The organism is Paractinoplanes globisporus DSM 43857 (assembly GCF_000379645.1).
GTDB classification, from domain to species: Bacteria; Actinomycetota; Actinomycetes; order Mycobacteriales; family Micromonosporaceae; genus Actinoplanes; species Actinoplanes globisporus.
In genome coordinates, this window is the sequence record NZ_KB903313.1 from 55,759 (window position 1) to 111,129 (window position 55,371).

A 55,371-nucleotide genomic window follows, 5' to 3' on the forward strand; every position below is an offset into this window, starting at 1 on the left:
CTGGCACACGCTGGACGGCTGGGACGCCGCGGTTGCCGAGGTCCGTCGTCTGCAGGCGTTGCGTTCCGACGTCGAGAGCTACGTCGACCTGCGCAACCGCCTGGCGAAGGAGGCGCCGGAATGGGCCGCCATGATCGAGGCGGCCCAGGTGCCGGCGGTCTCGGGCCGGGCGTGCCTGGACGCGTGGGCGTGGCGCAGCGCGCAGACCTGGTTCGACGAGGTGATCGGCAGCGTCGACCCGGCGGTGCTGGCCAAACGGGTCGAGAACGCCCGCGAGAAGATCCGTCGCCGCACGGCCGACCTCGTGGTGGCGAGCGCGTGGCTGGAGGTGGCGCGCAGCCTCGACGACCGGCGCAAGGCCGCGCTCGCCGACTGGACCACCGCCCTCCGCAAGATCGGTAAGGGCACCGGCCGGACGGCGGCGGCCTGGCAGGCGCACGCCCAGCGGCACATGGAGCAGGCGGTCGAGGCGGTGCCGGTCTGGGTCATGTCGGTCGACCGGGCGATCGAGCAGTTCGCGGGCGGCGCCCACTTCGACGTGGTGATCGTGGACGAGGCGTCGCAGGCCGACCTGTTCGCGCTGCCGGTGCTGGCGCTGGCCGAGCGGGCCGTGGTGGTCGGCGACGACCAGCAGATCGGGCCGCAACTGGGGTTCGTGGGCTCGGTCTCCGGGCTGATCCACAGCCACCTCGGCGACGTGCCGTCGGCCGAGCACTTCGACCCGGAGTCCTCGCTGTACGACCACGCGGTGCGCCGGTCGCCGGAGCGGATCCTGCTGACCGAGCACTTCCGCTGCGTGCCGCAGATCATCGAGTTCTCGTCGCGGCACTACTACGACGGCAAGATCATGCCGCTGCGCGCCGACCGGCCCTCGCTCGCGCCGATCCGCACGGTCTTCCTGCCGGACGGGGTGCGGCAGCCGCTGTCCGGGTTCGGCGACGTCAACACGGCCGAGGCGTTCGCGCTGGTCGCCCAGGTGGCCGCGATCGTGCGGAATCCGGAGTACGACGGCAAGACGCTCGGCGTGATCTCGCTGCTCAGCACGAGCGGGCAGGCGGGCTACCTGCTCCAGCTGCTGCGCGACGAGATCGGCGAGGACGAGATCCAGGCCCGGCGGCTGCGGGTCGGCGACGCGTACACGTTCCAGGGCGACGAGCGGGACGTCGTGCTGGTGTCGATGGTGGTGTCGGACAACGATCCGCGGGTCGCGGCGTTCACCAAACGCGAGTACCACCGGCGGATCAACGTGGCCGCGTCACGGGCCCGGGACCAGTTGTGGATCTTCCACTCCGTGCGGGCCGGGTCGCTCCTCGCCGATGACGCCCGGGCTCTGCTCCTCGCGTACGCAAGCAACGCCTTTGATCCTGAAAATGCCCAGGCCGACCTGGCGCTCTGCGAGAGCGACTTCGAGCGGGACGTGTTCAAGCGGCTGGCCGGGCGCGGGTTCCGGCCGATCCCGCAGTTCCGGATCGGCGCCTATCGGATCGACTTCGTGCTGAACGCGCCGGACGGCCGGCGGCTCGCGATCGAGTGCGACGGCGACACCTTTCACGGGCCGGAGCAGTGGGAGAGCGACATGCGCCGGCAGGCCGTGCTCGAGCGGGTCGGCAACTGCGTGTTCGTGCGCATCCGGGGGAGCATTTTCGCGCGCGAGCCCGAGGTCGCGATGTGGCCCGTGTGGCAGCGCATCGAGGAGTTGTCGATCAGGCCGGTGCCGCGACGGACCGTGGTGGAGATCGGGCAGTGGCAGGGCTCGGGGTCGTCTCACGCCCGGCGGCTGGTCGCGGGGGCCACCGAACTCGCCACGCTGGTTCCCTCCGACAAGAGGGTCCAGGTGGCCATTTCGGACGAACCGCCCTCGGTGCCGGTGCTGGCTCGTCATCTCGCGGCCACGCGTGCCGTGGTCGCCGATCGGCCGGACGTGATCGTGGGCGGGGACTGCGGTGTCGAGGTGGCGCCGATCGAGGCGGCGCTGGCCGAGCACGGGTCCGGGCTGGTCGTGGTGTGGTTCGACGCGCACGGTGATCTGAACACACCCTCGTCGTCACCGTCCGGCGCGTTCCACGGGATGGTCCTGCGCACGCTGCTCGGGGACGGATATCCGGAAATGTCGCCATCGCGGGCGCTTGAGCCGTCGCAGGTGGTGCTCGCCGGGGTGCGGGCGCTCGACCCGGCCGAGAAGGAGTACGTCGAGGAGGCGGGCCTCGCGCACGTCGAGCCGGCCGCGCTCGCAACGCTGACGTCGGTCGTCGCCTCGCTCGGGGCGAAGGCCGTTTACCTCCACATCGACCTGGATGTGCTGGACCCCACGCTCTTCGCGGCGGTGGGCACGCCCGAGCCGGAAGGTGTGACGCCGGCGCAGCTCATCGCCGCGGTCCAGGAGCTGACCGCACGCTTCCCGATCGCCGGCGTCGGGATCACCGAGTACGAGCCGGACCGCCCGGAGGATCGGGCGGTCCTGGCCACGCTGGTGCCGGCGCTGTTCAGCGACCCTTCACCGAACCGGTGATCTTCCGGTCGTTGGGGTCGGCCGCGATGCAGATGACGCTGCGGTCCTCGTCCCAGTAGTCCTGCAACGGGCTGAGGAAGTAGAAGTCCCACTTCTCGGGGTGCGCGACGTACTTGCCGAGCCGGCTGTTGCAGCCGTCGTCGGACTTCCGCCGCACCGTGGCCTCGCCCGGCCACTTGCCGGCCGGCAGGTTGAAGACGGCGAAGACCTCGCCCTCGTGCGCGGTCGCGCAGGACACCTTTTTGGGGGTGTCGGTCTGGAGGTTGTTCAGGCACTGACCGGTTTTGAATTCGCCGTACACCGTGGGGGCGGGGCTGGCGGTGGTCGCCTTGGCGGTGGGCTCGGTGGTCGGCGCCTCGGTGGTGGGCTCCTCGGTCGGGTCCGTGGTGGCGATCGCGGTCGGGAGCGTGGTGGTGGTGGTCGAGGTGTCCGTCGTCGCCACCGCGATGCCGGCGATCACGACGATGGCCAGCAGCCAGACGCCGGAGAGGGTCAGGCCGGCGATCGCGAGGCCGCGGCCGCGCTGCCCGTTCTTGCGGATCTGGGTCAGCGCGACGATGCCGAAGATGACCGAGAACAGCAGGCCCCCGAGGATGCCGAAGATCAGCGAGGCGATGGCCAGGCCGTTCGTGCCGGCCTTGGGCGGGGGGTATCCGGGGTAGCCCGGGTAGCCGGCGGGCGCGGGGAAGCCGGGCGGCGGCGGGTAGCCTGGCGGGGGGTAGCCCTCCGGCGCGTAGCCCTGCTGCGCGTAGCCCTCCGGCGGGTAGCCCGGCTGTGTGTAGCCCGGCTGCGCGTAGCCGGGCTGGGCGTATGCCTCCGGCGGGTAAGCCTGCTGGGGGTAGGCCTGCGGCGTGGGATACCCGGGGTATGCGTCGGGCTGGACCGGGGCTCCCGGATAGGGGGCATACGGGCTCGGGGACTCCCCGGCGGACGGGGTCACCTGCGGCGGCACAACCGGCGGCACGGCCGGCGGCGTGGTCGGCGGCACGGAAGGCGGCTCCGCCGGTGGGGGCGCGGCCGGCCCCGGTGCGAACGGGTCGGCGGGGGCGGCGGTCGGGTCGGGCAGGGGGGCCGACGCTGATGACGGGTTCTCATCGGTCACGCCGGGACGCTACAGCCGAGTTGATCTCGCCACTGCCCCGGACGGTTTCAACTTGGCATCGGCTTGACCACTTCGCGCACGCCGCGTTGACTTCCCGATCATGGACGTACGCCGGGTCGACCAGTCCCTGACCGAGCGCGAGATCGCCGGCGCCGCGACCCTGCTGAGCACCCTGGTGGCCGGCGGCGCCGCCCTGGGCTGGGTCGAACCGCCCTCGCCCGGCGAGGTGCGCCGCCTGCTCACCACGGTCGCGGCCGACCCCGACGCCGTCCTGGTGGTCGCCACCGACGACGGCGGCCTGCACGGCCTCGGCTACTGGCGCCGCTACGACCGCCCCACCCATCGCCCGCACGCCGACGTCGAGAAGGTGGCCGTGGCCGCGAGCCACCAGGGCCGTGGCCTCGGCCGCCGGCTCATGACCGAGCTGATCGCCGCCGCCCGCGACGCCCACATCGAGGTCCTGACCCTCGACCTGCGCGGCGACAACACCCGGGCCGCCGCCCTCTACGAATCGCTGGGCTTCCACCGCTACGGCCGCCTCGAACGCTTCGTCGCCGTCGGCGACCGCCGCTGGGACAAGCTCTTCTACGCCCTCGACCTGCGCGACTAACCGTCCCGCTCGATGCGGGCCTTGACGCGGCAGTGGTGGGCAAGCAGCGTCACCAGGGCCGTACCGTCGATCAGTTCGAGGGGGCGGCCGGCCAGCGCGTCGTACGCGTCGGGGTCGATGCCGCCGAGCGAGACCAGAATCCCCTTGGTAGCTCCCGCCGCGGTCACCGCACCGGCCAGCGCGTGCACGGCCCCGGCGCCGGAGGGCGCGCCGCGGACCGCGTGGATCACCACGGTGCCGCCGAAGATGGGCCGCGGGTCGGTGGCCAGCCAGCGGGAGCCCGAGGCGGTCGGCGCCGCCGGACCCATCTCCAGGCCCATCACGCCGAAGAGGTCAGAAAGCTGCCTCTCCCAGGCCGGACCGGCGAGGGTGACCAGGTTGGGACGCTCGTCGATCTCGGCGAGCACGTTGAACTCCTCGGTGAAGTCCCGGTCGGCGTCGCGGTCGAAATCAATCTTCGGGGTGACGGCGGCGAGCTGGTCGGGCTCGGCCGAGAGCGTGCCGTGCAGGTGCTTGAGGCAGGCCACCGGCTCGACCCGGCGCAGCTTGATCGCGGCGAAGGTGTCCCGGTCGGTCTTCACCGAGACCAGGCACGGGCGGACGAAGCGGCCGGTCCGCCGGTCGATCGTGTCGACGATGCCATTGAACGACACCTGCCGCACGAGGCCGCCGCGGTCCGCCTCGATGATCTCGTGGATGGTCCGGAGGGTCACCTGGGCGATGATCTGCACGTAGCGCCGGCGGATCTCGCCGTCGTCGCGGGGGATCGCGGCCAGGTCGTCGCGGACCCGGTCGAAGCGGTACTCCTTCACGATCGGCACGACCTCGATCGGCGGCAGGTGGTACTCGATCAGCAGGTGCCGCTGCTTCGGGAGGTACGCCAGGCGGAAGTGCTGCGGGAAGTCGTCGGGGTAGACCGAGTTGCCCAGCACCATCGCGAAGTACTCGACCACGGAGGCCGGGTCGGCGCCGGCCACCGCCGCCGCGAAGCGGTCGACCTCCGCGTTGTAGGCGGTCAGGCGCGCCTCGTATTTGCGCCGGCTCTCCTCGTACGCCCTCTTGCGTGCATGCAGCTGGCGCTCGCGCCGCTCCTCGGCCTCCACCCACCTGGCTCGCGCCTGGTCATAGGCGCGGCGGGCGCTGGCCGTCTGCTGCTGATGCAGCGGACCACCGAGGATCTTGCCGACTCCGCGCGGCTGCGGCGGCACGTAGCTGTCCCAGCTCGGCTCGGGCAGCGGCCGGCCGAGCGGTCCCGGGTCGAAGGGGGGCGCCGTCAGCGGCTTCTTGAACTGGCCGAGATCGATGTGATCGTCCACGTCCAGGGTGGAGAGCAGCAGCGCGTCGAGGTCGCTCAGCCGCGCCCGGAGCTCGGCGTTCGCGGCCGCCGCGTCGGCCGTACGTGCCTCCACGTAGAGCCGCCGGTGCTCGCGCTGGCGTTCCTTGTCGGATGCCGCCTGTTGCGCCGCGGCGATCGCCAGGTCGGCGTTGCGCCTGATCAGGTCGCGCTGCTGCGCGGCCGCCGTGTTCGCTCGCTGGTCGGCAGCCACCTGCGTGGCGCGCGCCCGCTGCATGTCCCGAATGATGCCCATGCCTCGTCCTCGCTCCGCGTCGGTCCAATCGCCACCATATCCGCCGTTTCAGGATCAGTTACGCGGCGCGTGCTCGATACAGCTGTCCGTGCATGGTGGGCGCGCCCGGCGGGTAGGAGTCGCAGATGGTTCCTTTGCCAGCACGAGCAGTAACTGTCCGTCATGTTCTCGACCGTGATTTCGGTCCAGAATTACACAGCGCAGTGGTCATCCGATCGGTTGAATCCCTACTCTGATCGGGTTAGTAGCTGCTGCCAGCGACTTTGTTCGGGGGATCGGCGAAACAAAGACGCGGCTGGGATCTGTTATCACAAGCCCGTGACGGGTGGTAATAGGTCGGGGTCGGGGGCAACGCGCGAGGGGGGAGGTGGATACCGCATGGCCGCACCGGACGAACGGCGGTCGATGCCACCTGCCCTCCCGGAGCCGCGCACACCGGCGGACGACCGGCCCGTGCGCGCGGGCGCCGCGTGGTTCTCTTACACCGCTTCGGGTGACCAGATCGTCTGGTCGGCGCCGCTGCGCGCGATGCTCGGCCACCCGCCGGTCCAGAACGAGGTGAGCCGCAAGGTCCTCGCCCGCTACGTGCACCGCGACGACCATGCCAAGGCGCTCGGTGCGATCACCCAGGCCTGGACGGCGCAGGTTCAGGTGCGTACCACCGTGCGGCTGATGCGCGCCGACGGCGGCTGGTTCGACGTGGACTGCAGGCTCGAGCCGGTGAAGAGTCCGGACGGCACGGTCCGCGGCATCCGGGGCACTGTCACCGACGTCTCGGCCCGGGAACGGGCCCGCCGCGAGCTGGCCCGCCTGGCCCGCCGCAGCGAGACCGTCCAGGCGTCGCTGGTCGACCCCGACCCGGCGACCGGCCTGCTCACCCGCGCCCGCTTCGCCGACGAGATCGACCGCGCGCAGCGTCGCGGCGGCGGCGCCATCCTGGTCATCCGGGTGCAGCCGGACCGGCCCGACGAGGGCGCCGGCCTGCGCCCCGAGCTGCACGCCGACCTGCTGCACCGGGCCGCCCGGGTGCTCGAGGGCGTGGTGCAGGAGGGTGCGCTGCTCGGCCGGGTCGGGCCGAGCGAGATCGGGCTGCTGCTGGCCGGCACCTCCTGGCCGTTGGCCCGGCGCGAGGCCGAGCTGCTGGTCGAGGCGCTGCGCTCGCAGACGTTCGTGCTGCCCGAGAGCTGGCTGAAGGCCAACGCGTGGGGCGGGCTCGTGCGGTTCACCCCGGACGCCGAGGCCGGCAGCCACGAGGTGCTGATCGACGCCGAGCACGCCTGGCGGGAGTCCCGCGACTCCGGCCGGTCGCTCACCCTGGTCGCCCATCCCGTTCCCGTACGCGACCGGCAGGGCTCCTACCGCACCCGGGTCGCCGCGGCCCTCGGCACCGACCGGTTCACGCTGTACGCCCAGCCGATCCTCGACCTGCAGAGCAACGCGGTCACCCGGCACGAGCTGCTGCTGCGGGTGCTCGACGAGGCCAACGGGCCGCAGTCGCCGATCCAGGTGCTCGACACGGCCGAGCGGCTCGACGCCGTCTACGACATCGACCTGTGGGTGGTCGAGCGGGCCATGCAGCTCGCCGCCGAGCAGCCCGACCGGTGCATCCAGATCAATCTGTCCGGCCGCTCGGTCGGCGACCCGCGGCTCACCGACGAGGTCGAGCGCCTGATCCTCCGCTACGAGGTGAACCCGGGCCAGCTCACCTTCGAGATCACCGAGACCGCGCTGATCGGCAATCTCAGCGAGGCCCGCCGCTTCGCCGACCGGGTCCGCGACCTCGGCTGCGAGCTCGCCCTCGACGACTTCGGCTCGGGCTACGCGTCGTTCCGCTACCTGCGGATCTTCCCGATCGACCTCGTCAAGATCGACGGTGAGTACGTCGTCGACCTTGTCGACAACCCCCAGGACCAGGTCCTGGTGCGTGCGTTGGTTCAGGTTTGCCAGGCGTACGGGATCCGCACCGTCGCCGAGTTCGTCCAGGACGAGCCGACCCTGCGTCTGCTGCGCGAGCTGGGCGTGGACTACGTCCAGGGCTACCTCATCGGCCGGCCGGCCCCGTTGCTCCCCGGACGGTTGCCCGGCCCCTGACCTGGGTATGCGTCCGGGTATGGAGCACTTCACGATCGCCACCGTCGCGGAGCGGAACCCCGACTTCCGCCGGGTCCTGTGGACCGGCAAGCACACTCAGCTCGTCGTCATGACCATCCCGCCGGGCGGCGAGATCGGCGAGGAGGTCCACGAGGTGGACCAGATCCTCACCTTTGTCAGCGGGGTCGGCACGGCCACCGTCTCGGGCCAGACCCGCAACGTCGCCCAGGGTGACCTGGTCGCGGTTCCGGCCGGGCACAAGCACAACTTCGTCAACGCGGGGCCGAACCCGCTGGTCCTCTACACCGTGTACGGCCCGCCGGAGCACGCCGACGGAGCGGTGCATCGCACGAAGGCCGAGGCCGATCGGCTCGAGGCCGCGGGCAAGGACGAACCGCCCCAGAACTGACACCCCAGGACTGACACGTCGCCGGGACCGGCCGAGGCCCCCCAGCCAGCCGGTCCCGGCGCCGTGCGGGGCATGACCCCGGGCGGCACACTACCCGCGGCCCGCAACCCTCATCGATCGGCGTGCCCGATTGGTCGCCGTCCCGTTGCCCCAATGAGATACTTCGGACGATGAACCATTAACCTTCCATCATGGACGACCCCCGGTGGTTGACCGACGAGCAGCAGCAAGCGTGGCGCCGCTTCGTCGAGGTGCTGGTGCGGGTTCCGGCCGCTCTCGAGGCACAGCTCCAGCGCGACTCGGGCCTCACCCACATGGGTTACATCGTGTTGTTCACGCTCTCCGAGCGGCCCGACCGGCGGCTGTCGATGAGCCGCCTCGCCAAGCTGGTATCCGCCTCGCTGTCCCGGTTGTCGCACGTCGTGGCCCGGCTCGAGGCGCAGGGCTGGGTGCGCCGCGAGCGTGACCCCGAGGACGGCCGGGTGCAGATCGCCGTGCTCACCGACGTCGGGTTCAAGAAGGTCGTCGCCACCGCCCCCGGGCACGCCGAGGCCGTCCAGCAGCTCGTTTTCGACCGGCTCACCCCGGCCCAGGTGCGCCAGATGGTCAAACTCGCCGACGCCCTCCTGGAGACTCCCGTCGAGGTGCAACCCGCGGGCGAATAGGCTGGTGCCCTGTGATCCAACTCACGGAGGTGCTGCGCGGATGAGTCAGCGGGTGCGGGGCGTGATCGCCCGGGCCAAGGGTGCGCCGGTCGAGGTGACGACGATCGTCGTGCCCGACCCGGGACCGGGCGAGGCGGTCGTCAAAGTGCAGGCGTGCGGGGTGTGCCACACCGACCTGCACTATCGCGAGGGCGGCATCAACGACGACTTCCCGTTCCTGCTCGGCCACGAGGCCGCCGGGGTGGTCGAGTCGGTCGGCGAGGGCGTGACCGATGTGGCGCCCGGGGATTTCGTGGTGCTCAACTGGCGGGCGGTGTGCGGGAACTGCCGGGCCTGCCTGCGGGGCAAGCCGTGGTACTGCTTCGCCACGCACAACGCGACGCAGAAGATGACGCTCGAGGACGGCACGGTGCTGTCGCCGGCGCTCGGCATCGGCGCGTTCGTCGAGAAGACGCTGGTGGCGGCCGGGCAGTGCACCAAGGTCGATCCGGCGGCGCGGGCGGCGGCGGTCGGACTGCTCGGCTGCGGCGTGATGGCCGGGATCGGGGCGGCGATCAACACCGGCGGGGTGACCCGGGGCGACTCGGTCGCGGTGATCGGCTGCGGCGGGGTCGGCGACGGGGCGATCGCCGGGTCTGCACTGGCCGGAGCGACCACGATCATCGCGGTCGACACGGACGATCAGAAGCTTTCATGGGCCCGGAACTTCGGCGCGACCCATACGCTCAATGCCCGGAATATCGATGTCGTCGATGCCATTCGGGAGCTGACCGGCGGCAACGGCGCCGATGTCGTCATCGAGGCCGTCGGCCGTCCCGAGACGTACAAGCAAGGGTTCTATGCTCGTGATCTTGCGGGAACGCTCGTCCTGGTGGGTGTGCCGACGCCGGAGATGACGATCGAACTGCCGCTCCTCGACGTCTTCGGCCGCGGCGGGGCGCTGAAGTCCAGCTGGTACGGCGACTGCCTGCCGACCCGCGACTTCCCGATGCTGACGGCCCTCTACCGGCAGGGCCGCCTCGACCTGGACGCCTTCGTCTCCGAGGAGATCGCGCTGGACCAGGTCGAGGAGGCGTTCGCCAAGATGCAGACCGGCGGCGTGCTCAGGTCGGTCGTGCTTTTCTAGGCCTTACGCCGCGCGGGCGTAGGCCGGAACGGACCGGTCCGCGAGGAGATCGAGGGAGAGGGCCGCGGTCCAGCTGAACGTCGGCGCGCCGAGGCCCTCCCCGGTCTCCGGGTGGAAGTACTCGAAATGCCCGTTGCGGTGCACCAGCCGGACCATCGCCGTGCGCAGGTCCTCGGCCTCGTCGCGGAAGCCGTGCACCAGCAGGCCGCGGCGGAGCAGCCAGTTCACGTTGATCCAGAGCGGGCCGCGCCAGTAGCGCTTGGTGTCGAAGTCGGGGGCGGTGCGGTCGTAGCTCGGGGCGGGCAATTCTGATATGCCGAATTTCTCCGACTTGGCCTCGGCCATGATCGACTCGACGGCGGCGGCCGGCAGGTCGGGGAGCATCAGCGGCATCAGGCCGCTCACGCAGTGTGCCGGGCTGAGCTTGCCGGTCTTGACGTCCAGGGCATGGAAGGTGCCGGTCCGCGCATTCCACAGCCGCTTCACGATCGCCGCGGTGATCCGCTGTGCCCGCTCCCGGTGCGCCGCGGCCTCGGCGGACAGGCCCAGCTCACCGGCGATCTGGGCGAGGGCCAGCTCGGCCGAGGCCAGGATCGAGTTGAAGCTCGGGCACTCCACCGCGAACGCGTGCCGGTCGAGCAGGTCGTGGTCGTCGTACCGCTCCGCGCGGTAGCTGAGCACCAGGCCCACGTACCGGGAGTAGTCGAGGTCGGTGGGGCGGTGCGCGGCGTCCGCGTTGTTCAGGTCGCGCCGCTGGTAGGTGGTGAGCAGGCTCAGGTCGGCCGGCACGTTCGCCATCGCCTCGTCCCAGGCCGGGCTGTTGTCGAGGCCCGACTCCCACGGGTGCACGATGCTGGCCAGGCCGCCTCCGCCGAGGTTGCGCCGGCCGGTCAGGTACTGCTGCTGGGCGACCAGTCGCGGGTAGAACCACTCGAGCTCGGTGCGGGCCTCCTGGGCGCAGTTCGCGCCGTGGGCCGAGGCGTGCCGGTAGACATCCCAGGCCGCGATCGCGTGCATGGGCGGCTGCACGATGCCGGTGCTGCCCCGGGCCGGGCGGTTCGCGTACGCCGGGACGTCCCAGAAGCCGGGGCCCGGGAAGTAGTCGGCCTCCGCGGTGGCCGGGTCGAACACGATGTGCGGCACCCGGCCGTCCGGCCACTGCGCCTCGAACAGGCTCCGCAGGTCACGCCACGCCCGGGTCGGGTTCACGTAGGCCAGGCCGATGGCGATGAACGCGGCGTCCCAGCTCCACTGATGGGGGTACAGCTTGCGGGACGGGACCATGTGATCGCCGGTCCAGTTGATCTCGAGCACGTGGGCGGCGGAATTCCAGAGTTCGGCAGACATCTCGCGGTGCATCTGATCAGAACCCTTTCCGCGGCGGTCACGTCCCTTGAAGGGAACTGGTGCGATGCGGTTCGGGCACGGACTGCCGGTGCGCCACCCCCGAGATCACCCATCGGCCGGGGTGAACCGGAGCTGAACTTTAGATGGCCGCTCAGACGGCCGGAATTGCCCGCCAGAGCTGACTGCGGCGACCCGGAAGGTAGGGCGAGTCCAGCCGTTTGGCCACGATCCCGGCGAGGCCCTGGGCACGCGCCGCTTCGATCGCGAACGACCCGCCGCCGGGGAAATAGGGTGGCGTCTGCCAGTGCTCGCCGGTGATCGCCAGCCCGTCCAGCAGCTCCCGGCGCTGGGCGTACCCGATCTTCTCGCTGGTCGCGTGCCCCTCCAGCCACAACAGGTCATAGATCAGGTACTGCACGGGATACCTTTCCGCGGCGCGCTGCGCGTTCCTCGGCTCGATGCGCCGCTTCAGCAATTCGGCGTCGGGCCGCGCTCCGTCGAACGCGACGAGCTCGCCGTCCAGCACGGCCTCGACCGGCGCGAGCGCCGGACCGAGAGCCCGGATCTCCGGGAACCAAGCGGTGAGATCTTCGCCGTCGGCTCCTTTCAGCCGTACGCGTCCGCCGTCCACGAAGGCGAGGGCGCGAAGGCCACCCCACCCCATCTCGTACGCCCAATTGTCGTCGTCTTTGATGGGAAGTGTTCCCTTCGTGGGGAGCATCGGGCGCATCTCGTCGGGCATGGGCTCCCAGCCCGGCTCGGCCGGATCCATCCGGCGCACCATCCAGTCGGCGCCCTCGGTCTGGAAGAAGATGTAGCGGCCCGTGGTGCGCTCGCCGTCGAAGACGACCTCGATCTCGTCGTCCCGCCACTTGCGGGTCTCGTACGTGCCGTGGTCGAAGATCTTCATCTGGCCGCCGCCGTACTCGCCGGCCGGGATCTCGCCGTGGAAGTCGAGGTATTCGAGCGGGTGGTCCTCGGTGTGCTTGGCCAGGTGGTTGCGGGTGCGGTCGCGGGGGAGCCCGCGCGGGACGGCGAAGCTCACCAGGACGCCGTCGCGCTCGAAGCGGACGTCCCAGTGCAGGGCACGGGCGTGGTGCTGCTGGATGACGAAGCGATTCCGCCCGGTTTCTTCCGGATGGCTCGCGGGAATGGGCTCGGGTGTCTTCCTTTTATCTCTCTTGCTCCGGTATTCGCCCAGCCGGTCGGTCATCCGCTCATTCTTGTCGTACCCCTGTGGAACGGTGTCCCCATGTACTCGGAACGGGCGTCGTCGTTACCGCACGTGGTGGCCTGGTGGAGCGTCACTCCGCCGGGAGCGCGCGAGAAACGCATCCTGCCGGACGGGTGTCTCGACATCATCTGGCAGGACGGCCGCGTGTTCGTGGCCGGGCCCGACACGACCGCCCAGCTCGGGGCTCCGCCGCCGGGCAGCCGGTTCTTCGCGCTGCGCTTCGGGGCGGGCACCGGCCCGGGCGTGCTCGGCCTGCCGGCGTCCGAGCTGGTCGACCGGCAGGTGCCGCTCGACGTGCTCTGGCCCGCCGCTCTGGTGCGGCCGCTCGCCGAGGCCGCCGACCCGCTGGCCGCGCTGACCGCGGCCGCCGCCCGGCGGTGGGTTTTTCCGGACCCGGCGATGGTGCTGCTTTTTCGCCAGGCCCGCGCGGGTCGGCCGGTGACGGCGGTGGCGTCCGACTGCGGCCTGAGCCCGCGGCAGTTGCAGCGGCGAAGTAACGCGGCCTTCGGGTACGGGCCGAAGACGCTCGCCCGGATCTTCCGGATGCAGCGGGCGGTCGCGCTGGCCCGGCGGGGGTCACCCTTCGCCTCGGTCTCCGCCGAGACGGGATATGCCGACCAGGCGCATCTCTCCCGGGAGGTGCGGGCCATGGCCGGCGTCCCGCTCGGCGTGCTGGTCAGTTCCTGACTCAGTTCTTGGTCCAGGCGAACAGCTCGACCTGGTACCCGTCCGGGTCGCGCAGGATCGCGTATCGCTGGCCCCAGGGCGCATCCCAGGGGTCCTTGACGTTCGTGTGCCCGGCCGCGACCAGGTCGGCGTGCTGACTGTTCACCTCGGCCGGGTCGGCGCAGAGAAAGGCGAGGCTCGCTCCGTCCTTGATCGGACCGCCCGGCTTGTGGCTCGGATCGAACGAACTGATGGACGCGTGGGTATCCAGCATCAGGCGGATGCCGCCGGGCAGTTCCGCCTCGGCGTGCGGTCCGTCCTCGGCCCCGGCCGGGAAGTCCAGTCCGAGGCGGCGGTAGAAGGTGAGGGAGGTTGCCATGTCGGCCACCGCGAGGCCGATTCCGTTGAGTGAAGGTGCCATGAGCCCGACGCTACGATCGGACATCGCCGGTGTCTTGAACAATTCGGACGCGACGATGATCGAGGGTTTCCCCCCTCGGTGGCTAGGGGTAGTCTTCTGGCTCCGACGCGTGTCCGACCATCGGGAGGCAGTGCCGCGATGACCTTGCGCATCCTCGTGGTGGGCGCCGGGATCTCCGGCCTTTCCATCGCCCGGGCGCTGCGGCTCGCCGGCTTCCGCCCGGACGTGGTCGAGGAGCTCCCGGCCACGATGCTGCCCGGCGCCGGCATCTACCTCCCGGGCAACGCCTCCCGCGCGCTGCGCCAGCTCGGCCTCGACGCGCCGCTGCGCCCGCTCGGCGACCTCATCTTCCGGCAGGTCTTCCTGGACGCCCGTGGCCGCGCGCTGTTCGAGATGGACGTGGCCGGTCTCTGGGCCGGCGTCGGCGAGTCCCGCGCCCTGGCCCGGGCCGACCTGCAGCAGGTGCTGCTCACCGGGGTCGGCGGCGAGGTGCGCTACGACACCTCGGTGAAGGAGCTGGAGATCTTCGACGGCACCGCCAAGGTCGAGTTCGGCGACGGCAGCGTCGCCGAGTACGACCTGGTCATCGGCGCGGACGGCCGCCGGTCCACGATCCGGGCCAAGGCCGGTCTCGGCGGGCCGGCCGTGCCCACCGGGCAGATCGTCTACCGCTCGGTGGTGCGGGGCGGGCCGCCGCTCAGCGACTGGACGGCACTGCTCGGCCGCCGATCCTCCTTCGTGGCCATGCCGATGGGGGGCCGGCGGCTCTATTGCTACATCGACGAGACCGCGCCCGACACGCCCAACCCGGACGACCCGCGGGCCCACCTGCGGAACATCTTCGGCTCCTTCGGCGGCCCGGTCCCGGCGATCCTCAAGGCCATGGAAAGCGTCTCGGTCGCTCGCACCGACGAGGTCGTGCTGGAGAGCTGGTCCCGTGGCCCCGTCCTGCTGGTCGGCGATGCCGCGCACGCCACGGCGCCGACGCTGGCACAGGGCGCCGCGATGTCCTTCGAGGACGCGGTCGTCCTCGGTGAGGAGCTCAAACGGTCCGCAGGGGACGTCGCGCACGCGCTGCGGGCGTACGAGCTTCGCCGGCGTCCCCGCTGCGGCGCCGTCCGCGACCGCACCCGCGAGCGCGACCGCACCCGCGACGTGCCACCCGCGTTACGCGATCCGATGCTTCGTCGGCGCGGCCTGCGGATCTTCGCGGAGCACTACCGTCCACTAGTTCCACCGGTCTGACGTCGATCACCGCACAGGCAACCCCCCGCCTGCAACGGGCAGGCGGGGGACTATTCTGCGTGCGAGGTACGCCTTTCCGTAGGGATGTACTGAGCGGGACAAACGAGACAACGGAGGCTATTCGTGACGACCGTTGCGCCTAAGCCGATCGTGACCCGGCCCTACCCGGTCCGGCGGCAGGTCAAGGGTTCGGCGCTGGCTCGGATCCTGCGCACGACGGACGCGAAGCAGATCGGGATCATGTACATGATCACCTCCTTCGTGTTCTTCCTGCTGGGTGGCCTGATGGCCCTGCTGATGCGGGCCGAGCTCGCCCGGCCGGGCATGCAGTTCCTCTCGCCCGAGCAGTACAACCAGCTGTTCACGATGCACGGCACGATCATGCTGCTGTTCTTCGCGACGCCGATCGTGTTCGCCTTCGCCAACTTCGTGGTCCCGATCCAGATCGGCGCGCCCGACGTCTCGTTCCCGCGGCTGAACGCCCTCGCCTACTGGCTGTACCTGTTCGGCGGCTCGATCGCGGTCGGCGGCTTCCTCACGCCGGGCGGCGCGGCCGACTTCGGCTGGTTCGCCTACACCCCGCTGAGCGACTCGCTGCACTCGCCGGGCGTCGGCGGAAACATGTGGGTGGTCGGCCTGGCCCTGTCCGGCCTGGGCACCATCCTCGGTGGCGTCAACATGATCACTACGATCCTGACGCTGCGCGCGCCTGGCATGACCATGTTCCGCATGCCGATCATGACGTGGAACATCCTGGTCACCAGCCTGCTCGTGATCATGGTCTTCCCGTTCCTGGCCGCCGCGCTGTTCGCCCTAGCCGCCGACCGCATCCTCGGCGCCCACGTGTTCGACGTGGATACCGGCGGGCCGATGCTCTGGCAGCACTTGTTCTGGTTCTTCGGCCATCCCGAGGTGTACATCGTGGCGTTGCCGTTCTTCGGCATCATCACCGAGGTCATCCCGGTCTTCAGCCGCAAGCCGGTGTTCGGCTACAAGGGCCTGGTGTCCGCGACGCTGCTGATCGCGGCGCTGTCGATGTCGGTGTGGGCGCACCACATGTTCGTGACCGGCCAGGTGCTGCTGCCGTTCTTCAGCTTCCTGTCGTTCCTGATCGCCGTGCCCACGGGCATGAAGTTCTTCGTGTGGATCGGCACGATGTGGCGCGGCCAGATCAGCTTCGAGACACCGATGATGTTCGCGATCGGCTTCCTCGTCACGTTCCTCTTCGGTGGACTCTCCGGCGTCCTGCTCGCCGCGCCGCCCATCGACTTCCACGTGTCCGACTCGTACTTCGTGATCGCGCACTTCCACTACGTGCTGTTCGGCACGATCGTGTTCGCGGTGTTCGCCGGCATCTACTTCTGGTTCCCGAAGATGTTCGGTCGCATGCTCGACGACCGCCTCGGCAAGGTCCACTTCTGGCTCACGTTCCTCGGCTTCCACGGCACGTTCCTCGTCCAGCACTGGCTGGGCACCGAGGGCATGCCGCGGCGGTACGCGGACTACCTGGCGTCGGACGGCTTCACCTTCCTGAACACGTTCTCGACGATCGGCTCGTTCGTCCTCGGCCTTTCGACCCTGCCGTTCATCTACAACTGCTGGCGGTCGTACAAGGTCGGCGAGGTCGTCACGGCCGACGACCCGTGGGGTCACGGCAACTCGCTCGAGTGGGCCACCTCGTCCCCGCCGCCCCTGCGCAACTTCGACCGCATGCCCCGCATCCGCTCGGAGCGCCCGGCCTTCGACGCGAAGTTCCCCGAGCTCGCGGCGGCCAGCCACACCCTGGCCGCCCCGCCGGAGGGCGGCGCTCGAGTGCTGTCCGCCGAGTCGGACGGCGGCGCCACCTACAACGAGGACACTTCCGGATCCCACTGACCTCCGGGTCATAGTCCTTCCCGGCCCGTCTCGGTTCTTCCGCCGAGGCGGGCCGTTTGCGTCGCGCGGCAAGTGACGGGCGCTTCTCCGGCCGGCTGCTCCTGCGCGTGGAGTCGGGCGGCCTTCCTGCGCGCGGGTCGGGCGGCGTTTCCGCGCGTGGGGGTCCGGCGGCGTTCCTGCGGGTGGGGTCAGACGGCGTTTCCGCGGGTGGGGGTCGGGCGGCGTTTCGGCGGGTGGGGGTTGGGCGGCGTTTCCGCGGGTGGGGTCAGGCGGCCAGGGTGCGGATCGCCGCCGTTAGGGCGGAGGCGTTCAAGGGGGCGCCGGTGACCAGGAGGTGGAGCATGGTGCCGTCGAGCAGGGCGGAGATGTTGTCGGCCGCCTCGTCGCCCACGTGCGGGGCCAGCAGGGCGTGCAGGCCCTGCAGCCAGTCCTGGGCCAGGGGGCGGAGGGCGGTGTCGCGCGCCGCGGCCAGGCAGAGCTCGAACTCGATGCGCGCCCGCCGGCGGTCGGACATGTAGTCGTCGACCAGGCCGACCAGCGCCTCGGCCAGGTCGGGGGCGTCGCGCAGGTGGTCGGCCCAGACCTGGAGGTCCGCCTCCTGGTCGTCGGCCGCCTTCTGCAGGGCGGCCGCGATCAGGGCGTCCAGCGTGGGGAAGTAATAGGTGGTGGCGCCCAGCGGGAGGCCGGCCCGAGCCGCGACGGCCCGGTGCGTGGTGCGGCCGATGCCGACCTCGGCGACGATCTCGATCGTGGCCGCCGCCAGGGCGTCCCGCCGAGCCTGCGGATCACGGGACCGACGGCCCGCGCGGGGAGTCGTGACGCCGTTGGTCAATGGGTGCCGCCGAGGTTCAAGGTGACTACTCCCGCGATGATCAGGCTGATGCCGGCCACCTTGACGACGGTAATGGGCTCGCCGAGGAATGCCGCGCCGATGCCCACAATGGCGGCCGTGCCCAGCGCGGACCACAGAGCATAGGCGACGCCGACCTCGACGCCCTTGACCGCCTGCGACAGGGCGACCAGCGAGATCGCATAGCCCGCCAGGCACGCCAACGTCGGCCACAGCCGAGTGAAGCCCTCCGTCGACTTCATCAAGCTGGTGGCCACGATCTCGGCCGCGATAGCCCCAATCAGGTACACGTACGCCACGACTACACCTCTTCTTGTACGTTCGTACAAGTACGATCGTACAAGAACTACGAGGTTTCCTCATATCCCGTTCCCGACAGTCGATGGGACACCTCTCTCCCTGCGGCCGGGGGCGGCAAAGGCCGGGGGCGGCAAAGGCCGGGGGCGGCAAAGGCCGNGGGCGGCAAAGGCCGNGGGCGGCAAAGGCCGGGGGCGGCAAAGGCCGGGGGCGGCAAAGGCCGGGGGCGGCGCAAGATGAAAGCTGCTCCGGCCGTGCATCATGCATCCTGCATCGCGGGTCCGCGAGCGCTGGTCGGGCGGTGGACGGCGATGGGCCGGTCCGCGGTGGCGGTTGGCGGGCGGCGGGTCCGCGGTGGCGGTTGGCGGGCGGCGGGTCCGCGGTGGCGGTTGGCGGGCGGCCGGTCTGCGTGGCCTGCGGCCGGGTGGCGGTGGCGGGTGGCGGGCGGCTGGGTCGCGGGTCGGCGGCGGGAGGGGGTTACGGGTGGCCGGCCGCGGTGGGGACTATGTCGGCGGGGCCGGCGGTGCCGGAGGCCAGGGCATCCGCGGTGGGGAGTGGCGACTCGGCGTCGGCGGACGGCCTGGGGGACGGCAGGGCGGGCTCGGGCTGGTGATCGGGCTGGGGCGTGGGCGCGGACGCCGCCGTGGGGTCGGCGGAGCGGCGGCGGCGTAGTAGTTCGGCGGGGAGGACGGCTAGGGCAATCAGGGTGCCTATGCCGCCGACCGTTACGAAACCCCAGGGCGGGGAGAGGGTGTCGGCGGCCAGGCCGGCGAGCGGGCCGCCCAGGGCCACGCCGACCGTCAGCGAGGAGTTGTGCAGGCCCATGGCCTCGCCTCGGGCGGAGGCGGGGGTCATGCGGCTCACCGCGTCGGCGCTCGCGGTGATGGTGGGGGCGCAGAGGGCGCCGCACGGGATCAGGAGAATGGCAAGCAGCCACCAGTGGGCGGAGCCCAGGGCGACCGCCATGGTCAGGACGGCCATGGGGGTCAGGATGGCGACCGCGGGCAGGCGGCGGTGCATGGTGCCGTAGGCGAAGCCGCCCAGCAGGGAGTAGAACGCCCAGAGCGACATGACCACGCCGGACCACGACAACTCGCCATTTTCGCGGAGGACGGCGACGATCGTCACATCCGTCCCGGAGAGAACCAGGGTGGCGGCCAGGGTCACGGCGAGGATGGCCACGAAGCGGGGGCGCAGCCAGGAGCGGCGGGGGACGCGCTCGCCGGCGGCGATCGGGGCCTCGTGCTCGGCGCGGACCGGCGGGTTGAGCAGCCACAGGCCCAGGCCCGAGGCCAGGATGCCGGCGGCGATCGTGAGCATGGCGACGCGGGGGCCGGGGCCGGTCGCGATCAGCACGCCCAGGGCCGGGCCGGCCATGAAGGAGATCTCGGTGGTGATCGAGTCGAGGGCGAACGCGGGCAGGCGCTGGGCTTCCGGCGTCAGCGCGGCGATCGACTGGCGGGCCACCGAGAAGGCCGGCAGGGCCAGGAAGCCGCCGAACAGCGCGAAGATCAGCAGCGGCCAATAGGGCAGGGACTGGGCGACCGTCCAGAAGATGACCTCGGCGACCGTGGTGAGGATCAGCGCGGGGCGCAGGCCGCGGCGGTCGATCAGGCGGCCGATGACGGGCGCGCCCACCGAGCCGCCGATGGTCAGGGCGGCGCCGACCAGGCCGGCGGCGCCGTAACCGCGCCCGAGGTCGGTGACGACATGCAGGGTCAGGACGACGGCGCCGGCCGCGATCGGGATGCGCGCCAGCGTCGCCACCGCCAGCAGCGACTTGATGCCGGGCAGGGCGAGCGTTTCGCGGTAAGGCGTGAGCAGCATGTGGTTCCTGACCTCCGCCCGTCATCCTGCCTCGGGGGTATGACAGAAAACCAACGCCTTTCCGGGGCATCAGGCCGGCGAAAGCGCCCTTAACCGGCGAAAACGACGGAGTGACGCTCGCTACGAGGCCGGGTCCACGATCGGCGAGCCGCTGGTCGCCACCGAGGCCGTGCGGAACTCCTCGAGAGCCGCGTCGGTGGTGCCCTGCGCCACTCCGGCGGTCAGGTTGAGCAGCACCGTCGTGTCGAAACCCTCGCGTCGCGAGTCCAGCGCGGTGGCGCGTACGCAATGATCGGTGGCGATGCCGACGACCTCGACCTCGGTCACCGACCGGGACCGCAACCAGTCGGCCAGGGTCTCGCCCGACTCGCTGTGTCCCTCGAAGCCCGAGTAGGCGGCCTTGTGCTCGCCCTTGTGGAAGATGGCCTCGACCCGGTCGGTGACCAGCGACGGGTGGAAGTCGGCGCCGGTCGAGCCGACCACGCAGTGCGCCGGCCAGGTGTCCAGGTAGTCCGGGTGGTCGCTGAAGTGGTTGCCCGGGTCGATGTGCCAGTCCTTGGTGGCGACGACGTGGTCCCAGCGGTCGCCGTTCCGCTCCAGCACGAGCGAGACCCCGGCCGCGACGGCCGCGCCCCCGACGACCGGCAGGGAGCCGCCCTCGCAGAAGTCGTTCTGGACGTCGACGATGATCAGCGCTCTGGTCACGGCTAACCCCTATGCGGTCGGGACGATGGTGACGGGAATGGCCGGGTCGCCGGCCGAGAGCTTGAGACCCTCCCACGGTATCGAGATCAGGCACTGGCGCAGGTGATCTCGCGACTCCCGCAGGGTCGGCGCGTCCACGACCTCGCCGTTCGCGACGAACGAGCGCTGCAGCAGCCGGTCGTTCGGCGCGTGGTCGGGGACGCCCTGGGAGACGATGATCTCCTCGGTGGCGGTGCCGGTGGGCTTGTGCCGGCGGACCGCGGTCTTGCGGCCGCCGACGGTCGCCTTGTTTTCCGAGCGCTTGACCACCGGCTGGCCCTCGACCTCGACCAGCTTGTAGACCAGCCCGGCGGTGGGCGCGCCGGAGCCGGTGACCACCGCGGTGCCGGCGCCGTACATGTCGACCGGCTCGGCGGCGAGGGTGGCGATCGCGTACTCGTCCATGTCGCCCGAAACGATGATCTTTGTCTCGGTGGCGCCGAGCGAGTCGAGCAGCTCGCGCGAGTGCTGGGCGAGCACCGACAGGTCGCCGGAGTCGATCCGGATGGCCCGCAGGTCGGGGCCGGCCACCGCGATCGCGTTCCGGATGCCCTGCGCGATGTCGTACGTGTCGACCAGCAGCGTCGTGTTCTTCCCCAGGGCCGCCACCTGGGACGCGAAGGCGGCCGGCTCGTCGTCGTGCAGCAGCGTGAACGCGTGCGCGGACGTACCGGTGGTGGGAATGCCGTATTTCATGCCGGCGGCGAGGTTCGACGTCGAGGCGAAACCGGCGAGGTAGGCCGCTCGGGCGGAGGCCACGGCCGCGTCCTCGTGCGTGCGCCGGGAGCCCATCTCGATGATCGGGCGGCCGCGGGCGGCCGTGACCATCCGGGCCGCGCCGGTGGCGATCGCGCTGTCGTGGTTGAGCACCGAGAGGATCAGCGTCTCGAGCACCACGCATTCCGCGAACGTGCCGGAGACCGTCATGATCGGCGAGCCCGGGAAGAAGAGCTCACCCTCGGCGTACCCGTCGATGTCGCCTTTGAATCGATAAGCCGCCAGCCAGTCCGCCGTGCCGTCATCGACGATCTGCGCGCCGCGCAGGAAGTCGATGTCCTCCTCCGTGAAACGGAAATCCCTGATCAGCTCGATCAGGCGGCCCGGGCCGGCGACCACGCCGTAGCGCCGGCCGGTGGGCAGGCGGCGCGCGAAGACCTCGAAGACGCAATGGCGACCGGCCGTGCCGTCCTTGAGGGCGGCGCTGACCATGGTCAGCTCGTACTGATCGGTCAGGAGCGCGGGGGCGAAGGAGTTCACACCATCACCCTATTGCGCCGCGACGCTCCTTACGAAGTGCGCGCTGACCTGCGGTTCGGCGTTCCGGTTCACCGATGCGGCAAATCCGGTGGCAACATGGGGGCATGGCGTTGCCACAGGTCGCTCCCGTCGAGGCACCGGAGATCGAGGAAGCACCGGCCGACGATCGCCCCTGGGTGACCGTCGTCTGGGACGATCCGGTGAACCTCATGTCGTACGTGACCTGGGTTTTCCAGAAGCTGTTCGGCTACAGCCGCGAGAGGGCCGAGCAGCTGATGCTGGACGTGCACCACAAGGGCAAGGCAGTGGTGTCCAGCGGCGCCCGCGAGCGCATGGAGATGGACGCCAACCAGCTGCATGGATACGGTCTCTGGGCGACGGTTGACCGGGCCTGAGCAACCGCGGGAGAGGGCAGATGTTCCGACGCAACGGCAGCCAGTGCGTGGCCACGTTCGCGGTCGACGAGGTGCGCGTGCTGCGCAAGGTCGCCGGTGAGGTGGTCGGCCTGCTGACCGACGGGATGGATCACACCGACCCGGTGGTCTCCCGTCTGTTCCCGGACATCTATCCGGACCGCCCCGACGACTCCGCCGAGTTCCGCCTCTACACCGAGGGCGAGCTGAAAACCGGCAAGATCGATCAGGCGGGTGCGATTCTCGCGGCCCTGCCCGACGAGGGCGAGGGAGAGGTACGCCTCGACGGCGAGGCCGCCGAGGCCTGGCTGCGCGCGATCAACGACGCCCGGCTGGCCATGGGCACCCGGCTGGACATCCAGGCCGACACCGACCTCAGCGAGGAGCTCGAGCTCGCCGTCGTGCGCGACCCGGGCTCGAGCCGGGTCTTCCAGCTCTCGGTCTACGCATACCTCGGCTATCTCCAGGAGTCGCTGCTGAACGCGCTCCCCGAGATCGACTGAGTGTGGGCTCGGCCATATCCGGTGCGCGGAAATCTCACGGTAATGTGAACAGTGTGCTGACCATCGACAGCGCGATCGTCAACGCGATCGTCGCCCACGCCCGCCGGGACCACCCCGACGAGGCCTGTGGCGTGGTCGCCGGCCCGGCCGGCAGCGACCTGCCGACCCGGCTCATCCCGATGGACAACGCCGCCCGGTCGATGACGTTCTACGAGTTCGACTCCCTCGAGCAGCTGCGCGTGTGGCGCGAGATGGACGACAACGACGAGGAGCCGGTGGTCATCTACCACTCGCACACCGCGACCGAGGCGTACCCCTCTCGGACGGACATCTCGTTCGCCGGCGAGCCGGCCGCGCATTATCTGCTTGTCTCGACCCGTGAACCGGACTCGGAGGAGATCCGGTCGTTCCGCATCGTGGACGGTGTGGTGACCGAGGAAGAGATCAACATCGTGGATGCGACGGTAGACGCGTGAACGTGGTCGCTGTGCAGTCGTACATGTTCGGGCAGAGCCCGGTGGCGGTGGTCTACGAGTGTCGCTGACGACACTGCCGTAGTCATCTCTTTCCGCTGTTCGACCCTTACACAGGAGCATTCACGTCATGGCTATCGAAGTTCGCGTTCCCACCATCCTCCGCAGCTACACCGGCGGCTCCAAGGTCGTCGAGGGCGCCGGCGACACGCTGACCGCCCTCATCGACGACCTGGATGCCAAGCACAGCGGCCTCAAGGGCCGGCTGATCACGCCCGAGGGCGGCCTGCACCGGTTCGTGAACATCTACATCAACGACGAGGACGTACGCTTCCTCGGCGCGCTCGACGCCAAGCTCAGCGACGGTGACTCGGTCACCATCCTGCCGGCCGTCGCCGGTGGCGCCCTGGGCTTCGCGGCCGCGGCCGCTCTTCTCGGGCCCCGATCCAACCGCCCCGCCGCCGTCCTTGACCGGACTAAAGGCTGAGCTACTGATGGCTCGCTACGAGAGCCTCTTGGACGCTTGTGGGGGCACGCCGCTCGTCGGCCTGCCCCGCCTCTCGCCGGTGGTGCCCGACGGGGCACCGCCGGTGCGTCTCTGGGCGAAACTCGAGGACCGCAACCCGACCGGCAGCGTCAAGGACCGGCCGGCGCTGTTCATGGTGCGCGAGGCCGAGGAGTCCGGCCACCTGCGCCCCGGCGACACGATCCTGGAGCCGACCAGCGGCAACACCGGCATCGCCCTGGCCATGGTGGCGAAACTGCGCGGCTACCGGCTCGTCTGCGTCATGCCGGAGAACGTCTCGGCCGAGCGGATCCAGCTCCTGAGGATGTACGGGGCGGAGATCATCTTCTCGCCGGCCGCGGGCGGGTCCAACCAGGCCGTGGCGACCGCCAAGCAGATCGCCGCCGAGCACCCCGACTGGAAGATGCTGTTCCAGTACGGCAACCCGGCCAACGCCCGCGCCCATTACGAGACGACCGGCCCCGAGCTGCTGCACGACCTGCCGACGATCACGCACTTCGTGGCCGGCCTCGGCACCACCGGCACGCTGATGGGCACCGGCCGGTTCCTCAAGGAAAAGGTCGACGGCATCCAGATCGTCGCGGCCGAGCCGCGCTACGGCGAGATCGTGTACGGCCTGCGCAACATCGACGAGGGCTACGTGCCCGAGCTATACGACGCGAGCGTGCTCGACCGGCGCTTCTCGGTCGGCACCCGGGACGCCGTGCTGCGCACCCGGCAGCTGGTCGAGGTCGAGGGCATCTTCGCGGGCTTCTCCAGCGGCGCGATCCTGCACGCGGCGCTGGCCGTCGCGCACGAGGCGGTCAAGGCCGGCCGCCGGGCCGACGTCGCGTTCGTGGTCGCCGACGGCGGCTGGAAATACCTGTCGACGGGCGCCTACGGCGGCACGCTGAACGACGCCGAAGAGGCGTTGGAAGGCCAGCTCTGGGCTTAGTAGAGCGCGGCGATCAGAACGTCGATCGCCAACGGGACCGTGGCTGCCAGCAATAGCAGCCACGGGAGCGCCGGGCGATGGATCGACAGGAACGATCCGACGACCAGCGCCACGCTCGCCAGACCGAAAAGGGACAGCGCGGGGACGTACCAGAACGCCGTCTCCCCGAAAACCGTGACTATTGCGCGAACCCCGACCCCGACGCCGGCGAGGCCGAGTGTCGCGGCATAAAGCGCCATCGCGAGAAGGCGCGCCGGCGCGGGCGCCGGGTCGTCGGCCGCGGGAAAGCGGAAAAGCGTCTCGCGGTCACCGAACCCCGCGGGCGCCGGTGTAATCTCCCAGCCACCGAACGGCATGATCTCCGCCGCCTCGGTCCGCGTGCTGCGGTTCTGCTCGACCGTGGTCACGCTGCCTCCGTCCTGTTCCGTCCCTAGAAGTCCTCACTTTGTGCAACGCAAACGACTCACCGGACGTAACGGGAAATGCGTTAATGACCGAGGTCACGGGCGGTGTGATGTACGTTGTCGATTTAGCGACAAATCGATCAGACGTTTACATGGTGCGCAGGTCCGGGGATACGCTTCGCTCCGTGATTGACTGGTCTGAAGACTCTGCCACGGACCGGTCCAGCGGGGCGTGGACGACCCAGCGTGAGCCAAAGGGACCCGCATGCGACTGACCGTTCTCGGCTGCGCCGGCAGTTTTCCCGGGCCCGAGTCGGCGTGTTCCGCCTATCTTGTCGAGGCCGAGGGCTTCCGCCTGCTGATCGATTTCGGCTCCGGCTCGTTGTCCGCCCTGCAGCGTTACACCGCCGACATGAACGCCATCGACGCGATCATCCTGACCCACCTGCACAGCGACCACATGCTGGACGCCTGCCTGTATGTGATCGTTCGCCGTTACGACCCGGGCGGGGCACGGCCGCCCATCCCCGTCTACGCGCCGCTGGGGGCGGCCGAGCGCATCTCGGCGGCGTACAGCTCGGACAACGAACAGGTCGACGACGTGTACACGTTCTACGGCCTTCAGCCGGGCACGTTCCCGATCGGGCCGTTCTCGATCACGGTCGACCGGGTGAACCATCCGATCGAGACCTATGGCGTACGCATCGAGCACGGTGGGCGAGTGATCGCGTACTCAGCGGACACCGCGCCCTGCGAAGCTCTGCTGCGCCTGGCCGCCGGGGCCGACCTGTTCCTGTGTGAGGCGAGCTACCTCGACGGCGTGGACAACCCCCCTGGCCTGCACCTGACCGGTGGTGAGGCGGGCGAGGCGGCCACCAAGGCCGACGTCGGACGGCTATTACTGACCCATTTGATACCTGCGTGGTTCTCTGAGGCATCTATTGTGGATGCGGCCTCCGCCGCATATGCGGGACCGGTTGAGGTCGTCCGTCCCGGCGCCCGGTACGATCTCTGAGCCCGGACCGGGGGGCGGTCGGATCGAGCACCGTTGCACCACGAGATCGTGATCTTGGAGTTGTTGCATGCGCATCGTCCGCCTGGCCAACTTCGTGACGTCTCATACCGGTGGCCTTCGGACAGCGCTACGCAACCTGGGCGAGGGCTACCAGCGCGCGGGTCACGAGGCCGTGCTGATCGTTCCCGGTCGTGAGCGCTCCGACACGATGACCTCCCAGGGCCGCGTCATCACGCTGCCCAGCTCCCCGCTGCCGCGCACCGGCGGCTACCGGGTGATGGCCGGCCGGCGTGAGCTCACCCGCCTGCTCGACGAGCTCGAGCCCGACCGCATCGAGGTCTCCGACCGCGCCACCCTGCGCTGGACGGGCGGCTGGGCCCGGCAGCGCGGCGTCGGGTCGATGATGGTCTCGCACGAGAGCCTGGCCGGCCTCCTGGGCGTCTGGGGCATGCCGAAACGCGACGCGCTCGCCGACCGGCTCAATCTCCGCACCGCCGAGAACTTCGACACGATCGTCTGCACCACGGCGTTCGCGGCCGCCGAGTTCCGGCGCCTCGGCGTGCCCAACCTGGTCGAGGTGCCGCTCGGGGTCGACCTCGACGAGTTCCACCCGAGCCGGGCCGACGCGGCCGTGCGGTCCCGCTACGCCCGCCCCGGAGAGCTGCTGGTGGTCTTCTGCAGCCGGCTGTCCGCGGCCAAGCGGCCCGAGCTCGCGGTCGACGCGATCGCGGCCCTGCGCAACGCGAAGGTCCCGGCCGTGCTCGTGCTGGCCGGCGACGGCACCCGACGCACGGCGTTGGCCTACCGCGCGGCCCGCCTGCCGGTGCGCTTCGCCGGGCACATCGCCGACCGCGCCGCGGTGGCGGCCCTGCTGGCCAGCGCCGACGTGGTGGTGGCGCCGGGTCCGGTCGAGACGTTCGGGCTCGCCGCCCTGGAGGCCCTCGCCTGCGGTACGCCGGTGGTGGTCAACGAGTCCAGCGCGCTGCCCGAGGTGATCGGCGACGCCGGGGTGGCCGTGGCCGGCACGCCGGAGGCCTTCGCCGACGGGGTGCGCGAGCTGATGGAGCGGCCGGAACCGGTGCGGCGGGCGGTCGCGCGCGACCGGGCCGAGGCATTCAGCTGGGAGCAGGCGGTCGACGGGTTCCTGCGGGCGCACGGCCTGGCCGCCGACACCGCGGCCGCCGGCCTCGCGATCACCCGGCAGCGCCCGGCGGCGGTGCTGCGCCCCGCCGTCCCACAGACGGGCCTGGGGCTGACCACCGGTGGCGGGGCAGGCTGAGCCTCGGGCTGTCAGCCGGCGGCGGGGCGGGCTGGGCCTGTGGTTTTCCGCGGGCGGCGGGCGGGCTGAGCGGGCTCGGCCCGGAACGCATAAGGTTTGGGGCATGGCGCGACCCGACGGCCGAGCGGCCGATCAGCTACGACCCGTCACGCTCACGCGGAAGTGGAGCATCCATCCCGAGGGCTCGGTCCTCGTCGAGTTCGGCGACACCCGCGTGCTCTGCACCGCGAGCGTCACCGAGGGTGTCCCGCGCTGGCGCAAGGGCTCCGGCCTCGGCTGGGTCACCGCGGAGTACGCGATGCTTCCGCGCGCCACCAACACCCGCGGCGACCGGGAAAGCGTCAAGGGCAAGGTCGGCGGGCGTACGCAGGAGATCTCCCGCCTGATCGGGCGCAGCCTGCGGGCCTGCATCGACCTCAAGGCCCTCGGGGAAAACTCGATCGTGCTCGACTGCGACGTCCTGCAGGCCGACGGCGGCACCCGCACCGCCGCGATCACCGGGGCGTACGTCGCTCTCTACGACGCCGTCACCTGGCTGGCCGGCCGCAAGTCGCTCGCCGGCAAGGTCGACGCGGTCATGCACCGGTCGATCCAGGCGGTCAGCGTCGGCATCGTCGACGGCGAGCCCCGCCTCGATCTGATGTATGTCGAGGATTCCGCCGCCGACGTCGACATGAATGTGGTGTGCACCGGCGACGGCGACTTCGTCGAGGTGCAGGGCACGGGAGAGAACGGCGTCTTCCGCCGCGACGAGATGGACGTCCTGCTCGACCTCGCGGTCGCCGGCTGCGCCGATCTGGCCGCCGCTCAGCAGAAGGCCCTGACCTCGTGAGCGCAAAGCTGCTGCTCGCCACGGCGAACAAGAAAAAGCTCGTGGAGCTTCAGCGCATCCTCGACGTGGCCCTCGGCGCCGAGCGGATCGCGCTGATCGGGCTGGCCGACTTCGAGGACTACCCCGACGTGCCCGAGACCGGCCTGACCTTCGGGGAAAACGCGCTGATCAAGGCCCGCGAGGGCGCCAACCGCACCGGCCTGCCCACGGTGGCCGACGACTCGGGCATCGCGATCGACGCGCTCAACGGGATGCCGGGCGTGTTCAGCGCCCGCTGGTCCGGCAAGCACGGCGACGATCAGGCCAATCTCGACCTGGTCCTGGCCCAGATCTCGGACGTCGCCGAGGAGCACCGGGGCGGCGCGTTCGTGTGCGCGGCCGCGCTCGTCCTGCCGAACGGCCGGGAGCACCTCGTCGAGGGCAAGCAGCGGGGCGTGATCCTGCGCTCGCGGCGCGGCGAGGGCGGCTTCGGCTACGACCCGATCTTCCTGGGCGACGGCCAGACGCGGACGAACGCCGAGCTCACCCCGGCCGAGAAGGACGCGATCAGCCACCGCGGCAAGGCGTTCCGCGAGCTGTCCAAGGTCATCGCGAAGGAACTTCCGAACTGATCAGGTTGACCAGTTTCGGCGGCCGGACGATCGCGCGGGTCACCCGCAGGCCTGCCGCCGTCGGCGAGGCCAGGGCCAGCGTCCTCAGCGCAGCCGACGTGATGTCGGGCGGCACCGACAGCCGGTCGCGCACCTTGCCGTTGACCTGGACGACGCAGACCACGGTCTCGGCGGCGGCCAGGTCCGGGTCGATCGCCGGCCAGCCCGCGACGGCCACGCCGGGCGGGTGGCCCAGACGGTGCCACATCTCCTCGGCCGTGTAGGGCGCGAACAGCGACAGCACCACGGCGACCGCCTCAGTCGCCGAGAGCCGGGCCGGGTCGTCGGGCGGCGCCGCCCGGACGGCGTTGACCAGCTCCATCGTCCGGGCCAGCGCCACGTTCAGCCGGGTCGCCTCGAGCAGATCGGTGATCTCCCGCAGCAGCCGGTGGGTGGTGCGCCGCAGCGGGCTGTCACCGGTTGACGCAACAGAATTCACAGAGGCCAGCCGCAGGGCCCGCGACAGGAAGCGGGCGGAACCGCCGGGGGAGACGTCTGCCCAGTCGACGTCGTCCTCGGGCGGGCCCGCGAACAGCAGGGACACCCGGACCGCGTCCACGCCGTACCGGTCCAGCTGGTCGGCCAGCTCGACCATGTTGCCCTTGGACTTGCTCATCGCGGCGCCGTTCAGGATCACCTGACCCTGGGTGGTCAGCCGGCGGAACGGCTCGTCGAAGTCGATCATCCCGAGGTCGTGCAGGACCTTGGTGAAGAAGCGGGCGTACAGCAGGTGGGACACCGCGTGCTCGCTGCCGCCGATGTAGTGGTCGACCGGCCGCACCCGGGCCGGGTCGAACGGACCATCCGCATAGGACACGTTCGGGTAGCGCAGGAAGTACCAGGACGAGTCGACGAACGTGTCCATCGTGTCGGTTTCCCGCTGGGCCGGCTCGGCGCATTTCGGGCAGAAGACTGGCGACCCGTCAACCACGACGGGCAGTTGGTCGTCCGGGACCGGCACCACACCGCAGGACGGGCAGTGCACGATCGGGATCGGGCACCCCCACGACCGCTGCCGCGAGATCAGCCAGTCGTGCAGGTGGTACGAGCCAGGTGCGGAACGGCCGATCCAGTTGCGCTGCATGGTCAGCACGTGCGCCGGCCAATGCCCCTCCAGCCGGTCCAGGTCGTCCAGCAGCCGGTCGGCGTACGCGGTGATGCGAAAGAACCACTGGTTCAGCTCGCGGGAGACCACCAGAGTGCCGCATCGCTCGCAACGCCCGCCGATGACCTGCTCGTTGGCCAGCACGGTTTCGTCGACCGGGCACCAGTTGACGGCGGCCGACGCGCGATAGGCCAGGCCGCGCGAGAAGAACCGCAGGAACAGCCACTGCGTCCACTTGTAGTACGACGGATCGCTGGTGTGCAGCCGGGTGCTCCAGTCGAACGAGACCGCGTACCGCCGGAACGATTCCGCCTGGGTGGCGATGTTCGCGTACGTCCACTCGGCCGGATCCAGCCCCCGCCTGCGGGCCGCGTTCTCGGCGGGCAGCCCGAACGAGTCCCACCCGACCGGATGCAGCACGCCGAACCCGCGCAGCCGCCAGTATCGCGCGATGACGTCGCCGATCGCGTACACCTCGGCGTGGCCCATGTGCAGGTCGCCCGAGGGGTAGGCGAACATCGAGACGATGTAGCGATCGACGGATGACGGGGAGAAGAGGCCGAGCGACTCCCAGACCGGTAGCCAGCGGTCCTGCAGCGCGCGGAAGTCGTAGCCCGTCATGCCGGGACGGTATCTCCGGTCCACCTATCGGCGCCGCCGAATATAGGCCTTCCGCAGCACCCGGGCCATGAAGCCGGGCGCCATCAGCACCGACGGCGGATCGATCAGGTGCTGGACCCCGGTGGCGACCCGATAGACCGAGGCGTCGACCTGCGAGGCGTGCGTGACCTGCCGCGCGTACCAGTTGCGCAGGCCGATCCCGTGCGGCCGCGGCCCGGTCGTACCCGGGAAGGTGAAGTCGCCGCCGACCGCGAACCGCCACGGCGTCTCGTTGACCTTCGCGGCGAATCCGTAGTAATCGCGGACCATCGCGGCGTCCGGCACCCGGTGGTGCCGGTCGAGCGCGTCGCCGAGGGCCGCCGCCTGCCGGGCCGCGCAGGTCATCCCCTGGCCGTAGATCGGGTTGACGCTGCAGATCGCGTCGCCGAGGGCCACGTAGCCGGCCGGCAGCACCGCGGCCTTCTCGAACAGCCGCCGCCGGCTCGACGGGAACCGGGCCACGGTCACGTCGCTCAGCGGCTCGGTCCGCGAGATCAGGGCCGCCACCAGCGGATCGGGGAGCTGCTTCGCGTACGCCTCGAAGGTCGCCGGGGAATCGGGAACCGAGGCCAGTTGCCACCCGCCCAGCCCGATCATCCACCGATCACCCTCGACCGGCAGGGCCACCGCCGACATCCGCTCGTGCGGGCCGGCCGGCAGCACCAGAGCCGCCTGCCAGGGACCGAGGTCACCGGGCTGCCGCCGGTAGAGCCGGGTCGAGTAGGTGACCCCGGCCTTCACCTCGACCTGCGCGGGCGGCTCGAGGCCGAGCGAGCCCAGCCACCGGTCCGAGCGCGAGCCGCGCCCCGAGCAGTCGACCACCAGCGACGCCTCGAGCGTCTCGCCGCTGTCCAGCACCACGCCGGTGACCAGCTCACCCCGCCCGGCCAGCCCGGCCACCGCGATCTGGTCGTGCACCACCACCCCGGGCAGCGCCGTCACCCGGGCGCGCAGCACCGCCTCGAGCTGCGGCCGGGTCACCGAGATCATCGAGAACCCGGTCGGCGCGACCGGCCACCGGCGTCCCAGCCGGTACGCGCAGATGTCCGCGCCCGTCTCCAGCGAGGTGCCGCCGAGCGCGAGCAGTTCCTCCTCGAACCCGGGGAACAGCGCGGCCAGCTCCTTCAGGCCGCCGACGAGCAGGATGTTCGGGTGCTCGCCCTGCGGCACGCCCCGCCGCGGCACGGGACCGTGGGGCAGAGTGTCCCGGTCGAGCACCGTGACGCTCGCGTACCGCCGGCTCAGCACCCGCGCGGCGGCGAGACCGGCGACACCGGCCCCGATCACTATGGCTCTATCGTCCACAGTGGGTAGTTAACTACAACAGCGCCCCGATTTCCGCCTCGATGCCCGCGCGCAGCTCACGGCCGGCCACGACCGCGCGGGTCTGCTCGAGCACCGGCGCCAGGAAGATGTCGGGCCCGGGCGCCCCGGCGAACGGCGCCAGCGCCGCGATCGCGAGCCGCCCGGCCGGCGACGGCGTGAGCGGGGCCCGCAGCTGCAGCCCGCGCACGGCGCTGAGCAGCTCGACCGCGAGCAGGCTGGTCAGGTTGTCCAGCACCGTGCGCAGCTTCTTGGTGGCGGCCCAGCCCATCGAGACGTGGTCCTCCTGCATGCCGCTGGTGGGCAGCGAGTCGGCGGAGGCCGGCACGGCGAGCCGCCGGTTCTCGGCGACGATCCCGGCCGCCGTGTACTGGGCGATCATCAGGCCCGAGTTCACGCCGGCGTCGGGGGAGAGGAACGGCGGTAGCTCGCGGGAGCGGGTCACGTCGAGCAGCCGGTCGACCCGGCGCTCGGCGATCGAGCCGACCTCGGCCGCCGCGATGGCGAGGAAGTCGGCGGCGAAGGCGAGCGGCTCGCCGTGGAAGTTCCCGGTCGACTCGACCCGGCCGTCGGGCAGCACGACCGGGTTGTCGACGACCGAGACCAGCTCGCGGGCGGCCACCTCCGAGGCGAAGGAGAGCGTGTCCCGGGCCGCGCCGGCGACCTGCGGAGCGCAGCGCATCGAGTACGCGTCCTGCACCGCGTGCGCGAGGTCGTCCCGGTGTGAATCCATGATCGCGGAGTTCTGCAGCAGCGCCAGGATGTTCGCGGCCGACGCGGCCTGACCCGGGTGCGGCCGGATCGCGTGCAGCTCGGGCCGGAACGGCCGCTCCGAGCCGAGCATCGCCTCGATCGCCAGCGCCGCGGTCACGTCGGCGATCGCGAACAGATGCCGGCAGTCGTCCAGTGCGAGCAGCAGCATCCCGAGCATGCCGTCGGTGCCGTTGATCAGCGCGAGACCCTCCTTGGCCGCCAGGTCGAGCGGCGTCAGGCCGGCGGTGTGCAGCGACTCGGCCGCGGCGAGCCGCTCGCCGTCCTTGCCGACCACCCAGCCCTCGCCGAGCAGCACGAGCGCGCAGTGTGCGAGCGGCGCCAGATCGCCGGACGCGCCGAGCGAGCCGTGCTCGGGCACCCACGGGGTGATGTCGTGGTTGAGCAGGTCGACCAGGCCCTGGGCAAGGACCGGCCGCACGCCCGAGTGGCCGAGCGCGAGCGAGCGCACCCGCAGCAGCATCATGGCCCGCACGACCTCGCGCGGCATCGGCGCACCGACCCCGGCCGCGTGCGAGCGGATCAGCGCGTGCTGCAATTCGGCCCGCCGGGACGGCGCCACGAAGGTGTTGGCGAGCGCGCCGAATCCGGTGGTGACGCCGTAGACCGGGCGGCCGGATTCCTCGATCCGGTCGACGATGGCGCGGCTGGTGGCCATGGCCTCGACGGTGGCGGGGGCGAGCTCGACCCGGGCGTCGCCGCGGGCGACCGCAGCGACCTCGGCGGGGGTTACGCCGGTGGGTTGGACGGTAACGGTGATCATTGAAGCACTCCGTTGTGCAGAACGGTTCGGATCAGGGGGACTCCCGGCCGGTAGGCCAGGTGCAGGTGGGAGGGCGCGTCCAGGACGATCAGGTCGGCACGTGCCCCGGCGCGCAACACCCCGACGTCGTCGCGGCGCAGCGCGCGGGCCCCGCCGGCCGTGGCGGCGTGCACGGCCTCGGTGGGGGTCATTTTCATTTCCCGTACGGCGAGAGCGATGCAGAACGGCATCGACGACGTGTACGACGAGCCCGGGTTGCAGTCGGTGGCCAGCGCCACGGTGACGCCGGCGTCGATCAGCCGTCGCGCGTCGGGATAGGCGGACCGCGTGGAGAACTCGGCGCCCGGCAGCAGCGTGGCCACCGTCGGCGAGCCGGCCAGCGCGTCCACATCGGAATCGGACAGGTGGGTGCAGTGGTCGGCGCTCGCGGCGCCCAGCTCCACGGCCAGTCGCACGCCCGGACCGGGCCCGAGCTGGTTGGCGTGCACGCGCAGGCCCAGCCCCAGCTTCGCGCCGGCGATCAGGATCTCCCGCGCCTGCTCGGCGTCGAAGGCGCCGCGTTCAACAAAGACATCGACCCATTTCGCGTACGCGGCACAGGCCGCCAGCATCGGGCCGCGCACCAGATCGACGTACGCGTCGGGGTCGACCCCGGCCGGCACCACGTGCGCGCCGAGGAACGTCGTCTCCGCGGTCAGCTCGCGGGCGATCCGCAGCGACCGGGCCTCGTCGTCGACGCTGAGCCCGTACCCACTCTTGGTCTCGATGGTCGTGGTTCCCTGCCGCCGCGCCTCGGTCACCAGGCGCGTGACGTTCCGCCGCAGGTCGTTGTCGCTCGCCGCCCGGGTCGCGGCCACGGTCGTGCGGATCCCGCCGCCGGTGTACGGCTCGCCGGCCATCCGCGCCGCGAACTCGGCCGCGCGGTCCCCGGCGAAGACCAGGTGGGCGTGGCTGTCCACGAAGCCGGGCAGCACCGCCGCGCCGTCCACCCCGACCCGGCGATCGGCGGCCGGGGCCTTCGCGCTCGGCCCGACCCAGCCGATCCGCTCCCCGTCGACCAGCACGGCCGCGTTGCTCAGCGGCGGCCCGTCGTTGGTGAGCAGCTCGCCGATGTCGTCGATGAGCAGCGTCATCCGATCGCTCCGACCAGCGCGCGCGACACGTCGATCACCGTGTGCCGGCCACCGGCGACGACGTGCCGGCCGTCGACGATCACGTCGGTGACGTCGGAGGCGGTCGCCGCGAGAATCGCCCCCTCGGGCTCCGCGCCGGCCGTGCGCACCGAGTCGAGCCGCACGCAGACCAGATCGGCCCGACTGCCGACCGCGATCGTCCCGGCGTCCTCCCACCCGATCGACGCGTGGTTGGCGGCCGCCGTCACCAGCTCGGCGACCGAGAACCGGCCGCGCCGGCGGGTGGCCAGGCGCTCGTCCATCTCCAGGGCGCGGGCCTCCTCGAACGGGTCGATCACGGCGTGGCTGTCGCTGCCGAGACTGATCGGCGAGCCGGCGTCGGCCAGGTCCCGGGCGCGGCCGATGCCGTCGGCCAGGTCGCGCTCGGTGGTGGGGCACATGCAGATCCCGGTCCCGGAGCGGCCGAGCGCCTTCACGTCCTGGTCGGTGAGGTGGGTGGCGTGCACGGCGGTGGTGTCCGGGCCGAGGATGCCGTGGCGGTCGAGCAGTTCGGTAGGGGTGCAACCGTGCACCGCGCGGCACTGCTCGTTCTCCGCCGGCTGTTCCGACAGGTGCACGTGCAGCGGGCGTCTACCCGCCAACTCGCCGAGCAGGTGAGCGGGCACCGCGCGTACGGAATGAATTGCGGCGCCGATGCGAGCGTGCGGCGCGGCACTCAGAGCGGCCACCCGCTCGGCCCAGCGTTGCGGGTCTCCGTCGCCGAAGCGACGCTGGACGCCCTCGAGCGGCTTACCGTCCACACCGGACTGGAGGTAGAGCGTGTCGAGCAGGGTGATCCGGATGCCGGCCTCGCGCGCCGCCTCGATCAGGGCGTGACCCATCGCGTTGGGATCGTGGTACGGCGTGCCGTCGGGGCCGTGGTGCAGGTAGTGGAACTCGCCGACCGCGGTGATGCCGGCCATCGCCATCTCGGCGTAGGTCGCCCGGGCCAGCCGCAGATAGCGGTCGGGATCGAGCTCGGCGGCCACCCGGTACATCTGCTCGCGCCAGGTCCAGAAGCTGCCGCGCTCGCCATGGGTGCGGCCTCGCAAGGCCCGGTGGAAGGCGTGCGAGTGCGCGTTGGCGAGCCCCGGCAGCACGAGCCCCGGGAGCCGGATGTCCACTTCGCCGGTCTCACCGGTGTTTATTCTGACAAAGCGGCCATTGGCGACCTCGATGCGGACGTCGCGGGCCACACTGTCGCCGAGCCATGCGTACGCGGCGTGGTAGACGGTCATGTCAGCTCCCGCAGGACCGTCGCCAGCGCGTCGACGCCGGCCGCGCAGTCATCGGGCTCGGCGTGCTCGGCCGGCGAGTGCGAGATGCCGGTCGGATTGCGCACGAAGAGCATCGCCGTCGGGACCTGCGCCGACAGCACGCCCGCGTCGTGGCCGGCGCCGGTCGGCAGGATCGGGGCGTCGCCCAGCATCCCCGCGATCCGGGCCGCGAGCTCGGTGTCGAAAGTGACCTCCGCGCTCAGCGACTCGGACGTCACCGCCACCTCGGTGCCGTCGCGGCCGGCCCGCTCGGTCGCCCGCTTCACCACCGCGTCGACGACGCCGTCCATCGTGGCCGTGTCCGCTGCTCGCGCGTCCAGCCAGCCGCGCACCAGCGAGGGGATCGCGTTGGTGGCGTTCGGCTCGACCTCGACCCGGGCCATCGTCGCGTGCGCGCCGGCCAGCCGGGCCTCCTTGTTCGCGGCCAGCACCGTGTACGCGAAGGTCAGCATCGGGTCGCGCCGGTCGGCCATCCGGGTCGTCCCGGCGTGGTCGCCGTGCCCGGTGAAGTCGAACCGCCAGCGGCCGTGCGGCCAGATCGCGCTGGCCACCCCGACCGGCACCTCGAGTTGCCGTCCTTGCTCTATGTGAAGCTCGACCAGCGCGCTGATCCGGCTGGTCAGGCCCGGCAGCGGACCGGCCGGCGTCGCTCCGAGTGCTTCACCGAACGTGACCCCCTCACGGTCGGTGAGGGCGGCCGCCTTCGCGGGGTCGATCGCGCCGGTGAGCAGCCGCGAGCCGAGGCAGGGCAGCCCGAACCGGCCGCCCTCCTCCTCGACGAACGCGACCACGGCCATCGGGCGGGCCGGCCGGTGCCCGGCCGCCCGCAGCTGGTCGACGGCGAGGAACCCGCTGACGATGCCGAGCGGGCCGTCGTAGCCGCCGCCGTGCGGAACCGAGTCGAAGTGCGAGCCGGTCAGCACCGCGTCGCGGCCCCACGCGTCGCCCCACCAGGCGAACAGGTTCCCGTTGCCGTCGTCGGTGACCGGCATGTCGCGCCGGTCGGCCTGGTTGCGGAACCAGTCGCGCAGCACGAGGTCGGGGGTGTCCAGGGCGTACCGCATGTAGCCGCCGCTCGACACCCGGCCGATGGACTCGATCTCGGACCACAGGCCCGAGAAGACCTCGGCGCTCATCGCGCCATCGGGATGTGCACGCCGGCCGCCGCCGCGGACTGATAGCCCGCGTCCACGTGGCGGATCACTCCCATGCCCGGGTCGTTGGTGAGCACTCGCTCGATCTTCTGGCCGGCCAGCGGAGTGCCGTCGGCGACGCAGACCTGCCCGGCGTGGATCGAGCGGCCGATGCCGACGCCGCCGCCGTGGTGGATCGACACCCAGGAGGCGCCGCTGGCCGTGTTGACCAGGGCGTTGAGCAGCGGCCAGTCGGCGATCGCGTCGGAGCCGTCGAGCATCGACTCGGTCTCGCGGTAGGGCGAGGCGACCGAGCCGGCGTCGAGGTGGTCGCGGCCGATCACGATGGGCGCGCTGATCTCGCCGCGGGCGACCATGTCGTTGAAGCGGACGCCGGCCTTGTCCCGCTCGCCGTAGCCGAGCCAGCAGATCCGCGCGGGCAGGCCCTGGAAGGCGACCCGCTCGCCGGCCAGGCGAATCCAATTCGCCAAAGGTTCGTTGTCCGGGAAGAGATCGAGCACGGCCTTGTCGGTGGCGGCGATGTCCTTCGGGTCGCCGGAGAGGGCGGCCCAGCGGAACGGGCCTTTGCCTTCGGCGAAAAGCGGGCGGATGTACGCGGGGACGAAGCCGGGGAAGTCGAAGGCGCGCTCGAAACCGCCGGTCTTGGCCTCGCCGCGGATGGAGTTGCCGTAGTCGAAGACCTCGGCGCCGTCGTCCATGAACGCGACCATCGCGGCGACGTGCCGGGCCATGGACGCCCGGGCCCGGTCGGTGAACTCCTCCGGTTTTGTCCGGGCGAGTTCGGCGGCGTCTTCCAGTTCCACGCCGATCGGGATGTAGCTCAGGGGGTCGTGGGCGCTCGTCTGGTCGGTGACGATGTCGATCTCCACGCCTTTTATCTTTAGCTCGGGGAAGATCACCGCGGCATTGCCGACGACGCCGATCGAGATGGGCGTCTTTTCGGACTTAGCGGTTATCGCTCGATTTATGGCGTCATCGAGGTTGTCGGCGATGACATCGAGATATCGGGTGTCGACGCGGCGCTGCAATTTTGCTCGATCAACGTCGACGATCAGGCACACGCCGCCGTTCATGGTGACGGCCAGGGGCTGTGCGCCGCCCATGCCGCCGCAGCCCGCGGTCAGCGTCAGCGTGCCGGCCAGGGTGCCGCCGAACCGCTTCGCGGCGACCGCGGCGAACGTCTCGTACGTCCCTTGCAGGATCCCCTGGGTGCCGATGTAGATCCACGAGCCCGCGGTCATCTGCCCGTACATCGTGAGGCCGAGCTTCTCCAGCCGGCGGAACTCGGGCCAGGTCGCCCAGTCGCCGACCAGGTTCGAGTTCGCGATCAGCACGCGCGGCGCCCACTCGTGCGTGCGGAAGACGCCGACCGGCTTGCCCGACTGCACCAGCAGCGTCTCGTCGCCCTTGAGCTCGTCGAGCTCCCGGACGATCGCGTGGAAGGACGGCCAGTCGCGGGCGGCCTTGCCGGTCCCGCCGTAGACGACCAGATCTTGAGGCCTTTCGGCCACGTCGGGGTCGAGGTTGTTCATCAACATCCGCTTGGCGGCCTCTTGCGGCCACCCCTTCGCCGTGTACGTCGTACCGCGCGCGGCCCGGATCTCGGGCATCGTCGTCCCCTCCTATGCCGTGAAAATGTGCCGCCGTGCGGCCGTCGCCTCGAACTCCTCCAGCCGGCGCTGCGCCGGCTCGGGCGCCGCGTCGCACATCGCCTGCAACAGCACCATGGCCATCGCCATCGGCCCGGTGTGCAGGTCGAAGACCAGTTGCGTGCCGACCGCAGCCGGCAGCACCACGTCGGTGTGGTCGGCGACCGGGCTCACCGCCGAGTCGGTGATCGCGACCACCGCGTACCCCATCCGCTTGGCCTCGGCGATCGCGTCCAGCGACTCGCGCGGGTACCGCGGCAACACCACCGCCAGCATCGCACCGGCACCGGCCGCCCGCGCCTGATCGAGCCGGTCGAGCAGCGGCGTGCCGCCCGTGTCGAGCACCCGCACGTCCGGGTGCACCTTCGCCGCGAAGTATCCGAAATACCCCGCCAGCGGCGCCGCGGCCCGGAGCCCCAGCACCGGCAGTGGCCGGCTCTCGTTCAACAGCCGTGCCGCCCGCTCGACGTCGTCGAGCCGCGCGAGCTGGTCGTGCAGCCGAGCCAGGTGCTCGGCCTCGGCCCGTACCGCCAACTGCATGGCATTTCCCCCGGCCGCGGGCACTTCCGCCGAGTCGTCCCCGGTCAGATCCCGCAGCCGCCGCCGCAGCGCCGGATAGCCCTCATACCCCAGCGCCATCGCGAACCGCGTCACCGACGGCTGGCTGACCCCGGCGAGATCGGCCACCTCGGCCGCGGAGAAGTAGGCGGCCTTTCCCGAGTGCTCGACCAGGCAGTGCGCAATCCGCCGCTGAGTAGGCGTGAGCCGCGCCCCGTGGAACAGGTCGAGAACGGACCGAGCCCCATCTCCATTCACGCCCGCAGCTTATGCATAAAAACTTTCAGAGCGCTAGACCCGCCAGCCTCCTGTGCCGTTTTAGCCGTTTTCGCTTACCCGGGTGGCCACATCGGCGGAGGCCCTTGCGTATAAGGGCAGTTCACCAGTCAGGCCTGGCTCGGTGTGACGGGCGTGTGACCATTTCACTCGTACGCTGTCTCGGAGGCCGGGGAGAGTGGCGGATGAGAGTCCTGGTGGTCGAGGATCACGTGCGGCTCGCCGATTCTGTGGCTCGGGTGCTGCGGCGCGAGGGTATGGCCGTCGATGTCGAGTATGACGGTGGGGCGGCGCTCGATCGCACCGTCGAGGTCGACTACGACGTGGTTGTGCTTGATCGGGATCTGCCGGGGGTGCACGGCGACGAGGTGTGCCGGCGGCTGATGGGGGAGTCGTCGCGGACTCGGGTGCTGATGTTGACCGCGGCCGGGACCATCGCCGATCGGGTGGAGGGGCTGACTCTCGGCGCGGATGACTATCTGCCGAAGCCGTTCGCCTATCCCGAGCTCGTGGCCCGCATCCGGGCGCTCGGGCGGCGTACGCAGACGGCACTTCCGCCCGTTCTCACCCGCGGGGACCTCGCCCTTGACCCGGCTCAGCGGGTCGCCACCCGCCACGGCGCCCGGTTGCCGCTCAATCCCAAGGAGCTGGCGGTGCTGGAATACCTGCTGGCCGCGCAGGGGCGGGTGGTCTCGGCCGAGGAGTTGCTGGATCGGGTGTGGGATTCCGAGGCCGACCCGTTCACCACCACCGTGAAGGCGACCATGAACCGGCTCCGGGCGAAACTCGGCGAGCCGCCGGTGATCGAGACCGTTCCCCGGGCGGGGTACCGGATCTGACAGGGGAGTTTCTCATGACCGTGCGGCTGCGACTGACTCTCCTGTACGGCGTGCTCTTCCTGGTATCCGGGGCCGTCCTGCTGGGCATCACCTATCTGCTGGTCGCCAACGGGTCGGGCAGTGTCGTGATGACCCAGCACAGCAAGGTGGCCGGTGGGGCGGAGAACGTCACCACCTATCTGGTCGGCACGCTGCCGGCGGGCTCGGAGCAGCGCGTCGGCCAGGCGATTCAGAAGCTGGGCGAGCAGCAGCAGGCCGACATGCTGCATCAGCTGCTGGTGAAGTCGGGCGTCGCGCTCGCGATCATGTCGGTGCTCGCGGCCGTGCTCGGCTGGCTGGTCGCCGGGCGGGTGCTGCGGCCGCTGCAGACCATGACCGGGCGCATCCAGCGGATCTCGGCGCGCAACGTGCACGAGCGGCTGGCCGTCGCCGGGCCGCGCGACGAGCTCAAGAGCCTCGCCGACACCGTCGACGGCCTGCTCGGCCGGCTGGAGTCGGCGCTCGACTCGCACAAGCGGTTCGTCGCCAACGCGGCCCACGAGCTGCGGACCCCGCTGACCCTGGAGCACGCCCTGCTCGAGGAGGCGGTCCTCGACCCGGCCGCGACGGCCGACGCGTTCCGGGGGCATTTCGCGGAGCTGATGGTGGTCAGCGAGCAGCAGGCCCGGCTGCTCGACTCGCTGCTGGTGCTGGCGACCAGCGAGCGCGGCCTCGACCGCCGCGAGAGCATCGACCTGTCGATCCTGACCGGCGACGTGCTCAAGGCCGCCCGGCCCGAGGTGATCGTCGAGAGCGACCTGCGGCCGGCGCCGGTGGTCGGGGACGCGGCCCTGGTCGAGCGCCTCGTGGCCAACCTGGTCGACAACGCGGCCGGCTACAACGTCCCGGGCGGCCGGGTGGAGGTGGCCACCGGCACCGAGGACGGGCGCGCTTTCCTGGAGGTGGCCAACACCGGCCCGGCGGTCCCGCCCGAGATGGTGGACCGGCTGCTCAGCCCCTTCCAGCGGCTCGACCGGACGGCCCGGGACGACGGTCATCACGGCCTCGGGCTGTCCATCGTGCAGTCGATCGCCGTCGCCCACGCCGCGGAGCTCACCGTGCGCGCCCGGCCCGAGGGCGGCCTCGACGTCCGCGTGGTCTTTGTGCCCGTCGTGTGACCGGTCGGGGCGTAGAAAACAATGCATGTCGACGAATTTCAAGAAACTGCTGATCGTCACCGCATTCCTCCTCGGTTCGGTCGCCGGGTGCGGCCAGTTGGGCGACAAATCGTCCGACGACGACAACTTCCAAAAGGCTCTGGCGTACGCGAAATGTATGCGGGCGAATGGCGTGCCGAACTTCCCCGATCCGCAGCGCAAGGACGGCGGCGTCGAGATGAGCAGCCCGAAGGACCTGGAGTCCGCGGACGGGAAGAAGGCGCTGGAGGCCTGCCGCGACAAGAACCCGCAGAACGACGAGGACGAGGGCGGCGGTAGCGTCGATTCCACGAAGCTCGCGGACTGGACGAAGTGCATGCGCGCGAAGCTGCCGAACTTCCCCGACCCCGAGGTGACCGGAAATACCATTACGCTCCGGCTGAGCGGAACCGGGATCAACGGCGGCTCGACCGATTTCCGGAACGCTCAGAAGGCCTGCGAGTCGCATTTCCCGGGTGGCAGCCTGCATTCGGTGAACAACTCGTGAGCCGCCGCCGCGTACTCGTTCTGGTGCCGATCGTGGTGGTCGTGGCGGCGATCGTGGCCGCGGCCACCGGGCTGCTGGGCCGCCGCGGCACCACCCCGGCCGGCGCCGCGCTCACCGCGCCCCCGGCCACCGCCACGGTGGCGAAACGCTCCCTGACCCGCAGCGAGACGGTCGGCGGCCGGCTCGGTCACGGCGACGCGTCTCCGGTGCAGGCGGCGCCGGGCGGGGGCATGGTCACCTGGCTGCCGATCGTGGGGGCGGTCATCGAGCGCGGGGACACCGTCTACCGCGTCGACCAGGAAAGGGTTCCGCTGTTGTACGGCTCGATTCCGCTCTACCGCACGCTGTCGACCGGGAGCCGCGGCGACGACGTGCGGCAGCTCGAACGGAACCTCAGCGCCCTCGGCTACACCGGGTTCACGGTCGACGATCAATACACGGCGGCCACGGCTTCCGCCGTACGGGATTGGCAAAAAGATCTTGGAAAAGACCGGACCGGCGCGGTGCGACCGGGCGACGCCGTGGTGTCATCGGGGGCACGTCGCGTCGCCGAGCTCGTCTCCCTGCCCGGCGCGGCCGCAGCCGGGGTCCTGCTGAAGTGGACCGGCACCGCCCGGGTCGTCGACATCGACCTGGACACCGATTACGCCGACCTGGTCCGGCCCGGTGCTGCGGCGGTTGTCGAGCTGCCCGACGGCGGCAAGGCGCCGGCGAAGGTCACCGCCATCGGCACACCGACCTCGAACGCGAGGGGCGACGGCGCCACCGTGCCGGTCGAGCTGACCGTGACCGACCAGCGGAAGCTCGGGCGGTACCAGATCGCCACGATCAAGGTCGAGCTCGCCGCCGAGACCCACGCGAACGTGCTGGCCGTGCCCGTCGAAGCGCTGGTGGCTCGTCCCGGCGGCGGGTACGCGGTGGTGACCGGCGGCCGCTACCTGCCCGTCAAGACCGGCATGTTCGCGGACAGCTACGTGGAGATCTCCGGCCCCGGCGTCGTCGCCGGGCTGACCGTGGGGGTGCCGCGATGAGCGGGCCGATCGTCCACCTCGCCGGGGTCTCCAAGCGGTACGGCTCCATCTCCGCCCTGGACTCCGCCGACCTGCTGATCGAGCGGGGCGAGCTGCTGGCGGTCGTCGGCCCGTCCGGTTCCGGCAAGTCCACTCTGCTCAACATCATCGGTACGCTCGCCCGGCCGACGGCGGGCAGCCTGGAGATCGACGGTTACGACGTGGCCGGGCTCAGCGACCGGGAGCTGTCCGCGTTGCGGGCCCGGACCATCGGCTTCGTCTTCCAGCAGTTCCATCTCGCGCCCGGCGTGCCCGCGCTCGACATCGTGGCCGACGGCCTGCTCTACGGCGGGAAGCAGCGCGGATACCGGCGCCGGGAGGCGGAACGCGCGCTGCGCCGGGTCGGCCTCGGCCACCGGCTACAGCATCTGCCGCACCAGCTCTCCGGCGGCGAGCAGCAACGGGTGGCCGTGGCCCGGGCCGTCCTCGGCGACCCGCCACTTCTGATGGCCGACGAGCCGACCGGCAACCTCGACTCGGTCTCCGGCGCGGCCGTGATGGACCTGCTGCGTGAGCTGCACGGCGGCGGGACGACGGTCGTGATCATCACGCACGACCGGGACATCGCGTCCGTGCTGCCGCGCGAGGTCCGGCTCAAAGACGGCAAAATCGCCGAGGAGGTACGCCGATGAGCGCCCCACGGCTCAAGCCGGCCCGGATGTGGCCGGCCGACGTCATCCGGGTCGGCGGCTACGGCCTGCGGTCCCGCCCGCTGCGGGGCATCCTGTCCGCACTGGGCATCGCCATCGGCATCGCGGCGATGGTCGGCGTGGTCGGCATCTCCGCGTCGTCGGCCCACGAGATCGAACGGCGGCTCAGCGCGTTCGGCACCAACCTGCTGACCGTCTCGCCCGGGCAGAGTTTCGGCGACGAGCCCGTCCACCTGCCGGACACGGCGATCGGCATGATCACCGCGATCCCCGGCGTCGAGTCGGTCTCGGCTGTCGGCCGGACCGAGGCCCGGATCTACCGCAACGACCACATCCCGGAGCGGCAGACCGGCGGCATCATCGTCTACGCCGCCCGGACCGATCTGCCTTCGGTGATCCGGTCGCGGACGGCGGTGGGCGCCTGGCTCACCGAGGCGACCGGGCGTTACCCCACCGTCGTGCTCGGCTCGGCCGCCGCGAGCAGCCTCGCGGTCATCGAGACCGGCCCCGACTCGCTGGTCTGGCTCGGCGGCCGGTGGTTCACCGTGGTCGGCATCCTCGCGCCCAACGACCTGATCTCCGATTTCGACTACGGCGCCTTCGTCGGGTGGCCGGAAGCCCGGGCGCAGCTCGCCTTCGACGGGCATCCGACCACGATCTACACCCGCGCCGCGGAGAGCGCCGTGACGACCGTGCAGCCGCTGCTCGGCGCCACCGCCAACCCCGAGGACCCCGGCGAGGTGGACGTCTCCCGCCCCTCGGACGCGCTGGCCGCCAAGCAGGAGACCGAGAAGACCCTGCGTGCCCTGCTGCTCGGCCTCGGCGGCGTCGCCCTGCTGGTCGGCGGCGTCGGCGTGGCCAACACCATGGTCATCTCGGTCCTGGAACGCCGCTCGGAGATCGGCCTGCGCCGCTCGCTGGGCGCCACCCGCGGCCAGATCCGCACCCAGTTCCTCGCCGAGGCCCTGTTGCTTTCCTTGCTGGGCGGCCTGGGCGGCGTGGTTCTGGGCATCGGCATAACCGCGATCTTCGCGACCGCCCAGTCCTGGTCCACGGTCGTCCCCGCCTGGGCGATGGCCGGCGGGATCCTCGCCACCCTGTTCATCGGCGGTCTGGCCGGCTTCTACCCGGCCGTGCGAGCGGCCCGGATGCCACCCACTGAGGCCCTCGCCAACCCGTAGCGATTCCCCGATCGGGACCCGAACGCGCAGCCGTGACCATGGCTTGACCTGCGACCGTTTAAACTCTGCTCAGCGAATTGCCCGTGGGGTAATTCGGGCGGAAGTGGCGAAATTGGCAGCCGCGCGGGTTTTAGGTGCCCGTGTCCGAGAGGACGTGAGGGTTCGAGTCCCTTCTTCCGCACCGTAGGGCATTGCGAGAGTTCGAGTCCCAATCGCTCGGGGCGCGGCCAACCGGCACCCGACTCGCTATCGAGCACGGGTGCCGTGCTGGTGCGGAGCGCCACCCCCGAAGGCAGGGCCGGTCAGTAGGGCATGGGCTGCCACCACTGGTTCTTACCCACGGTGTCGTCGCCCTCGATCTCCTTGGGTACGTTGCGCACGGTCAGCCCCGCCTTGCTCGCCTCGGCCAGGGTCTCGTCGTCCCAGGGGTGCTGTCGCCACATGTTGCAGATGTACGTCCGGGTCTTGAGGTAGTCCACGTAGCGCGCGTGGTGCGCGTCGTCCGCGCCCAGCCCGGCGAACAGCGCCATCCGGTCGCCACTGGGCTTGGCCGGGATCCACCAGCGCGGGTACTTGCCGTCCATGGCCGGCTCCGGGTCGATCCACCAGGGGAACCGCAGCTTCGTCCCATTACCGGAGTGGCTGATCGCCATGCTCCACACGGCCAGGTCGCCGACGGCGGTGGCGACGTACACGTTCTTGCCGGCCATCAGCTCGGTGGTCAAGTGCGAGCCGCGGCGCAGGTTGAGCCCTTTGCTGTGCTTGGTGTGGTCCTGCAGGTAGATGCCGAACCGCAGCATCGTGTACCGGCCTTGGGTCCAGTCCGGGCCCTTCGGGTCTTCCCGATCGGTGTTGTCCTTGTGCCAGTTGTGCGACTTCGAGTTGATCGTGAAGCTGCTGTCGCCGGAGTAGACGATCTCGTCGGTGCCGAGGATCTTGCGGGCGACCGCGGCCATCCGGCCATCGGTCAGCACGTCCTTCAGCTTGGGGTTCGACAGCAGATCACCGTTCCAGCCCACGGACTCCCTCGCCCGCTTGCGGAACGACTCGATCTCGTCCGGGGTGTAGACCCCCTTGACGATCGTGTACCCATCACGCCAGAAACCGTCAACGTCAACCTTGTAATCCACGGCCATCCCTCGGGTGTTCGGCTCCTCTTCGCTGTATCTCGCGAGAGGCTACTCCGTCCGGACGCCGGAGTGTGACCCCTGGCACAGCTGTAGGCCCTCCTTCTCGGCTCAAGCCCGGCCGGCTCGTTCAGTACCGGGTGATGATCAGGTCGAGGTCGCGGGCCGCGACGGCGCGGCAATGGTCGGCGAAGGCACGGAGCTGGGCCAGCACGCGGCCGAAAGCATGATCGTCCGGTTCTTCCCGATGGACCTTGTAGAGGCCGAGGTCGTCCATCTCGGCGACCGAGAACTCGCGTCGGACACCGGCGACGTCAAGGCTGTCGATCCGCTCGACCGCGGTGGCGAGGAACGCCGCCGTGGAGCACCGCCAGGGGAAACCCTGGCCGCTGATGGCGTGCTCGGCGAAAAGCTCGGCGCCGCCGATGATGCGGTAGGCCATGGTCTGCTCGCGGTCATCCCGATGCCTGCCACCGGCGCGGAAGGCGACCGGGTCGAGGACATACTCGGCCTGCTCGTGCGAGCGGTCAGCGAAGTGGTACGCCCAGTCGGTGCCGGCCGCGACGACCTCGAGAAGGGCCCGGCTGATGTCCGGCAGCGGTTCGTCGCCCCAGCGGGTACCGAACGGCGGCCGGCCGATGGCCAGGTCCCACAGCTTCCGGTCAGCCCGGATCGCGCGTACCGGTTCGGCGCCAAGCGGTAGCGCGAAGCTGGTCACATCGATACCCACGGTCACCAGCACAGCACAGCGGCGCCAGCAATTCGTTCTGCAGAGATCGTTGGATCGGCGGACGGGGGTCGCCTTTGATCTGAGCGTGAATGGCTGTTGGCGGCGAGGGTCTATGCTGGCGCCGATCCGTCGGCATCGGTCCATCCGAGAAGGAAGACGCGCACGTGTCGAACGATGAGCAGAAGGCACCCCAGCTGGACACCTCGATCCCGCACACCGCGCGGATCTGGAACTATCTGCTGGGCGGCAAGGACAACTTCGCCGCCGATCGCGCGGTCGGTGATCAGATTCTGGTTGGTCAGCCGGAGCTTGCGGAGAATGCTCGTCTCAGCCGTGCGTTCCTCAATCGCGCCGTGCGCTACCTGGCCGCCGAGGCCGGCGTGCGTCAGTTCCTGGACATCGGTACGGGGCTGCCCACCGCCAACAACACACATGAGGTGGCCCAATCGGCGGCGCCTGAGAGCCGGATCGTCTACGTCGACAACGATCCACTGGTGCTGACCCACGCGCGCGCTCTGCTCACGAGCCGGCCCGAGGGTTTGACCAGCTACGTCGACGCCGACATGCACGACATGGATCTGGTGCTGCGCGAAGCCGCTCGCACCCTGGACTTCTCCGAGCCCGTCGCGATTCTGTTCATGGGCGTCCTCGGCCACGTCGAGAAGGACTCGGTCGCGCAGGGCATGGTCAGCAAGGCGATGGATGCCGTGCCGTCCGGCAGCTACCTCGCTCTGTACGACAGTGCCCCCGTCTCCCCCGAGGTGGTCGAGGCAGCTCGTATCTGGAACGAGTCCGCCGCGTTGCCGTACCACCTGCGCAGCACAGACCGCCTCGCCCAGTTCTTCGAGGGTCTGGAACTCGTCGAGCCTGGCCTGGTCCCGGTGACGCGGTGGCGGCCGGAGACCGAGGCACGCGAGGTCGAGCAGTACGGCGGCGTAGGGCGCAAGCCGTAATAGCAGTACGACTCAGGACGACCGGGTGTATCGGTGCTTCACCCCCACCGGGAAATACTCCGGATCGCCGGCCGGACGCAGCTCGACCACCGGCGTCTGGTGCCGGTCGGGCACGTAGTTGGCGAACTCGCTGTTGAGCCGGCGCAGGTCCGACCGGACCGCGTCGGCCAGCAAGCTGGTCGCGCCGTCCGGTGGCTCGGCGCCGGGCGCGATCTCGACGATCACATGTAGCCGCGGCTCCCCGTCCGGGCCGGGCCCGACGAAGACCACGAACTTGCCGGTGACCCAGGCATTGACCTCGTCCCGTTCCACCGCGCCGCTGACGTTCTCCGGGTACACATTGGCGCCGAAGTACGACACCGCGAACAGCGACCGCCCGAAGACATAGACGAAGGGCAGCCGGGCCGCCTCGCGCTCGCTCCGGCCGGCCTCGGGATCGAAGCCGTGGCCACGACAAAAATCCATCATCGACCGGTACGAGACGGTGCCGCCGTCGTCGGCGATGTGATAGCGCACCAGCGGCACGCTGCCGTTGCCGGTGAACACCAGCGTCCCCTCGAGCGTCTCGAAGAAGCGGTCGGCCGGGTCGTACTGCACGAGCGTCGGCAGGCGCCGGGTGCCGAACAGCTCCTCGGCCACCTCGGGGCGGTCGGCGAGGAAGCGGCGGACGGACACGCTGAGCGGCGTCTCGTTGCCGAGGACGCCGGCGTCGGCGGTGCCGTAGAGCGACACCGAGTCGGCCACCGGGTTCGTCATGCCGGCGCGCCGGCCGACCAGGTCACGCCACGTCTCGCTGAACACCTCGCCGGCCAGCAGGAGCCGGATGGCGAATCTTTCCCAGGCGACCCCGGCGTCGATCACGATCTTGAGGAACGGCGGGTAGCCGGCCAGCACGACCTGGTCGTAGTGCTCGCCGAGCTCGGTGACGACCCGCAGGATCTCCTCGACGTTGTTGCCCGGCGTCGCCACGGTGAGCGGATAACCCTTGGCGGCCAGATGCCGGCAGGCCGCGGCGGTGTACATCCCGCCGACCCAGCTCCCGAGCGGAAAACAGACCACCACGAGCGTACGGCGCTCGTCGGCCCGGAAGCTCGCGTACAGCGCGTGCTCGAACCGGCGGCTGACCGCCAGCTCGTCGAGCACGGTCCGCGGCCACACCGTCGGCCGGCCGGACGACCCGGAGGAGACGGCGACGGTCTCGGCATCCTGCAACCGGCCGTCCCGGCACAGCTCCGGCAGGGCGTACCGGCGAAGGTAGTTGTCCTTGGTGAGCAGCGGCAGCCGGGCGAAATCGGCCGCCGTCCGCACGGCTTCCGGGTCGATGCCCCGCTCGGTCAGGAACGCGCGATAGGCCGGCACCCGGACGGCCGCCTCGCCGAACAGCGCCAGGGCGCGGTCCACGCCGTCGGTGGGCTCGCCGGTCGCCGACGCGGCCACCGACGGGGCGTCGTAGAAGGCGCGCAGTCCGTCGAGGACCGCCCGGGCATGGTCACCGGTCATGGCGCTCGTCGATGGCGACCTCGGCCTCGATCTCGACCGGGATGTCGAACGGAAGCTCGGCGAGGCCCACGGCGGAGCGGCTGTGTCTGCCCGCATCGGGGCCCCAGAGCTCGAGGATCAGGTCGGTGAAGCCGTTGATGACCGCCGGCATGCGGTTGAAGCCGGGCGCGGTGTTCACCATGCCGAACACCCGGAGCCACGCGGTGACCCGGTCGAGGTCGCCGAGCTCACGCCGCAGGCTGGCCAGGATGGCCAGGCCGGTGAGACGCGCGGCGTCGTACGCCTCCTCGGGGCTCACCTCGCGGCCGACCTTGCCGAGCGGCCCGGCCAGCGACCCGTCCCGGTGCAGCGGGCCGTGCCCGGACACGAAGGCCCGGTTGCCGTGGGTCCGCACCCACGGGAACGGAAGCGTGGTGCCTGGCGGCAGCCGCATCGGGTCGGGCAGTTCGAGCCCGAGCTCGCGGAGCCGATTTTCGATCTGCATGTGCGATACCCCTGTTCGCGACGGTGAGAGTCAGGCGGCCGACGCCAGCACGATATTCGGTGGGACGGGTTCACGGGAGCACCTACATTCAGCAGCGTGGCTGAGGATCTGGTACGCGGGTTCGCCCGGGAGCAGTACGCGCCGGTTCGCGAGGCGTTCGCGAACAACCTGGCCCGCGGGGTCGACGTGGGCGCGGCCCTGTGCGTCACGGTCGACGGGGAGACGGTCGTCGACCTGTGGGGCGGGTTCGCCGATGCGGCCGGTGCGCGGCCGTGGGAGCGGGACACGATCGTCAACGTCTACTCGACCACCAAGACCGTGACCGCGCTGGTCGCCCTGTGGCTCGCCGATCGCGGGGAGCTCGACTTCGAGGCGCCGGTGGCCCGGTACTGGCCCGAGTTCGCGGCCAACGGCAAGGCCGGCGTCAAGGTCAGCCACGTGATGAGCCACTCGGCCGGCCTGGCCGCCTGGCACGAGCCGATGCGCACCGAGGACCTCTACGACTGGGAGAAGGCGACCGCCCTGCTGGCCGCGCAGGCCCCCGACTGGGAGCCGGGCACCGCGAGCGGGTACCACGGCCTGACCCAGGGCTACCTGATCGGCGAGGTGGTGCGCCGCATCACCGGGCGGTCGCTGGGCACCGTGCTCCGGGAGGAGATCGCCGGCCCGCTGAACGCCGACTTCCACATCGGACTGCCGGAGTCTGAGGAGGCGCGCGTCGCCGAGCTGGTCGCGCCGCCGGACGGGCCGCCCGAGCTCGGCGGGACCGAGTTGCAGATCCGGGTGGCCACCAATCCGGGGCCGGAGGTGTCGGAGGTCAACTCCCGCGCCTGGCGCGCCGCCGAGATCCCGGCCGCCGGGGGGACCGGCAACGCCCGGTCGGTCGCGCGGCTGCACACGATCCTCGCAAGCGGGCAGGTCGACGCCGCGCGGCGGGCCCTCCGGCCGCAGGTCGAGGGGAAGGACCTGGTCCTCGGCATACCGGTGCGGTTCGGCCTGGGCTTCGCGCTCGGCGACGGCCTGATGTCCAACCCCAACACCCTGTACTGGGGCGGTTACGGCGGCTCGCTGACCATCGTCGACCTCGACGCCCGCACCACGTACTGCTATGTCATGAACAAGATGTCGGGCACGGTGGGCGACCTACGCGGGGTCGAGCTCGCGATGACCGCCGGCGTCATGTGACCCGGGGTTTGCGGGCGAGGACCAGTTTGAGCTGAGGACTGGTCAGCGCGGCCGTCTCCACGGTGAAGCCGGCCGCGGTCAGGTCCCGGGTGACCGCGTCGAGCGGGGTCGTGCGGTAGTACATGACGAACGGCGGCCGCCACACCGCGTTGCGGACCCGCATGGCCACGTCGAAGCCGAGCGTGACCCAGTGGGCGATCGAGGTCACCGGCGGGAGCGCGCCGATCGGGAAGGTGAACAGGCCGCCCGGGCGCAGCGCGCGGTGGACGCCCGCGAAGACGGCGGGGCGCTCGGCCGGCAGGAAATGGCCCAGCGCTCCGAAGGTGACCGCCAGGTCGAAGCCGGCGGTGAACGGGAGGGCGCGGACGTCGGCCCGCACCAGCGTGGCCTCCGGATGGGCGCCGCGCGCCTCGGCCAGCATGCCCGAGCTGAAGTCGACGCCGGTGACCAGGCCCGGACACAGGGGCGCGAGAACCGACAGGCCGGCGCCGGTGCCGCAGCAGACGTCCAGACCCCGCTCGAACGGCCCGAGTGACGACAGCGCCGCGACGGTCGGCTCGAGGATGCTGTCGGGCGTACGAAATGGTGTGTGGTCGAATTTCGGCGCCAGCAGGTCGTACCCGCGCTCGACCGAGGACAGGGCCTGGACGCACAGTTCGCCCAGGGACGGGCCTTGAGGCGAGAACACCCGCCGACCGTACCCGAGCACCGGTTCATCACGGCTAGCCACACCGATGCTTGCAGAGTTAACACCCGAGCCTGTTATATTCGGCATCAGATCGCGGTAACAACATCGGCAGCGGGGAGCTCGACAGCCCATGGTTCAGTCGTCAGCGAGCGCCGGTGAGCCGCTCTGGGCCGGGGTCGACGTGGGCACCCAGAGCCTGCGGGTCGCCGTCGTCGACGCCGATGGTGAGCTCGCCGGCCAGGGTTCGGCGAAACTCTCCAGCCAGCGGGCGCCGGGGCGCATTCACGAGCAGGACCCGGCCTCGTGGTGGCGGGCGCTCGGGGCGGCGAGCCGGGCCGCGCTCGACGGGCTGGCCGCCGAGAGACTGCGCGGCGTCGCTCTCTGCAGCACTTCCGGGACGGTGCTGCTCACCGATGGGCGCGGCGCCGCGCTCACCTCCGCGCTGATGTACGACGACGCGCGCGCCGAGGCCGAGGAGCGGCGGGCGGCCGAGGCGGGCGGGGCGCTGTGGGCGGCACTGGGGCTCCCGATGCAGCGCTCCTGGGCGCTGCCCAAGGCGTTGTGGCTGCTGGGCCAGGCCGACGCGGCGACCCGGCAGGCCGCGGCGCGGGGCGGCGTGCGGCTCGCGCACTCCGCCGACTATCTCGCCGGTCGCCTGGTGGGTGCGCCGGTCGCGACCGATTTCAGTCACGCTCTCAAGACGGGGTACGACCTGAGCGCGCACCGCTGGCCGACCGAGGTGCTCGACCAGCTCGGCCTGCCCCTGTCGATGCTGCCCGACGTGGTGCGCCCGGGCAGCCGCCTCGGTGCGGTCAGCGCGCGAGCGGCCGAGGAGACCGGCTTCCCGGCCGGCGTTCCGGTTCTCGCCGGCATGACCGACGGCTGTGCCGCGCAGGTCGCGGCGGGCGCGCTCAGCCCCGGCGACTGGAACTCGGTGCTCGGCACCACGCTGGTGCTCAAGGGCGTCACGACCGAGCGGCTGAGCGACCCGGGCGGCGCGGTCTACTCGCACCGCCACCCGGACGGCGGGTGGCTGCCCGGCGGCGCGTCGAACGTCGGAGCCGGCTCGATCCCCGCCGAGTTCCGCGACGACCCGGCGGTGTTCGACGCGGCGGCCGCGGCGTTCGAGCCGGCCGGCGCCGTCGCTTACCCGCTGGCCTCGCGCGGCGAGCGGTTCCCGTTCGTGCGCCCGGACGCCCAGGGCTTCCTGCTCGGCCGCCCGCGATCCCGGGCCGACCGGTACGCGGCATTGCTGCAGGGTGTGTCCTTCGTGGAAAAGCTCTGTTACGCGTACGTGGAGACGCTGGGCGCCAAGCTCGACGGGCGGGTGATGGTGACCGGCGGCGGCAGCCGCAGCGCGTACTGGACGCAGCTGCGCGCCGACGTGCTGGGACGCCCGCTGCACCGGCCCGAGCAGGCCGAGCCCGCGGTCGGCATGGCCGTGCTCGCCGCGGCCGGCAACGGCTCGCTGTCGGTCACCGCGCGACGGATGGTGCGGCTGGCCGGGGTGGTCGAGCCCCGCCCCGAGGCCGCCGAGCGGTTCGCCGAGCCGTACGCGAAGTTCCTCGGCGAGCTGGTCCTCCTCGGGTACATCGACGAGCGCCTGGCACGGTGTGCGGCATGACGACCCTCCATCTCGTCCGGCACGGGCAGACGCCGTGGCACCGGCCCAACCGGTACACCGGTAGCTCCGACATCGGCCTCGACGAGACCGGCGAGCGCCAGGCCGAGGAACTGGCGGACTGGGCCGCCGGGGCCGGGCTGACGGCGCTGGCCTGCTCCGACCTGATCCGCGCGGTCCGCACCGCGGCGCCGTCCGCGGCCCGCGCCGGGCTCACGCCGATCGTCGACAAGCGGCTGCGCGAGCTCGATTTCGGCTCGGCCGAGGGTCGACTGCTGGCCGAGATGCCAGCCGACGTGGCGGCGCGTTTCGTCGCCGACCCGGCCGAGAACCACTTCCCGGGCGGGGAGCACCCGCGGGACGCCGTCGAGCGAGCCATGGCCGCCCTCGGTGAGCTCGCCGGCGCGTACCCCCGGGGAAGGATTTTGATCGTCGCCCACAGCACGCTGATCCGGCTGATCGTGTGTGCGGTGCTCGGGGTCCCGCTGCGCGAGTACCGCCGGAAACTGCCGGGACTGAGCCCGGCGTCCCGCACCGACCTGCGATTCGACACCGGGTCGGCCGCGCTGCTGGCCTACAACGTGGGGCTCACTCCAGGATGTGCGGCATGACGACCCCTTCGGCGACCCCCTCGGCCGAGCGCAGCCGGCCCGCCCAGCGCCAGACAGACATCGCCGAGTACGTGGTGAGCCACGGCTCGGTCTCCGCCACCGATCTCGCCGAGCAGTTCGGCGTCAGCCTCATGACGATCCACCGCGACCTCGACGAGCTGGAGCGCCAGGGTGTCGTGCGCAAGCACCGCGGCGGCGTCAGCGCCCAGCCGTCGAGCGTGTTCGAGAGCAACGTCTCGTACCGCATGCAGGCGTCGCTGGCCGAGAAGCAGGCGCTGGCCCGGCGGGCGCGCGAGCTGATCGAGCCGGGCATGGCCGTGATGGTCGACGACTCCACCTCGACGCTCGAGCTGGCCCGGCTGCTCGAGGGCATCACGCCGCTGACCGTGGTGACGAACTTCCTCGAGACCGTCAAGCTGCTCGCCGGCCGCCCCGGCATCCGCCTGCTCGCGCTCGGCGGCGAGTACCACCCGACCCACGACAGCTTCCTCGGCGTGCCGTGCATCGAGGCCATCGAGGCGCTGCGGGTCGACCTGCTCTTCGCCTCCACGTCCGCGGTCGCCGACGGCTACGCGTACCACCAGGAGCAGGAGATCGTGCTGGTCAAGCGGGCGATGATGCGGGCCGCGCAGCGCTCGGTGCTGATGGTCGACCACACCAAGCTGGGCCGCGCGGCGCTGCACCGGCTGGCCCCGCTGCGCGACTTCGAGCTCGTGCTCACCGACGCCCGGGCCGGCCAGGAGTCGCTCGCCGAGATGCGCGAGCACGGGATACGCCACGAGGTCGTCACATGATCGTTGGGTTGGACGCGGGCACGACCGTCATCAAGGCCGTAGCCTTCGACGACGACGGTGTGCCGGTGGCCCGCGCCGCCGAGCGGGCGCGGCTCGACCGGGCCGGCCCCGGCCGCTACGAGCAGGACGCCGACGAGGTGTTCGCTGCCGCTTCCGCCGTCCTCGAACGGCTCCCCGGCCCCTTTGAGGCGATCGGGGTCACGGGGCAGGGCGACGGCGTGTGGTTGTCCGACGGCTCCGGCCGGCCGGTGCGGCCCGCCGTCTCCTGGCTGGACGCCCGGGCCGGCGACATCCTGGCCCGCTGGGAGTCCGACGGCATCCTCGAGGCGCTGTTCCGGCGTACCGGATCTCTGCTCTTTCCCGGCGCCGCCGCGCCGGTCCTCGCCGCCCTCGCCGAGCAGGAGCCGCACGTTCTCGAGGCCGCCGCGACCGCCGGTTACTGCAAGGACATGGTGGTGCAGCGGCTGACCGGCCTGCGCGCCACCGACCCCTCGGACGCGTCCGTGCCGTTCCTCGACCCGCGCACCGGCGACTACGCCGACGACCTGCTCGACCTGTGCGGCCTGCGCGAGTACCGCCGGCTGCTGGCGCCCATCCGGCGCCCGCCGATGGCGCCGCGCTCCGACGGCACCCTCGTGGTGGCCGCGCCGTACG

General features: G+C 71.1%; 53 protein-coding genes, 1 tRNA gene and 1 pseudogene (2 of these 55 cut by a window edge). 31 read left to right on the forward strand and 24 right to left on the reverse strand.

Annotated elements, in window-relative coordinates; genetic code table 11:
- A protein-coding gene (locus A3CQ_RS0127545; RefSeq protein ID WP_020514175.1) for an arginase family protein crosses the window boundary here: on the forward strand, positions 1-2,509 show its end. 2,519 nt of this gene lie to the left of the window's left edge; the window shows 2,509 of its 5,028 coding nt (coding positions 2,520-5,028); its start codon lies off the left edge, out of view; it ends in the stop codon at positions 2,507-2,509.
- Here the strand turns inward: A3CQ_RS0127545 and A3CQ_RS57745 are convergent.
- On the reverse strand, positions 2,484-3,611 hold the full coding sequence (locus A3CQ_RS57745) for a DUF4190 domain-containing protein (protein WP_020514176.1): 1,128 nt from the start codon (positions 3,609-3,611) through the stop codon (positions 2,484-2,486). The two genes, A3CQ_RS0127545 and A3CQ_RS57745, sit on opposite strands and share 26 nt — an antisense overlap.
- 100 nt (positions 3,612-3,711) lie before the next feature.
- On the opposite strand from A3CQ_RS57745, the gene A3CQ_RS0127555 reads away from it, so the two are divergent.
- Complete coding sequence (locus tag A3CQ_RS0127555; RefSeq protein WP_020514177.1) at positions 3,712-4,221, forward strand: GNAT family N-acetyltransferase; 510 nt, start codon at positions 3,712-3,714, stop codon at positions 4,219-4,221.
- On the opposite strand, the gene A3CQ_RS0127560 is transcribed toward A3CQ_RS0127555, so the two are convergent.
- The gene (locus tag A3CQ_RS0127560) at positions 4,218-5,810 is read right to left on the reverse strand and encodes a restriction endonuclease (RefSeq protein ID WP_020514178.1); all 1,593 of its coding nucleotides are present in this window, start codon (positions 5,808-5,810) and stop codon (positions 4,218-4,220) included. The genes A3CQ_RS0127555 and A3CQ_RS0127560 overlap by 4 nt on opposite strands.
- A 378-nt stretch (positions 5,811-6,188) precedes the next feature.
- Between A3CQ_RS0127560 and A3CQ_RS0127565 the strand changes: the two genes are divergently transcribed.
- From A3CQ_RS0127565 to A3CQ_RS0127580, 4 genes are all read left to right on the forward strand, one after another.
- Positions 6,189-7,901 carry an EAL domain-containing protein gene (locus tag A3CQ_RS0127565; RefSeq protein WP_020514179.1) on the forward strand — a complete coding sequence of 571 codons (1,713 nt, stop codon included), beginning with the start codon at positions 6,189-6,191 and terminating at the stop codon, positions 7,899-7,901.
- 19 nt (positions 7,902-7,920) lie between these two features.
- Positions 7,921-8,310: a cupin domain-containing protein gene (locus A3CQ_RS0127570; protein ID WP_020514180.1), complete on the forward strand. Its 390-nt coding sequence runs from the start codon at positions 7,921-7,923 to the stop codon at positions 8,308-8,310.
- A gap of 191 nt (positions 8,311-8,501) precedes the next feature.
- Complete coding sequence (locus A3CQ_RS0127575) at positions 8,502-8,975, forward strand: MarR family winged helix-turn-helix transcriptional regulator (protein ID WP_020514181.1); 474 nt, start codon at positions 8,502-8,504, stop codon at positions 8,973-8,975.
- Positions 8,976-9,015: 40 nt separating this feature from the next.
- A complete protein-coding gene (locus A3CQ_RS0127580; RefSeq protein WP_026206268.1) occupies positions 9,016-10,101 on the forward strand; it encodes an S-(hydroxymethyl)mycothiol dehydrogenase in 1,086 nt (361 codons plus the stop codon).
- Positions 10,102-10,104: 3 nt separating this feature from the next.
- Here the strand turns inward: A3CQ_RS0127580 and A3CQ_RS0127585 are convergent, their stop codons facing one another.
- Together A3CQ_RS0127585 and A3CQ_RS0127590 are read right to left on the reverse strand one after the other, a co-directional pair.
- On the reverse strand, positions 10,105-11,448 hold the full coding sequence (locus A3CQ_RS0127585; RefSeq protein WP_157296417.1) for an MGH1-like glycoside hydrolase domain-containing protein: 1,344 nt from the start codon (positions 11,446-11,448) through the stop codon (positions 10,105-10,107).
- A gap of 151 nt (positions 11,449-11,599) precedes the next feature.
- Complete coding sequence (locus A3CQ_RS0127590; RefSeq protein WP_020514184.1) at positions 11,600-12,661, reverse strand: DNA polymerase ligase N-terminal domain-containing protein; 1,062 nt, start codon at positions 12,659-12,661, stop codon at positions 11,600-11,602.
- Positions 12,662-12,700: 39 nt separating this feature from the next.
- Between A3CQ_RS0127590 and A3CQ_RS0127595 the strand changes: the two genes are divergently transcribed.
- On the forward strand, positions 12,701-13,369 hold the full coding sequence (locus tag A3CQ_RS0127595) for a helix-turn-helix domain-containing protein (RefSeq protein WP_020514185.1): 669 nt from the start codon (positions 12,701-12,703) through the stop codon (positions 13,367-13,369).
- A 1-nt stretch (position 13,370) separates the two neighbouring features.
- Here the strand turns inward: A3CQ_RS0127595 and A3CQ_RS0127600 are convergent, their stop codons facing one another.
- Complete coding sequence (locus A3CQ_RS0127600) at positions 13,371-13,769, reverse strand: VOC family protein (protein ID WP_051115377.1); 399 nt, start codon at positions 13,767-13,769, stop codon at positions 13,371-13,373.
- Between the two features lie 138 nt (positions 13,770-13,907).
- Here A3CQ_RS0127600 and A3CQ_RS0127605 point away from each other — a divergent pair, with 138 nt between their 5' ends.
- Together A3CQ_RS0127605 and ctaD are read left to right on the forward strand one after the other, a co-directional pair.
- A complete protein-coding gene (locus tag A3CQ_RS0127605; protein WP_020514187.1) occupies positions 13,908-15,014 on the forward strand; it encodes an FAD-dependent monooxygenase in 1,107 nt (368 codons plus the stop codon).
- A 123-nt stretch (positions 15,015-15,137) separates the two neighbouring features.
- Positions 15,138-16,889, forward strand: coding sequence for an aa3-type cytochrome oxidase subunit I (gene ctaD / locus A3CQ_RS0127610; RefSeq protein WP_026206270.1), 1,752 nt, complete (start codon positions 15,138-15,140; stop codon positions 16,887-16,889).
- A gap of 265 nt (positions 16,890-17,154) precedes the next feature.
- Here the strand turns inward: ctaD and A3CQ_RS0127615 are convergent, their stop codons facing one another.
- From A3CQ_RS0127615 to A3CQ_RS0127635, 5 genes are all read right to left on the reverse strand, one after another.
- Positions 17,155-17,721, reverse strand: a complete 567-nt coding sequence (locus A3CQ_RS0127615) for a TetR/AcrR family transcriptional regulator (RefSeq protein ID WP_020514189.1) — start codon at positions 17,719-17,721, stop codon at positions 17,155-17,157.
- Entirely contained in the window at positions 17,718-18,038 is a 321-nt protein-coding gene (locus tag A3CQ_RS0127620) for a DMT family transporter (RefSeq protein WP_020514190.1), read from the reverse strand. The genes A3CQ_RS0127615 and A3CQ_RS0127620 overlap by 4 nt, the downstream gene beginning before the upstream one ends.
- A gap of 475 nt (positions 18,039-18,513) precedes the next feature.
- The gene (locus A3CQ_RS0127625; protein ID WP_020514191.1) at positions 18,514-19,863 is read right to left on the reverse strand and encodes an MFS transporter; all 1,350 of its coding nucleotides are present in this window, start codon (positions 19,861-19,863) and stop codon (positions 18,514-18,516) included.
- Positions 19,864-19,983: 120 nt separating this feature from the next.
- The gene (locus tag A3CQ_RS0127630) at positions 19,984-20,568 is read right to left on the reverse strand and encodes an isochorismatase family protein (RefSeq protein WP_020514192.1); all 585 of its coding nucleotides are present in this window, start codon (positions 20,566-20,568) and stop codon (positions 19,984-19,986) included.
- A gap of 9 nt (positions 20,569-20,577) precedes the next feature.
- On the reverse strand, positions 20,578-21,864 hold the full coding sequence (locus A3CQ_RS0127635; protein WP_020514193.1) for a nicotinate phosphoribosyltransferase: 1,287 nt from the start codon (positions 21,862-21,864) through the stop codon (positions 20,578-20,580).
- A 104-nt stretch (positions 21,865-21,968) separates the two neighbouring features.
- Between A3CQ_RS0127635 and clpS the strand changes: the two genes are divergently transcribed.
- The 5 genes and pseudogenes from clpS to A3CQ_RS0127660 all read left to right on the forward strand — a co-directional run bounded on the left by clpS (position 21,969) and on the right by A3CQ_RS0127660 (position 24,713).
- Entirely contained in the window at positions 21,969-22,259 is a 291-nt protein-coding gene (gene clpS, locus A3CQ_RS0127640) for an ATP-dependent Clp protease adapter ClpS (protein WP_020514194.1), read from the forward strand.
- A 20-nt stretch (positions 22,260-22,279) separates the two neighbouring features.
- Positions 22,280-22,780: a DUF2017 domain-containing protein gene (locus tag A3CQ_RS0127645; RefSeq protein ID WP_020514195.1), complete on the forward strand. Its 501-nt coding sequence runs from the start codon at positions 22,280-22,282 to the stop codon at positions 22,778-22,780.
- 53 nt (positions 22,781-22,833) lie between these two features.
- Positions 22,834-23,324: pseudogene (locus tag A3CQ_RS0127650) on the forward strand (M67 family metallopeptidase).
- 59 nt (positions 23,325-23,383) lie between these two features.
- Complete coding sequence (locus A3CQ_RS0127655) at positions 23,384-23,740, forward strand: MoaD/ThiS family protein (RefSeq protein ID WP_020514197.1); 357 nt, start codon at positions 23,384-23,386, stop codon at positions 23,738-23,740.
- Between the two features lie 7 nt (positions 23,741-23,747).
- The gene (locus A3CQ_RS0127660; RefSeq protein WP_026206272.1) at positions 23,748-24,713 is read left to right on the forward strand and encodes a PLP-dependent cysteine synthase family protein; all 966 of its coding nucleotides are present in this window, start codon (positions 23,748-23,750) and stop codon (positions 24,711-24,713) included.
- Here the strand turns inward: A3CQ_RS0127660 and A3CQ_RS0127665 are convergent.
- Positions 24,710-25,120, reverse strand: a complete 411-nt coding sequence (locus A3CQ_RS0127665; RefSeq protein WP_020514199.1) for a hypothetical protein — start codon at positions 25,118-25,120, stop codon at positions 24,710-24,712. The genes A3CQ_RS0127660 and A3CQ_RS0127665 overlap by 4 nt on opposite strands.
- Before the next feature lie 262 nt (positions 25,121-25,382).
- Here A3CQ_RS0127665 and A3CQ_RS0127670 point away from each other — a divergent pair, with 262 nt between their 5' ends.
- From A3CQ_RS0127670 to rdgB, 4 genes are all read left to right on the forward strand, one after another.
- Positions 25,383-26,132: an MBL fold metallo-hydrolase gene (locus A3CQ_RS0127670; RefSeq protein ID WP_020514200.1), complete on the forward strand. Its 750-nt coding sequence runs from the start codon at positions 25,383-25,385 to the stop codon at positions 26,130-26,132.
- A gap of 67 nt (positions 26,133-26,199) precedes the next feature.
- Positions 26,200-27,411 (forward strand): glycosyltransferase, encoded by a 1,212-nt coding sequence (locus A3CQ_RS0127675; protein WP_020514201.1) that lies wholly within the window; start codon positions 26,200-26,202, stop codon positions 27,409-27,411.
- Positions 27,412-27,514: 103 nt separating this feature from the next.
- Positions 27,515-28,243, forward strand: a complete 729-nt coding sequence (gene rph, locus A3CQ_RS0127680) for a ribonuclease PH (RefSeq protein WP_020514202.1) — start codon at positions 27,515-27,517, stop codon at positions 28,241-28,243.
- Positions 28,240-28,854: an RdgB/HAM1 family non-canonical purine NTP pyrophosphatase gene (gene rdgB, locus A3CQ_RS0127685; protein ID WP_020514203.1), complete on the forward strand. Its 615-nt coding sequence runs from the start codon at positions 28,240-28,242 to the stop codon at positions 28,852-28,854. The genes rph and rdgB overlap by 4 nt, the downstream gene beginning before the upstream one ends.
- Here the strand turns inward: rdgB and A3CQ_RS0127690 are convergent.
- Genes A3CQ_RS0127690 through A3CQ_RS0127725 form a run of 8 tightly spaced genes read right to left on the reverse strand, consistent with a single transcriptional unit; the run spans position 28,829 to position 39,583 of the window.
- Positions 28,829-30,619, reverse strand: coding sequence for a leucine--tRNA ligase (locus A3CQ_RS0127690; RefSeq protein WP_020514204.1), 1,791 nt, complete (start codon positions 30,617-30,619; stop codon positions 28,829-28,831). The genes rdgB and A3CQ_RS0127690 overlap by 26 nt on opposite strands.
- Before the next feature lie 24 nt (positions 30,620-30,643).
- The gene (locus A3CQ_RS0127695) at positions 30,644-31,963 is read right to left on the reverse strand and encodes an NAD(P)/FAD-dependent oxidoreductase (RefSeq protein WP_040433020.1); all 1,320 of its coding nucleotides are present in this window, start codon (positions 31,961-31,963) and stop codon (positions 30,644-30,646) included.
- Positions 31,964-31,976: 13 nt separating this feature from the next.
- Positions 31,977-33,515, reverse strand: a complete 1,539-nt coding sequence (hutH, locus tag A3CQ_RS0127700) for a histidine ammonia-lyase (protein WP_020514206.1) — start codon at positions 33,513-33,515, stop codon at positions 31,977-31,979.
- A complete protein-coding gene (gene hutI / locus A3CQ_RS0127705; RefSeq protein ID WP_020514207.1) occupies positions 33,512-34,648 on the reverse strand; it encodes an imidazolonepropionase in 1,137 nt (378 codons plus the stop codon). The genes hutH and hutI overlap by 4 nt, the downstream gene beginning before the upstream one ends.
- On the reverse strand, positions 34,645-35,925 hold the full coding sequence (locus A3CQ_RS0127710; RefSeq protein WP_020514208.1) for a formimidoylglutamate deiminase: 1,281 nt from the start codon (positions 35,923-35,925) through the stop codon (positions 34,645-34,647). The genes hutI and A3CQ_RS0127710 overlap by 4 nt, the downstream gene beginning before the upstream one ends.
- Positions 35,922-37,100, reverse strand: a complete 1,179-nt coding sequence (locus A3CQ_RS0127715; protein WP_020514209.1) for an allantoate amidohydrolase — start codon at positions 37,098-37,100, stop codon at positions 35,922-35,924. The genes A3CQ_RS0127710 and A3CQ_RS0127715 overlap by 4 nt, the downstream gene beginning before the upstream one ends.
- Positions 37,097-38,728, reverse strand: a complete 1,632-nt coding sequence (hutU, locus tag A3CQ_RS0127720; RefSeq protein ID WP_020514210.1) for a urocanate hydratase — start codon at positions 38,726-38,728, stop codon at positions 37,097-37,099. The genes A3CQ_RS0127715 and hutU overlap by 4 nt, the downstream gene beginning before the upstream one ends.
- Before the next feature lie 12 nt (positions 38,729-38,740).
- A complete protein-coding gene (locus tag A3CQ_RS0127725; protein ID WP_026206273.1) occupies positions 38,741-39,583 on the reverse strand; it encodes a MurR/RpiR family transcriptional regulator in 843 nt (280 codons plus the stop codon).
- A 203-nt stretch (positions 39,584-39,786) separates the two neighbouring features.
- Between A3CQ_RS0127725 and A3CQ_RS0127730 the strand changes: the two genes are divergently transcribed.
- The 7 genes from A3CQ_RS0127730 to A3CQ_RS0127760 all read left to right on the forward strand — a co-directional run bounded on the left by A3CQ_RS0127730 (position 39,787) and on the right by A3CQ_RS0127760 (position 45,205).
- A complete protein-coding gene (locus A3CQ_RS0127730; RefSeq protein ID WP_026206280.1) occupies positions 39,787-40,440 on the forward strand; it encodes a response regulator transcription factor in 654 nt (217 codons plus the stop codon).
- Between the two features lie 14 nt (positions 40,441-40,454).
- The gene (locus A3CQ_RS0127735; protein WP_020514213.1) at positions 40,455-41,597 is read left to right on the forward strand and encodes a sensor histidine kinase; all 1,143 of its coding nucleotides are present in this window, start codon (positions 40,455-40,457) and stop codon (positions 41,595-41,597) included.
- A 25-nt stretch (positions 41,598-41,622) separates the two neighbouring features.
- Positions 41,623-42,123 (forward strand): hypothetical protein, encoded by a 501-nt coding sequence (locus tag A3CQ_RS54255; RefSeq protein ID WP_020514214.1) that lies wholly within the window; start codon positions 41,623-41,625, stop codon positions 42,121-42,123.
- Positions 42,120-43,154 carry a peptidoglycan-binding protein gene (locus A3CQ_RS0127745; protein ID WP_020514215.1) on the forward strand — a complete coding sequence of 345 codons (1,035 nt, stop codon included), beginning with the start codon at positions 42,120-42,122 and terminating at the stop codon, positions 43,152-43,154. Before A3CQ_RS54255 ends, A3CQ_RS0127745 begins: the two co-directional genes overlap by 4 nt.
- Positions 43,151-43,825 (forward strand): ABC transporter ATP-binding protein, encoded by a 675-nt coding sequence (locus A3CQ_RS0127750; RefSeq protein ID WP_020514216.1) that lies wholly within the window; start codon positions 43,151-43,153, stop codon positions 43,823-43,825. Before A3CQ_RS0127745 ends, A3CQ_RS0127750 begins: the two co-directional genes overlap by 4 nt.
- A complete protein-coding gene (locus A3CQ_RS0127755; RefSeq protein ID WP_026206275.1) occupies positions 43,822-45,024 on the forward strand; it encodes an ABC transporter permease in 1,203 nt (400 codons plus the stop codon). Before A3CQ_RS0127750 ends, A3CQ_RS0127755 begins: the two co-directional genes overlap by 4 nt.
- Before the next feature lie 97 nt (positions 45,025-45,121).
- Positions 45,122-45,205 (forward strand) — tRNA-Leu (locus A3CQ_RS0127760).
- A 121-nt stretch (positions 45,206-45,326) separates the two neighbouring features.
- On the opposite strand, the gene A3CQ_RS0127765 is transcribed toward A3CQ_RS0127760, so the two are convergent.
- The gene (locus tag A3CQ_RS0127765; protein WP_020514218.1) at positions 45,327-46,160 is read right to left on the reverse strand and encodes a phytanoyl-CoA dioxygenase family protein; all 834 of its coding nucleotides are present in this window, start codon (positions 46,158-46,160) and stop codon (positions 45,327-45,329) included.
- Positions 46,161-46,281: 121 nt separating this feature from the next.
- Complete coding sequence (locus A3CQ_RS0127770) at positions 46,282-46,881, reverse strand: hypothetical protein (RefSeq protein WP_157296419.1); 600 nt, start codon at positions 46,879-46,881, stop codon at positions 46,282-46,284.
- 164 nt (positions 46,882-47,045) lie between these two features.
- Here A3CQ_RS0127770 and A3CQ_RS0127775 point away from each other — a divergent pair, with 164 nt between their 5' ends.
- Positions 47,046-47,834, forward strand: a complete 789-nt coding sequence (locus A3CQ_RS0127775; protein ID WP_020514220.1) for an SAM-dependent methyltransferase — start codon at positions 47,046-47,048, stop codon at positions 47,832-47,834.
- 12 nt (positions 47,835-47,846) lie between these two features.
- On the opposite strand, the gene A3CQ_RS0127780 is transcribed toward A3CQ_RS0127775, so the two are convergent.
- Positions 47,847-49,334: a phenylacetate--CoA ligase family protein gene (locus A3CQ_RS0127780; RefSeq protein WP_020514221.1), complete on the reverse strand. Its 1,488-nt coding sequence runs from the start codon at positions 49,332-49,334 to the stop codon at positions 47,847-47,849.
- Positions 49,324-49,818 (reverse strand): RidA family protein, encoded by a 495-nt coding sequence (locus A3CQ_RS0127785; protein WP_020514222.1) that lies wholly within the window; start codon positions 49,816-49,818, stop codon positions 49,324-49,326. The genes A3CQ_RS0127780 and A3CQ_RS0127785 overlap by 11 nt, the downstream gene beginning before the upstream one ends.
- A gap of 96 nt (positions 49,819-49,914) precedes the next feature.
- Between A3CQ_RS0127785 and A3CQ_RS0127790 the strand changes: the two genes are divergently transcribed.
- Positions 49,915-51,003 carry a serine hydrolase domain-containing protein gene (locus A3CQ_RS0127790; RefSeq protein ID WP_020514223.1) on the forward strand — a complete coding sequence of 363 codons (1,089 nt, stop codon included), beginning with the start codon at positions 49,915-49,917 and terminating at the stop codon, positions 51,001-51,003.
- On the opposite strand, the gene A3CQ_RS0127795 is transcribed toward A3CQ_RS0127790, so the two are convergent.
- Positions 50,996-51,691, reverse strand: a complete 696-nt coding sequence (locus A3CQ_RS0127795) for a class I SAM-dependent methyltransferase (RefSeq protein ID WP_040433048.1) — start codon at positions 51,689-51,691, stop codon at positions 50,996-50,998. The genes A3CQ_RS0127790 and A3CQ_RS0127795 overlap by 8 nt on opposite strands.
- Positions 51,692-51,821: 130 nt before the next feature.
- On the opposite strand from A3CQ_RS0127795, the gene A3CQ_RS0127800 reads away from it, so the two are divergent.
- The 4 genes in view from A3CQ_RS0127800 to A3CQ_RS0127815 are tightly spaced (each overlapping or abutting the next) and all read left to right on the forward strand, a layout consistent with a single transcriptional unit that may run on beyond the window.
- Positions 51,822-53,315: an FGGY-family carbohydrate kinase gene (locus tag A3CQ_RS0127800; protein ID WP_020514225.1), complete on the forward strand. Its 1,494-nt coding sequence runs from the start codon at positions 51,822-51,824 to the stop codon at positions 53,313-53,315.
- On the forward strand, positions 53,312-53,923 hold the full coding sequence (locus tag A3CQ_RS0127805; RefSeq protein ID WP_020514226.1) for a histidine phosphatase family protein: 612 nt from the start codon (positions 53,312-53,314) through the stop codon (positions 53,921-53,923). Before A3CQ_RS0127800 ends, A3CQ_RS0127805 begins: the two co-directional genes overlap by 4 nt.
- A complete protein-coding gene (locus tag A3CQ_RS0127810) occupies positions 53,920-54,717 on the forward strand; it encodes a DeoR/GlpR family DNA-binding transcription regulator (RefSeq protein ID WP_020514227.1) in 798 nt (265 codons plus the stop codon). The genes A3CQ_RS0127805 and A3CQ_RS0127810 overlap by 4 nt, the downstream gene beginning before the upstream one ends.
- Positions 54,714-55,371: the start of an FGGY family carbohydrate kinase gene (locus A3CQ_RS0127815; RefSeq protein ID WP_026206276.1), read on the forward strand. It continues 737 nt past the right edge of the window; only the first 658 of its 1,395 coding nucleotides appear in the window; the start codon lies at positions 54,714-54,716; the stop codon falls past the right edge of the window. Before A3CQ_RS0127810 ends, A3CQ_RS0127815 begins: the two co-directional genes overlap by 4 nt.

What these genes read in the sequence shown, in the direction of transcription:
- A3CQ_RS0127580 (WP_026206268.1), top strand. Translation starts at nt 9,016, where the DNA reads ATGAGTCAGCGGGTGCGGGGCGTGATCGCCCGGGCCAAGGGTGCGCCG.
- A3CQ_RS0127675 (WP_020514201.1), top strand. Translation starts at nt 26,200, where the DNA reads ATGCGCATCGTCCGCCTGGCCAACTTCGTGACGTCTCATACCGGTGGC.
- A3CQ_RS0127570 (WP_020514180.1), top strand. Translation starts at nt 7,921, where the DNA reads ATGGAGCACTTCACGATCGCCACCGTCGCGGAGCGGAACCCCGACTTC.
- A3CQ_RS0127660 (WP_026206272.1), top strand. Translation starts at nt 23,748, where the DNA reads ATGGCTCGCTACGAGAGCCTCTTGGACGCTTGTGGGGGCACGCCGCTC.
- A3CQ_RS0127810 (WP_020514227.1), top strand. Translation starts at nt 53,920, where the DNA reads ATGACGACCCCTTCGGCGACCCCCTCGGCCGAGCGCAGCCGGCCCGCC.
- A3CQ_RS0127765 (WP_020514218.1), bottom strand. Translation starts at nt 46,160, where the DNA reads ATGGCCGTGGATTACAAGGTTGACGTTGACGGTTTCTGGCGTGATGGG.
- A3CQ_RS0127800 (WP_020514225.1), top strand. Translation starts at nt 51,822, where the DNA reads ATGGTTCAGTCGTCAGCGAGCGCCGGTGAGCCGCTCTGGGCCGGGGTC.
- A3CQ_RS0127690 (WP_020514204.1), bottom strand. Translation starts at nt 30,619, where the DNA reads ATGACGGGCTACGACTTCCGCGCGCTGCAGGACCGCTGGCTACCGGTC.
- A3CQ_RS54255 (WP_020514214.1), top strand. Translation starts at nt 41,623, where the DNA reads ATGTCGACGAATTTCAAGAAACTGCTGATCGTCACCGCATTCCTCCTC.
- A3CQ_RS0127715 (WP_020514209.1), bottom strand. Translation starts at nt 37,100, where the DNA reads ATGAGCGCCGAGGTCTTCTCGGGCCTGTGGTCCGAGATCGAGTCCATC.
- A3CQ_RS0127565 (WP_020514179.1), top strand. Translation starts at nt 6,189, where the DNA reads ATGGCCGCACCGGACGAACGGCGGTCGATGCCACCTGCCCTCCCGGAG.
- hutI (WP_020514207.1), bottom strand. Translation starts at nt 34,648, where the DNA reads ATGACGCTGCTCATCGACGACATCGGCGAGCTGCTCACCAACGACGGG.
- A3CQ_RS0127605 (WP_020514187.1), top strand. Translation starts at nt 13,908, where the DNA reads ATGACCTTGCGCATCCTCGTGGTGGGCGCCGGGATCTCCGGCCTTTCC.
- A3CQ_RS0127785 (WP_020514222.1), bottom strand. Translation starts at nt 49,818, where the DNA reads ATGCAGATCGAAAATCGGCTCCGCGAGCTCGGGCTCGAACTGCCCGAC.
- A3CQ_RS0127735 (WP_020514213.1), top strand. Translation starts at nt 40,455, where the DNA reads ATGACCGTGCGGCTGCGACTGACTCTCCTGTACGGCGTGCTCTTCCTG.
- A3CQ_RS0127710 (WP_020514208.1), bottom strand. Translation starts at nt 35,925, where the DNA reads ATGACCGTCTACCACGCCGCGTACGCATGGCTCGGCGACAGTGTGGCC.
- clpS (WP_020514194.1), top strand. Translation starts at nt 21,969, where the DNA reads ATGGCGTTGCCACAGGTCGCTCCCGTCGAGGCACCGGAGATCGAGGAA.
- A3CQ_RS0127805 (WP_020514226.1), top strand. Translation starts at nt 53,312, where the DNA reads ATGACGACCCTCCATCTCGTCCGGCACGGGCAGACGCCGTGGCACCGG.
- A3CQ_RS0127750 (WP_020514216.1), top strand. Translation starts at nt 43,151, where the DNA reads ATGAGCGGGCCGATCGTCCACCTCGCCGGGGTCTCCAAGCGGTACGGC.
- hutU (WP_020514210.1), bottom strand. Translation starts at nt 38,728, where the DNA reads ATGCCCGAGATCCGGGCCGCGCGCGGTACGACGTACACGGCGAAGGGG.
- A3CQ_RS0127780 (WP_020514221.1), bottom strand. Translation starts at nt 49,334, where the DNA reads ATGACCGGTGACCATGCCCGGGCGGTCCTCGACGGACTGCGCGCCTTC.
- A3CQ_RS0127585 (WP_157296417.1), bottom strand. Translation starts at nt 11,448, where the DNA reads ATGTCTGCCGAACTCTGGAATTCCGCCGCCCACGTGCTCGAGATCAAC.
- A3CQ_RS0127575 (WP_020514181.1), top strand. Translation starts at nt 8,502, where the DNA reads ATGGACGACCCCCGGTGGTTGACCGACGAGCAGCAGCAAGCGTGGCGC.
- A3CQ_RS0127670 (WP_020514200.1), top strand. Translation starts at nt 25,383, where the DNA reads ATGCGACTGACCGTTCTCGGCTGCGCCGGCAGTTTTCCCGGGCCCGAG.
- A3CQ_RS0127555 (WP_020514177.1), top strand. Translation starts at nt 3,712, where the DNA reads ATGGACGTACGCCGGGTCGACCAGTCCCTGACCGAGCGCGAGATCGCC.
- hutH (WP_020514206.1), bottom strand. Translation starts at nt 33,515, where the DNA reads ATGATCACCGTTACCGTCCAACCCACCGGCGTAACCCCCGCCGAGGTC.
- A3CQ_RS0127755 (WP_026206275.1), top strand. Translation starts at nt 43,822, where the DNA reads ATGAGCGCCCCACGGCTCAAGCCGGCCCGGATGTGGCCGGCCGACGTC.
- A3CQ_RS0127625 (WP_020514191.1), bottom strand. Translation starts at nt 19,863, where the DNA reads ATGCTGCTCACGCCTTACCGCGAAACGCTCGCCCTGCCCGGCATCAAG.
- A3CQ_RS0127560 (WP_020514178.1), bottom strand. Translation starts at nt 5,810, where the DNA reads ATGGGCATCATTCGGGACATGCAGCGGGCGCGCGCCACGCAGGTGGCT.
- A3CQ_RS0127600 (WP_051115377.1), bottom strand. Translation starts at nt 13,769, where the DNA reads ATGGCACCTTCACTCAACGGAATCGGCCTCGCGGTGGCCGACATGGCA.
- A3CQ_RS0127730 (WP_026206280.1), top strand. Translation starts at nt 39,787, where the DNA reads ATGAGAGTCCTGGTGGTCGAGGATCACGTGCGGCTCGCCGATTCTGTG.
- A3CQ_RS0127655 (WP_020514197.1), top strand. Translation starts at nt 23,384, where the DNA reads ATGGCTATCGAAGTTCGCGTTCCCACCATCCTCCGCAGCTACACCGGC.
- rph (WP_020514202.1), top strand. Translation starts at nt 27,515, where the DNA reads ATGGCGCGACCCGACGGCCGAGCGGCCGATCAGCTACGACCCGTCACG.
- A3CQ_RS0127590 (WP_020514184.1), bottom strand. Translation starts at nt 12,661, where the DNA reads ATGACCGACCGGCTGGGCGAATACCGGAGCAAGAGAGATAAAAGGAAG.
- A3CQ_RS0127645 (WP_020514195.1), top strand. Translation starts at nt 22,280, where the DNA reads ATGTTCCGACGCAACGGCAGCCAGTGCGTGGCCACGTTCGCGGTCGAC.
- A3CQ_RS0127595 (WP_020514185.1), top strand. Translation starts at nt 12,701, where the DNA reads ATGTACTCGGAACGGGCGTCGTCGTTACCGCACGTGGTGGCCTGGTGG.